This window comes from Variovorax rhizosphaerae (assembly GCF_037889975.1).
Classification (GTDB): domain Bacteria; phylum Pseudomonadota; class Gammaproteobacteria; order Burkholderiales; family Burkholderiaceae_C; genus Variovorax; species Variovorax rhizosphaerae.
Map to the genome: position 1 here is coordinate 1 of NZ_JBBKZT010000014.1, position 57671 is coordinate 57671.

The window sequence follows — 57671 nt, forward strand, 5'->3', positions numbered from 1 at the left end:
GGGGGAAGGACAGGCGCAGGAGCCGCGCGTGCTGGCGGTCGCGCAGCAACGCGCGCAGAGTCTGGGCTCTGGTGGCCATGTGAACTCACTCCCTGTGGATCTTTTTTGGAGCGGCGATCATAACCAGAAAGGTCTCTGAATTCGATTCGCCAAATGCGCGGGTTCAGCGATGGCCTCACGAGCGGAGACATGCGCCTGCTTGCTCTCTGCAGACGCCCTGCCGTTCATCGACCCGCCATCTGTCTTCCCTAGAATGAATCAAAAATGGGCGGAGGCGACGATCAACAACAAGCGCACGATGATTCGAGGCGGACTTTTTCTGTGCGTCAGCCTGTGGCTGGTCAGCCACGTCCAGGCCGGCGGCCACTTCGACGTGGACGATGCCGGCACGCTGGACCCTGGCCAATGCCTGGTGGAGGCCTGGGCCAGTCATACGGACACCAAGCCGGCGCTCAATGGCCAGCACCTGGGCCCCGCATGCCGGGTCGGTCCGGTCGAACTGGGGTTGAACCTGGATCGGTTCTCACTCTCGGGCGAGCGCACCCAGGTCTTCGTAGGGCCGCAAGTCAAGTGGACTTTCTACGGCCAGGCCGCCGATGCGCCGCTGAGCGCTGCGATCGAAGGCAACGTGAGCTTCGATGTGACGCACGGCAGGCGCAACGGCGGGCAGATCCTGCTGCCGGTGACATGGCATGTCACGGAGCCTTTGCAGCTTCATTTCAACCTGGGCGTCGACTGGGCGCCCTTCACGGGCAAGCGAAGTGGGCGCGGCGGTGCGCAAATCGAGTACGCGTTCAACCCCACGTGGTCCGTGATCGCCGAGCACAACCGGGCGTTCAACCTGTGGACCACGCGTGGCGGCGTGCGCTACAGCTTCACGCCATTGGTCAGCCTGGATGTAACTGCCGCGCGCATCGGCACCGGGTCGGAGGCTGTGCATTCATTCTTCGTCGGGCTCAACTACGAGTTCAAGCGGCCCTGATTGGTCAGGGGAACAAGGCGGGCAGGGCTTGGTAGGCCATGCGTTGCTGCTCAGGCGTCAGGGCCTGGGGGAGCGTCTCCGGTACGCGATGTACCGGTGGTGTCGCCGCCGTGGACGCGTCGGTCACCGCCCATGCCCCCGCCGTACTGCGCCAGCGCCGGGCCGCAAGGCACCGCTGGCACCGGCGCGGCGGCGATTGGTCCGTGGGATTTCTTCATCGTCCGGCGATTGAAGAACGCGGACTGATCGCGCCGGTTGCGCGGCTGCAAAGGCGCGGTAAAGCAATCGCGTCAACTGGGCCGGGCGCGGGCTCAATCCACCTCCGCGCCCTCGACCAGGAAGCGCACGCGGCGCACCCCCTGCCATTCATCCGCATCCAGACGAAACGCCAGCTTCACCCGCGAAGGCAGCGGCTCGGTATGGCTGAACCACATCCCATCGACAGGCTGGCCCTGGTGCCGCAGCTTCAGCGCCAGGTGCTTCTCGCCGACCAGGCGCTGCGAGATCACTTCCACCTCTTCGCTGAAAGTCGGCGGCGCGAAGCCTTGCCCCCACACCTCACGGTGCAGCGTGTCGACCAAGTCGACGCGCATGTACTCGCGTGCCAGCGGCCCATCGGTCTCGATCTGCCGCGTCAGCGCGGCGGCGGCGAGCCACTCGCGCGCGACCTGCGCCATGCCTTGCTCGAAGGTGTCGAAGTGCTCCTGCGCGATGGTGCAGCCGGCCGCCATCGCGTGGCCGCCGAAACGCAGCAGCACGCCCGGATGCCGCTTCGCCACGAGGTCGAGCGCGTCGCGCAGGTGAAAGCCCGGGATCGATCGGCCCGATCCCTTGAGTTCATGCGACTTGCCCTCGGCTGCACTGGCCGCGAAGACGAAGGTCGGCCGATGAAAGCGGTCCTTGAGGCGCGAGGCGACGATGCCGACCACGCCCTCGTGAAACTTGGCATCGAAGACGCTGATGGCCGGCGGCGGCAGCGCGCCCGCGTCGATCAGCGACTCGGCCAGACGCAGCGCCTGGTCGCGCATGTCGCCTTCGATGTCGCGCCGCTGGCGGTTGATGCCGTCGAGCGTGCGGGCCAGTGCGTCGGCACGGCCGGCGTCGTCGGTGAGCAGGCATTCGATGCCCAGCGTCATGTCGGCCAGCCGGCCGGCGGCGTTGATGCGCGGGCCCAATGCGAAGCCGAAATCGAAGGTCGTGGCCACGGCGGATGCGCGCCCGGCGGCTTTGAACAGCGCGGCCAGCCCGGCCGGCATCTGTCCGGCGCGGATGCGGCGCAGGCCTTGCGCGATCAGGCGACGGTTGTTGGCATCGAGTCGGACAACGTCGGCGACGGTGCCCAGCGCCACCAGTGGCAACAGCACATCGAGCTTGGGCTGGTTGGCCGCCTCGAAAGCGCCCCGCGAGCGCAGTTCGGCGCGCAGCGCCAGCAGCACATAGAACATCACACCCACGCCCGCGATGCTCTTGCTTTCGAAGCCGCAGCCGGGTTGGTTCGGATTCACCAGCACGTCAGCCGCGGGCAACTCGGACCCGGGCAGGTGATGGTCGGTGACGAGCACGGCCAGGCCGCGGGCCTTGGCGGCCGCCACGCCTTCGACACTGGCGATGCCGTTGTCGACCGTGATCAGCATGTCGGCGCCGGTGGCCGCGACGCGCTCGGCGATCGGTGGTGTCAGGCCGTAGCCGTCGATCACGCGATCGGGCACGAGGTAGCTCACGTGCTTGGCGCCCAGCAATCGGAGGCCACGCACGGCCACCGCGCAGGCGGTCGCGCCGTCGCAGTCGTAGTCAGCCACGATGCACAGGCGCTTGTTGTCGCGGATCGCGTCGGCGAGCAGCACGGCGGCTTCCTGCGTGCCGCGCAGCGTGGCGGGTGGCAGCAGCCGCGCGAGGCCGTCGTCGAGTTCGTCCTTGCCGATCACGCCGCGCGCCGCATAGAGCCGCGCCAGCAATGGATGCACGCCGGCCTGCTCCAGCGCCCAGACGCTGCGCGGCGGAATGTCTCTCGCAACGATCCTCATAGCGCCCCCAGCACCGTGGCCGCGCGCGGACGGTTGAAGGTTCGCTTGATCCAGCCGGAGAAGCCGCGCTGCTGCACCGAGAAGCGCTGCGCGGCCAGGTCGCCGCACAGCGTGAGCGCCACGTCGGCACCACGCTCGCAGGTGGCCAGCAATTCAGCGACCGGCCCGGCATCGACGGCCTGCCAGGCAGAAGCCCAGGCATCGCTGTCGTCACGCAAGGCCGCATCGCGCAAGGCCTCTACGACGACCGGCTCCGCGCCGTCCGGCTGCACCGATGCGGGCAACGCGCCGGTACCGCTCAGCCAGAAGGAATTGATCGGCGGCAGTCCTTTTGCGGTGCGCTGGTCGTTGACGCGCTCGGTGTACAGCAGCATCTGCACCTCGTTCTGCAGGCGCCTCAGCGGCCGGCCGGCCTCGGTGATGTGCGACCACTGGGAAATCGATTGGCCGATGGCGCGGTCGAGCGAGGCGGTCGGCAAGGCGCGGAACAGCTCGCCGCAGGCCAGCCATCGACCGGGTTTTTCCGGCGTCGCATGCAGGCGAATGCCGTCTTCCTCGAACAGCGGTCGGGCCGCGTCGAGCAGGGCCTGCGATTCGGCCGCTTCGAGTTGCGTGTAGGCCGGATCGCCCAGCACCACGTCACTGACATCGACCTGCCAGTTGCACAGGTCGATCCAGCCCCAGGCGGCATCGCCTTCGCTGCCCGGCAGTCCGAGCCGGCGCGCGTCGCGGGCCGCCCAGGGGATGCAGCCGTCGGCGGCCTGCAGGCCCAGCGCGGCGGCCAAGGCGCGCTCATGCGGTGGCGAGAAGGTGGAGTCGTCCTGCGCATCGGTGCCGGCGGGCGCCAATCGCGCGAGCAAGGTGTCAAGTCGAGGCAGCGGCAGGCCGGGCAATACGGCACGGCAGGCGGGGGAACCGCGGCCGGCAAAGGGGATCAACAAATGGGTCGGTTCGGCCATGCCCGCATTGTCCCGCTGAAATGGAGCCCATCCGGGGATGCGTGCGGGGCCATGGACAACTAAGGTCTTTCATCCGGAATGCCACAATTCCACGATCATCCATCCCCACGCCGGGCATTGCGTGTAACGCCCGGCGCAACACAAGTCCTATGAGTCTTCCCTACGAACTGCAACTCGGCTGGCGCTACACGCGCGCGGGCCGGGCGACGCGGCGCAACGGCTTTATCAACTTCATCTCCGGCGTGTCGATGCTCGGCATTGGGCTGGGCGTGGCCGCGCTGATCATCGTGCTGTCGGTGATGAACGGCTTCCAGAAGGAGGTGCGCGACCGCATGCTCGGCGTGGTGTCGCACATCGAGATCCTGTCGCGCGACGGCCAGGGCCTGCAAGGCATCGACCAGATCATGGATGCGGCCCGCAAGAACCCCGAGGTGATCGGCGTGGCCCCTTTCATTGCCACGCAGGCCCTGATCGCGCGCGGCGAGGACATGAAGGGCACGCTGGTGCGCGGCATCGAACCGAAGCTGGAGCCGCAGGTCACCGACTTTGCGACCACCGCGCAGCAGGGCGTGCTCGACAAGCTGGTGCCGGGCGAATTCGGCATCGTGCTCGGTGGCGAACTGGCGCGTTCGCTGTTCGTGCGCGAGGGCGACCAGGTCACGCTGGTGGCGCCGGGCGGGCAGGTCACGCCGGCGGGCGTGGTGCCGCGGCTCAAGCAGTTCACCGTGGTCGGCACCTTCGATTCCGGCCACTACGAATACGACTCGGCGCTGGCCATGATCCACGAGCAGGATGCGCAGCGCGTGTTCCGGCTCGACGGACCGAGCGGCATCCGCATCAAGCTCAAGGACCTGAACCAGGCGCGCGAGGTGGCCGACGAGTTCGCCGTCACGCTGCCCGGCCAATTCCTGGTGCGCGACTGGACGCGGCAGAACAAGACATGGTTCGCGGCGGTGCAGGTCGAGAAGCGGATGATGTTCATCATCCTCACGCTGATCGTCGCAGTGGCGGCCTTCAACCTGGTGTCGACGCTGGTCATGACCGTGACCGACAAGCGCGCCGACATCGCCATCCTGCGCACACTCGGCTCGAGCCCGAAGAGCATCATGGGCATCTTCGTGGTGCAGGGCGCGATGGTGGGCGTGATGGGCACGCTCGGCGGGCTGGCGCTGGGCCTGGGCATTGCCTACAACATCGACGTGATCGTGCCGTGGCTGGAGCAACTGTTCCATGCCAGCTTCCTGCCGAAGGACATCTACCTCATCAGCAAGATGCCGAGCGATCCGCAACGCAGCGACATCCTGCCGATCACCATCATCTCGCTGATCCTGGCGTTCGCGGCAACGCTGTATCCGAGCTGGCGCGCAAGCCGCGTCAATCCTGCCGAGGCGCTGCGCTATGAATAAGCAGGTGACCTCGATGCTCGGCGTCGGCGCCTTGGTGTCCGCGTCCGACACCGACCGCGTGGTGCTGCAGACCCGCAGCCTGACCAAGCGCTTCCATGAGGGCCGCATCGACCTGACCGTGCTGCATGGCGTGGACCTGGACGTGCGTGCCGGTGAAACGCTGGCGATCGTCGGCGCTTCGGGCTCGGGCAAGAGCACCTTGCTGCACCTGATGGGCGGGCTCGATGCACCGACCAGTGGCAGCGTGGAATTGCATGGCAAGGACATCGCGAAGGTTGATGCCGCGGAGCAGGGGCGCTTGCGCAACCAGCACCTGGGTTTCGTCTACCAGTTCCACCATCTGCTGCCCGAGTTCAGCGCGCTGGACAACGTGGCAATGCCGCTGCGGATCCGTCGCATGGAGCCGGCCGCTGCGCACGATGCGGCGTCGAAGATGCTGGCGGCGGTGGGTTTGTCCGAGCGTGTGCAGCATCGCCCGGCGGAGCTGTCAGGCGGTGAACGCCAGCGCGTCGCGATTGCCCGCGCGCTGGTCACGCAGCCCGATTGCGTGCTGGCCGACGAGCCGACCGGCAACCTGGACCGCGGCACCGCCGACGGCGTGTTCGCGTTGATGCTCGACCTGGCGCGCCGACACGGCACCGCCTTTGTGATGGTCACGCATGACGAATCGCTGGCGAAGCGGTGCGATCGGGTGCTGCGGTTGGTGCAGGGGCGGCTGACGTAGGTCGCCCTCACTGACGATCAGTCGAACTCCGCCGCCTTCAACTGGATGTCGGCGGGCGGGGGCTCGAACTCGATGCCTTCGCTGGTAGGCAAGCCGTCCATCACTTCAAGAAGCGACTTGTCCCGATTGCCCGAAAGTTCGGGCTTCCCGGTTCGGAGCGGCGCCACTGCGGTTTGGTCGTGCCCGGTCATGAAGGCAGGTCTTCAGCGATTCAAGCCTTTGGCTTGTACGCGATGCAGTCGATTTCGACCTTCGCGTCCACCATCAACCGCGCCTCGGTCGTCGAGCGTGCCGGCCGGCCTTCGCCCTTGAAGTAGCTCATATAGACGCGGTTGAACGCGCCGAAGTCGCGGGCGTCGTGCAGCCAGCAGTTGGTCTTGCAGACGTCGTCGAGCGTGGCGCCGCCGAGCGCGAGGGCGGCCTTCAGGTTCTCCATCACCTGGCGCGTCTGCGCCTCGATGCCGCCGACCACGATCTCGCCGTCGGCATTCACAGGCACCTGGCCCGACACATAGATGAAATCGCCCGCGCGCACGGCGGGGGAGAGGGGGCGGACTTGACGGTCGGATGCGGTGGGCGAACCGCCGAGGAATTCGAGGGGCATGGATGTCTCCGGTTGATGTGATTTGAAAGTATATTTCAATGATTGATGGAAATCATAGGGTAAATCCGCATGTTTTGACTCGAATGATGCTTCAAAGTCCGTTTCGTGAAAGTTTTTTTCATAACAACCACCCCCACCAAGGAGTTCCCGATGCTCGATGCCAGCTTTCTGCGTGCAGTGCACGCGCCCACCAAACGCGCCTTCCTCGGTGCGTCCCTGCTTGCCGCGCTCTGCGTGGCCGTGCCCGCGCAAGCCCAGGCGCCACGCAACCATGCCACGCTGGCGATGGTGGCCGAGCCGCAGACGCTCGACCCGATGGCATCGACCGCCGACCTGGTGGGCACGATCATGCAGCACGTCTACGAAACGCTCTACACCTTCGATGCGAAGTGGAACGTGGTGCCGATGCTGGCCGAGTCGCTGCCCAAGGTCTCGGCCGACGGCAAGAGCTATTCGATCACCCTGCGCAAGGGCGTGATGCTGCACAACGGCCGCGAACTCAACGCTGACGACGTGGTCGCCAGCCTGCAACGCTGGATGGAACAGTCGCCGCGCGGCAAGGCCGTGAGCAAGGAAATCGACAGCATCAAGGCCAAGGGCCCGCAAGGCGTCGACATCGTGCTGAAGGAAGCCTATGCACCGCTGGTCTCGCAACTCGCGCTGCCCAGCGGCATGGCAGCGATCATGGCCAAGGACTCGATCGCCACGCCGCTGAAGGACTTCGTCGGCACCGGCCCCTACAAGTTCAAGGAACGCAAGCCCGACCAGTTCGTGCTGCTGAGCCGCTTCGACAAGTACAGCCCGCGCAAGGAACCCGCCAGCGGCTACGGCGGCAAGCGCGAGGCGCTGATCGAGGAACTGCGCTTCGTGCCGGTGCCCAATGCAAGCACGCGCGTCGAAGGTTCGCTGGCCGGCCAGTACGACTTCGCCGACCTGCTGCCGGTGGAAGCCCTGCCGCGCCTGGAGAAGGCCGCAGGCAAGACCGTGCCGATCATGACGCCGGCCTTCGGCTTCCCGTACCTCGTGCTCAACACCAAGGAAGGCGTGGCCGCCAACCAGGCGACGCGCCAGGCGATCCAGATGGCGCTGGGTGAAGGCGAGATGCTGGCGGCGGGCTTCGGCGACACGCGTTTCTTCGTTGCCGAAGGCAACCACTTCCCGAAGGGCTCGCCCTTCTTCTCGACGGCCGGTGCCGACCAGTACAACCAGCGCAACGCACCCAAGGCCAAGGAAGCCGCGGCCAAGGCCGGCTACAAGGGCGAGCCGATCCGCATCCTCACCAGCCGCCAGTACGACTTCCACTACAACATGGCCCTGCTGATGCAGGAGCAACTGAAGCGCGCCGGCTTCAAGGTCGAGATGAACGTGGTCGACTGGGCCACGCTGGTGCAACGCCGCAACGACTCCAAGCTGTGGGACATCTACGTGACGCATTCGGGCCAGTTCCCGGAGCCGATGCTGTCGCCGCCGCAACTCGGTGATGGCGCACCCGGCTGGTGGGACACGCCGGCCAAGAAGGCGGCGCTCAACGCGTTCAACACGCAGAGCGATCCGGCCAAGCGCGGCGCGCTGTGGGGCAAGGTGCAGGAAGTGGTCTACACGGAAGTGCCGTACATCAACGTCGGCAAGTTCAACGGCCTCTCCGCCAAGAGCCCGGCGCTGGACAACTACCAGCCCGCGACCTGGCCGTTCTTCTGGAACGCGAAGATCAAATAAAGCGCGCACAGAAATGAACGCTCTTCGTTTCATCGCTTCGCGCGCCGCCGGCATGGCCGTCGTGCTCGCCATCGTGGCGGTGCTCGTCTTCGTGCTGACGCGCGCGGCATCGGGTGACCCGGTGTCCGTGCTGCTGGGCGACCAGGCGACTGCCGCCGACATTGCCCGTGTGCAGCAGGAGTACGGGCTCGACAAGCCCTTGCCCGTGCAGTTCGGCTACTGGATCCGCGAGGTGCTCCAGGGCAACCTCGGCCAGTCGATCTTCCTGCAACGGCCGGTGACGCAGGCGCTCGCCGAGCGCGCCGAGCCGACCACCTTGCTGTCGCTGATGGCGGTGGCCATCGCGGCGCTCATCGGGCTGCCGTGCGGGATCATTTCCGCTGTGTTCCGCGGCAAGGCGGTCGACCAGTTCTTTACCGGCATCGCGATGCTGGGCGCGAGCATCCCGAGCTTCTGGTTCGGCATCGTGCTGATCCAGGTCTTCGCGGTGTCGCTCGGGTGGTTCCCGGTGTCGGGCTATGGGGCGCCGGACGCGCCCTTCGCGGAGCGCATCCATGCGCTGATCCTGCCGGCCACGGTGCTGGGCATCCTGAACTCGGCGCTGATCATCCGCTTCACAAGGGCCTCGATGCTCGACGTGCTGGGTGAGGACTATGTGCGGACGGCGCGCTCCAAGGGCCTGTCGGAAAGCACCGTCGTGCTCAAGCATGCATTGCGCAATGCGCTGGTGCCGATCGTCACGGTGCTCGGCCTCACGGTCGCGCTGATGATCGGTGGCGCCGTCGTGACCGAGACGGTGTTCGGCCTGCCGGGCGTCGGCAGCCTCGTGGTGAATGCGGTGCTGCGTCGCGACTACCCGGTGATCCAGGGCGCGCTGCTGGTGATCGCGGGCATCTACGTGCTCATCAACTTCTCGATCGACCTGCTGTATGCGGTCGTCGATCCGCGCGTGAAAGTCTGACCATCATGACCATCAAGCTTCCCCGCATGGTGCGCCAGCTGATGCACCGACGCATCGTGATGGTGTCGGCCATCGTGCTGCTCATCATCGCGGTGCTCGCCATTGGCGCGCCGATCTTTGCATCGGCCGACCCGAACGACACGGCCGTCCTGGAACGTCTCAAGGGACCGAGCGCAGAGCATCTGCTCGGCACCGACGAACTGGGCCGCGACATGTACGCGCGCATCGTGCACGGCGCGCGCTACTCGCTGAGCATCGCCGCGCTCACCGCGCTCGGCGCCGTCGTGTTCGGCACGATCCTCGGCCTGGTCGCGGGCTTCTTCCGCAAGCTCGATGCACCGCTGATGCGCGTGGTCGACGCAATGATGTCCTTCCCCGACATCCTGCTGGCCATCGCGCTGGTGGCCATCCTCGGCGCTTCGCTCGGCAACGTGGTGCTGGCGCTGGTGCTGGTCTACACGCCGCGCGTGGCGCGGGTGGTGCGCGCATCGACGCTGGTGGTGCGCGAGCTGCTGTTCGTCGAGGCGGTGCGCGCCTTGGGCGTGCGCACCTCGCGCATCCTGTGGCGGCACATCCTGCCGAACCTGATGTCGCCGATCCTGGTGCAGGTGTCCTTCATCTTTGCCTACGCCATCCTGGCGGAAGCGGGGCTGTCCTTCCTCGGCGTCGGCGTGCCGCCCGAGATCCCGACCTGGGGCACGATGGTTGCGGGCAGCCAGCAGTATGCGGACAAGGCCTTCTGGGTCGTGTTGTTCCCGGGGCTCGCGATCATCCTCACCGCGTTGTCCTTGCAACTGTTGGGTGATGGCGTGCGCGACTTGCTCGACCCCAAACTGAAGAAGGCCGCGTGATGACGACCCACATTCAAGCACCACGACTCAGCGTCAGCAACCTCAGCACCGCCTTCCCCACCGAAGACGGCCTCGTCCGCTCGGTCGCCGACGTCAGCTTCTCGATCATGCCGGGCAAGACCACCGCGCTGGTGGGCGAATCCGGCTCCGGCAAGTCGGTCACCAGCCTCACGCTGATGGGCCTGTTGCCGAAGACGGCCAATGCGCAGGTCAGCGGCAAGACCGCATTCGTCACGCGCAACGGCAGCACCGTCGACCTGTTGTCGCTCGGCACGCAGGACATGCGGCGCCTGCGCGGCAACGAGTTGTCGATGATCTTCCAGGAGCCGATGACTAGCCTGAACCCGGTCTTCCGCATCGGCGAGCAGATCGCAGAAAGCGTGCGCCTGCACAAGGGCGTCGACCACAAAGCCGCGATGGCCCAGGCGCTGCGCATGCTGGAACTGGTCGAGATCCCTGCCGCCGCGCAGCGCATCCACGAGTACCCGCACCAGTTGTCGGGCGGCATGCGGCAGCGCGTGATGATCGCGCTGGCCATGGCCTGCGACCCGACGCTGCTGATCGCCGACGAGCCGACCACCGCGCTCGACGTCACGATCCAGGCGCAGATCCTGTTGCTGATGCGCCGCCTGCAGCGAGAGACCGGCATGAGCATCCTGTTCATCACCCACAACCTCGGCGTGGTCGCGCACCATGCGGACGACGTGGTCGTGATGTATGCGGGACGCGTGGTCGAAAGCGCGCCCGTACGGCCGATGTTCGCGCAGCCTGAGCATCCCTACACGCAGGGCCTGCTGGCCTGCCTGCCGGGCAAGGCGGCCCACACGCCGGGGCAGCCCAAGCCCAAGCGCCTGTTTGCCATTCGCGGCCAGGTGTCGAGCCCGCTGGCGCCGCCACCGGGCTGCGCTTTCGAGCCGCGCTGCGACCGTGCCATCGCTGATTGCCAGAAGGCCATGCCACCCCTGCTGACCAACCTCCCGGGCCGCCAGGCGCGCTGCATCCGCGTCGCTGAAAACCTCACCTTGAAGCAAGCCGCATGACCACCGCAACCCCCCTCATCGAGGTCCGCAACCTCAAGAAGTACTTCGGCTCCGGCGCGCGCCCCGTGCGCGCGGTGGACGATGTGTCCTTCTCCATCCGCAAGGGCGAGACCTTGGGTCTGGTCGGCGAATCGGGCTCGGGCAAGAGTACCATCGGCCGTACCGTGCTGCGCTTGCTCGAACGCACCGACGGTGCCGTGATGTACCGCGGCGAAGACCTCGGCAAGGCCTCCGGCGAGCAGATGCGCAAGCTGCGCAGCAAGGTCCAGATCATCTTCCAGGATCCGTATGCGAGCCTGAACCCGAAGATGCGCATCAGCGCCATCCTGCACGAGGCACTCTCCACGCACGGCCTGTGCAAGGGCCCGGGCGAACGCGAGAAGCGCATCGCCGAGTTGCTTGAAACAGTCGGCCTGCGCCCCGAGCATGCAAGTCGCTTCCCGCACGAGTTCTCCGGCGGCCAGCGCCAGCGGATCGGCGTGGCACGCGCCTTGGCAGTCGAGCCCGAATTCATCGTCGCCGACGAACCGCTGTCCGCACTCGACGTCTCGATCCAGGCCCAGGTCATCAACCTGCTGGCCGACCTGCGCGAGCGCCTGTCGCTGACGATGCTGTTCATCTCGCACGACCTCGACGTGGTCGAGTACCTCTGCGACCGCGTCGTGGTGCTGTACCTCGGCAAGGTGATGGAGGTGGCGACCACGGCAGAGTTGTTCGAACGCCCGCTGCATCCGTACACTCAGGCGCTGCTGGCAGCGAGCCCGAAACCGGACCCGCTGCAAGTCAACGAAGCCATCGCATTGAAGGGCGACATCCCCAGCCCGATCGCACCGCCCTCCGGTTGCGTGTTCCGCACCCGTTGCCCGCATGCGATCGACGCTTGTTCGAAGACCGTGCCGCCGCTCGAGGAACTGTCGACCGGCCATTTTTCCGCCTGCATCCGCAAGGACCTGCTGACTCCTGTTTGAAACGAAATGACCAACCTTCTGAACACGCTGACCGACCCCTTGCTGGACAACAGCTTCAAGGGCTTCCCCCGCACGCAGGCGCCGATGCGCCGCAGCGAGGTGGCCAAGGCGGGATGGAACGTGTTGGCCGGCGACCTGCCGCTGCCGCTCGCGGTGCTCAAGCGCGAAGCGATCGAGCACAACCTCGGATGGATGCAGAAGCAGGTGCGCGGCTGGGGCATCGACCTCGCGCCACATGGCAAGACGACGATGTCGCCGCAGCTCTTTGCCCGCCAGCTCGACGCGGGCGCCTGGGGCATGACCGTGGCGACCGTCACGCAACTGGCCGTTGCGGTGACCGCCGGTGCGCGCCGCGGCCTGATTGCCAACCAGGTCGTGAGCGACCAGGACTTGGCCGGCATCCAGCAGATGCTGCACGAGCATGCCGACCTGCGTGTGGTGTTCCTGGTTGATTCCTTGGCGCAACTGGACCTCATCGAAGCCTGGTCCGCGCGCCACCCCGACAGCCTGCCCTTCGAAGTCATGATCGAGATCGGCGTCGACAACGGACGCACCGGCGTTCGCACGCACGAACAGGCCATCGCATTGGCCGAGCGCGTGCGCGCCGGCAAGGCCGCGAAGCTGGTCGGTATCGAGACCTATGAAGGGCAGGGCGCGACCGGCGAGAGCGGCCCCGACACCGACTACACCAACATCCTCATGGACCGCGTCGATGCCGTCGCGCGCCATTGCGTCGCGCATGGCCTGTTCGAGACGGACGAGGTGCTGGTCTCGGCCGGCGGCTCCGCGATCTACGACCTCGTTGCGCTGCGCCTCAAGCCCACGCTCGGGGTGCCGGTGCGCGGGCTGCTGCGCTCGGGCTGCTACCTCACGCACGATCATGGGACGTACCAGCGCTTCCAGAAGCCGCTCGATGCACGCCTCGGTTGCGCGCCCGGCGAGAGCCTGCGCCCCGCGATGGAAATCTGGGCCACGGTGCAGTCCTGCAACGAGCCCAACCTGGCCATCGTCGCCATGGGCAAGCGCGACATCTCCTTCGACCTGTCGATGCCCACGCCCATCGCACGCGCTGCGCGCGGCGCGACCGTGCCCACCGGCGTTCCCGCAAGCTGGGAGATCACGGCGCTGAACGACCAGCACGGCTACCTGCGCTGGAGCGATGCCGACGCGGCGCTCGCGCCGGTCGTCGGCGAGCGCATCGCCTTCGGCATCTCCCACCCCTGCACCACCTTCGACAAGTGGCACTGGATGCCCGTGGTCGAGAACGATTACCGCGTCAGCGATGCGGTGCTGATGCACTTCTGAACAGCATGACCCTGACCCTCCTTCAGCGTGTCGCAGAGAACCGGGGCAGCGCCCCGGCCACGCGTCGCGCCATCCTCGACCTGGTGCTGGAAGACCCGGACCGCGTGCTCGAGGAAAGCTTCGAGTCCCTGGCCGAGCGCTCGCGCAGTTCGGTGCCCACCATCATGCGCACCGTGCGCGACCTGGGCTTCGCGGGCCTGCGCGAGTTCAAGCTGGCCTTGGCGCAGGAACTCGCCGTCGGCGGTTCGCCGCTGCACCGGCGCGTGAGCATCGAGGACGCGGCCAGCGAGGTCGTGGCAAAGATCTCGCGCAGCGCCGCGGCCACGGTGTCTGGCGTGCGCAACCAGCTCGACATGGAAGTGCTCGACCAGGCGGTGCGTGCCATCGCCGCCGCGCCGCACATCGACCTCTTCGGCGCCGGCGCCACCTCGTGGTTCATGACCAGCGACCTGCAGGCGCGGTTGTTCCGCCTGGGCCTGTCGGCCAATGCGTGGTCCGACTACCACCTGCAGCAAGTGGCCGGCGCGGCGCAGCGGCCGGGCGGCGTGGTCATTGCGATGTCGCACGTCGGCGGCATGCCCTCGCTGCTCGATGCGGTCGACATTGCGCGAGCACAAGGCGCCAAGGTCGTCGCGCTGACACGCCCCGGCACAGCGCTCGCGGCCAAGGCCGACTTCCTGCTCGGCCTGACCGTGCCCGACGATGCGGTCATGCATGTCGGCATCGACGCCTACCTCACGCACCTCACCGCGATCGAGATCCTCACGGTGCTCGTCGCGCAACGCCTCGGCGACCCGGCAATGCAACGCCTGCAGCGCGCACGCGAAGCCTTCCAGCGCCATGGCATCGATACCACCACGCACCCGCTGCAAAGCTGGGACGGCGGCGGCATCGGCATCGAGAAAAACGCCGCCAACGACACGGGAACCGCACCATGAACAAGCCGGTATTGCTGGAATCTGGGCTGGTCATCGACGGCTCGGGCGGCCCCTCCTGGCCAGGCGATGTGCTGCTGTCGGGCGACCGCATCGTCGCCATGGGCGAGGGCCTGCGCACTCGCCTGCCGCAAGGCATGACGATCGAAGACATCGAAGTGGTCGACTGCCGCGGCAAGGTCATCGCGCCCGGCTTCATCGACGTGCACACGCACGACGATGCGATCGTGCTGCACGGCCCCGAGTGCCTGCCCAAGGTCTCGCAGGGCATCACCACCGTCGTGACCGGTAACTGCGGCATTTCATTGGCGCCGTATGCCGTGCCGCAGTCGAAGCCGCCGCTCACGCTGCTGGGCGCGGATTCGTTCCGCCATGCGTCGATGGCTTCGTACCGTGATGCGGTGACGCAAGCCCAGCCCGCCTTGAACGTGGCCGCGTTGGTCGGTCACACCACGCTGCGCTTCGCGGCCATGCAATCACTCGATCGCCCGGCCAATGCCGACGAAGCCGCGCACATGGCGGCGCTGCTCGATGCCTCGATGGCCGAGGGTGCGCACGGCATGTCATCCGGCCTGTTCTACGAGGAAGCCTTCCCGGCGCCCGCCGAGGAAGTGACCGCACTGGCACGCGTCGTTGCGCGGCATGGCGGCGTCTACGCCACGCACCTTCGCAGCGAAATGGCCGCCATCCTGGAGGCCATGCACGAGGCCGGCGACACGGCGTTCAACGCCGGCGTGCCGCTCGTGATCTCGCACCACAAGTGCGCCGGCCCGGACAACTGGGACCGCACGCTGGAGACGCTGCCGCTGGTCGACGCCCTGGCGCGGCGCCAGGAAATCTCGATGGACGTGTACCCCTACGTGGCAGGATCGACCGTGCTGCGCGAGGACCTGGTCGACGGCGTGATCGACGTCATGCTGACCTGGTCCGATCCGCACCCCGAAGTGACCGGCCGCATGCTGTCCGACATCGCCGCTGAATGGGGCGTGACGCAGCAGGAGGCCTGCCTGCGCCTGAAGCCCGGAGGCGCCTGCTACTTCCAGATGAAGGAAGAGGACGTCGAACGCGTGATCGCGCATCCGCGCACGATGATCGGCAGCGACGGCCTGCCGCATGACCGCCATCCGCATCCGCGCCTGTGGGGTGCCTTCCCGCGCGTGTTCGCCCGCTACTGGCGTGAGCGGCGCCTGTTCTCGCTGGAACAGGCCGTGCACAAGATGACCGGCCTGACCGCCCGCAACATGCGCATCGCCGAACGCGGCCTGCTGCGCGTGGGGCAGATGGCCGATGTGGTGGTGTTCGATCCGCAGACCATTCGCGATACGGCGACCTACGACAAGCCGCATGGCGTGAGCGAAGGCATCACGCAAGTGTTCGTGAACGGCGTGTGCGCGTACCGCGGGGATGAGGCGCGGGTGCTGGCGCGGGCGGGGCGGATGTTGACGCGGGCTGGGGGCGTGGAAGCAGCGCTACGTTGAGGGAGCGACTGCAGGCCGCTCACCGCTTCGAATGCAACCGGTCGCTGCGCAGGCCGACGGGCTGCTCCAGTAGATGCCGTTCCAATCCAGCGGATTCCACGGACGGTCCCGGTTGAGGAAAACAGCTGCACCGCCGGGGAGCTTCCACCCGTGAAGGCGAACGCCGGCGTGGGGAAAGAATTGTGAAGCCGCCGGCTGCCCCAGTGTGGCCACCAGCCTGTCCTGCGCGGTTCCCCGAGACCACCAGGGCACGTTGACGATGGCCTGGTGGAGGCGCCCACCGGAAAAGAAGAACGAGACAAACAGCGCCGGCACACCGTTGTGGGAGGCGACATCCACGCCGCAAGCCCGCTGGACCGGAAGCGGCCCACTGTAGGGGCTGCATGTGATCGGAAAGCCGGCGAACTTCTCCTGGAGCGTCTTCTCCGTCCAGTCTTCCGAGAGTTCCGTGAAGGCAAATGTGGCGGGCTTGCGGTCCTGCGTGAAGTACAGCCGGTATTCCTCGATCTTGGCTTTCTGGGGCAGCAGGAGCACGACGACGACCAGGGCCACGAAGGTGGCAAGCGCAACTCGGAGAAAGCTGATCGGCTGTTTGCGCGGCTGTTCGCCTGGTGATAGCTTCATCGATGGGACCTGGGAGTGGATCGCCGGCATCGTACCGAGCGCTGCGGTCCAACCCAAGGTCGTTTCTCTCGAATTGCCGCATGCGCTCGGTTTAGCGTCCGCCCATCTTCCGGAGCAGCACCGCGTTGTCTCCACAAACCCGGCGAAACCCGGCGCTGATCCGCTTGTCGGTTGCGGCAAGTTCCCAGAATGCCAGCGCCGCACGCGCAGCGTCTTGCCACGCGGCCGCTTCCGCCGGCAGCGGCAGTTGTGGCGTGTAGTTGCGAGGCGGCAGTTCGACGCCGCGCACCGGTGCGTAGGCCATCGGCAGCATGTCGTAGATCGGCGCCAGCCTCAGGATGTCCACATCGCCCTGCCGCACCGGCAGGAATGAAAGGTTGCCGTCGTGCATGTCGGTGTTGGCGATGAGTTGCCCGAACAGCCAGACGCGCTGGATGCGGTCGAGATCCGCGTTTTCCACCCAGCCCTTCTGTGCGAGTGGCCGTACTGCCTCCGCCCAAGGGCGTCCGGCGCTGCCGATGAAGGCATGGTTCAACGCGGCCCACGACACCATGGGCGAGCGCCCCAGCGCGCCATGGCGGTCGAACCGGTCTACCTCCAGGAAGGTCCGTCCCGCGTATGCGTAGATGCGAGAGCGCGCCGTGTCGATGCCGGCATGCGCTTCGAGCGCCAGTCCGGCCAGGTGCTCGCACACAAGGAGGTCCGACCAGCGTTGCGTGCCCGGCGAATCGTCGGAGCCCGAGAACTTGACCAGCACATGCTGCCGCGTGCGGTCGCGCATCTCCCGCAAGGTCGTGAACTTCGGGAACTCCCCGCCGGCCGATGAACCTGGCAATCCCATGCCCAGCGCCTGCGCCGCCAGCGTCGGGTACTCGCTGGCCACCTGAGAATCCGCTAGTCCGGCCGACGCTTCACCCGACGCAACTCGCTGGACCTGTTCAAGCCACCGTCGGCAAGCCGCCGCGCCGACCAGCAGGTCACCAGGGACGTCGTCGCCGAGGATCGACAGGGCGTACAGCGCATCGTCGTCCGACCAGATCGACGGGTCCTCGGGTACCTGCAGCACCGCGGCGTGCTGGCGCGCGAAGTTGCGCCCCAGGAAGCCCTGCGGACGCATGTCCTGCATCGGATAGGGCAAGCCATCGAACCAGCCATCCAGCATCTGGTCTTCCAGTGGCCAGTCGAAGTCGCCCGCATAGGCGAGCGCGGTGCCGTCGGGGTAGACCAGCTCCATTTCGGCAACCTGGCGCGGTGTGCCCTCCCGGTCGATGCGAAACAGGGGCAGGGGAGTCAGCGAACCGCGCAGCGCCCGTCGGGCTGCATACCGGGTGCGGCGCGCCCGTCCGCGAACAATGAGTGCACCTTCGGCCGCCCGCGCGGCCCGGCTCAATGTGGGCCGGCTCGCGCCCATGCGCTCCGCAACCGTGCTGGCGGCAAGCGGTCCGCTGGCACGCAGAAGAGCAACAAGGTCAGTGGGCACGGTGAAACGATCTATGGATGTTAATTCGGGCCGAGTCAAGAGGGAACTTCTTGAATATCCATCCCTGGATGAAACGATTCTTGAAACGATTTTATGGTTTCCGCGTCGTCGCGGCAAACGGGGAAAAACGTCGGCACCCTCGTGCCCCGTGGCCCCAGCATGCGACATGCATCCCGCGTTGACACTCCGCCATGCGGCGCTGTCCCGCATGGACTTCAGCCGCCGTTCTCCATTCCCGATGAGCCTCTTCGCCATTCACGGCGTCGTGCCCTGACGGCGACGCGGATAATCGGCCGCTTTCAAGGCCGGCCCCGAGCCTTGCCCTTCGCGACGGCTGCCGTCATCCGCCGCGACCCGGCCTCACCCAAGAAGAGACACCCATGATCCGCAAGCTTTTCGGCGCCCTCGCCCTCGCGCTCGCCTTCACCGCCGCGCAGGCCCAGCCCTTTCCCGCCAAGCCCATCCACCTGATCGTCCCGTTCCCGCCCGGTGGCGGCACCGACATCCTGTCGCGCCTGGTCGCCACCAAGCTCACCGAGGTGGCCAAGTGGACCGTGGTGCCCGACAACCGCGCCGGCGCGGGCGGCACCATCGGCATCGCGGAAGCCGCACGCGCACCGCACACCGGCTACGAGATGGTGATGGGGCAGAAGGACAACATGGTTGTCGCGCCCTGGCTCTACAAGAGCCTCAGCTACGACCCGACCAAGGACCTCGTCGCCGTGGCCCACGTGGCCTACACGCCCGTGGTCATCGTGACCCGCAACGAATCGAAGTTCAAGACGCTCAAGGACGTGGTGACTGCCGCCCGCGCCGCGCCGGACAGCGTCACCTACGGCTCGCCCGGCAATGGCACCACCATTCACCTCGCGGGCGAGATCTTCGGCCGCGCCGCCGACGTCAAGCTGCGCCACGTGCCGTACAAGGGCTCGAACCCGGCCATGATGGACGTGCTGGCCGGCAACGTGGACCTGATGGTGTCGTCGCTGCCGTCGGCCATGGCCCAGATCAAATCCGGCAAGCTGCGTGCGCTGGCCGTCACCTCTGCCAAGCGCAGCAGTTCGCTGCCCGACATTCCGACCGTCGCCGAGCTGGGCTACAAGGGCTTCGACGTCAGCACCTGGTACGGCCTCTTCGTGCCCGCCGGCACGCCGAAGGACATCGTGGCCATCGTCAACGCGGAGGTCAACAAGCTTCTGGACACGCCCGAGATGAAGGCCGCCATCATCGCGCAGGGCGCGGAGCCGCAAGGCATGACCACGGAGCAGTTCAGCACGCTGCTGAAGACCGACTACCTGGCATGGCGCGACATCGTGAAGGCCTCCGGCGCGACGATCGAATGATCGAACGGCGTTCGCTCGCGCTTCAGCCCGCGATCGAATACCCGCCATCCACCGGTATCGCCGTGCCGGTGATGAAGTCCGAGGCTGCACTCGCCAGGAACACCGCGATCCCCGCGAGATGTTCCGGCTGCCCCCATTTGCCGACGGGCGTGCGCGCCACCACGCGTTCGTAGAGCCCGGCCACCTGGGCTCGCGCACCCTCGGTCAACTCGGTCTCGATCCACCCCGGCAGCACCGCATTCACCTGGATGCCATCGACCGCCCACGAGGCGGCCATCGACTTGGTCAGTTGCACGATGCCGCCCTTGCTCGCGGCATAGGCCGGCGCGAAGGACGCGCCGAAGATGGACATCATCGAGCCGATGTTGATGATCTTGCCGCCGCCCGCGGCCTTGAGATGCGGGTACGCCGCGCGGCTGCAGAGGAAGGCGCTGGTGAGGTTGGTGTCCATCACCTGGTGCCATTCGGCCAGCGCGAGTTGTTCGACCGGTTTGCGGATGTTGGTGCCCGCGTTGTTGACCAGGATGTCGAGCCGGCCGCAGCGCTCGACGACCTGCGCGAACAGCGCCGTCACCGAAGCCTCGTCCTTCACGTCCGCCGCAAGCGCGAACGCATCGCTGCCCTGCGCTTTCAAGGCATCGACCGCTGCCGCCGACTTCTCCGCATTGCGCGCCGCAATCACCACGCGCGCCCCGGCCTGCGCCAGTCCCTTCGCCATGCCGAGGCCGATGCCCCCATTGCCGCCCGTGACGAGCGCGACTCTGCCTGCCAGATCGAACATCCGATGGTCTCCATGTTGTTGTTGAATGGGACGACCTTACCCTGATACCGGGCAGATCAGGAGCACGGGATCGGGCAGCCGTATGCAGAGGACGCGAAGGTCCCGCGAAGGACGCGAAAGAAGAGAAGAAATGGGGACGCTCGCCCCCACTGCGACCTACAGGATGCGGTTGAACCAGAACAGCGACAACCCCGCCGACAGCAGCGCCAGCGCCGCCGCCGCCATGGCGAACAAGGCAGAGACTTCCGTCTCTTTCTTCTCCACCGTCAGCCGCGTGCTCAGCGTGTCGTACACCTTCTTCAGGTCCGCTGCAGTCCCTGCGTAGAAGTAGTCCGCCGAGGTCTTGTTCGCCACCGCCTTCAGCGTCTCTTCATCGAGCCGCACGCGCATCGACCAGCCTTCGAAGCCGATCGTCTCGCCATCCACCGTGCCCACGCCCACCGTGTACACGCGCACGCCGCGTTCGGCCGCCGCCTTGGCCGCATCGAGCGGGTCGACGCCGGTGGTGCGCTGGCCGTCGGTCAGCATGATGATGGCCGCCGAGGTGTAGGAGCCCGGCGTCACCGGCGTGAAGGGCTTGGGGCCGCCTTCCTTGCCGGCCTGGTCGAGGGAATTGCCGCGCTGCTTGCTCTGCGGGCCGAACTGCGACACGTCGATGCCCGCATCCGGGAACAACGTGGCCAGCGACACCACGATCGCATTGCCCGTGGCCGTGGCGCGCTGCAACTGGAAGGCGTCGATGGCGGTCACCAGGTCCTCGCGATTGACCGTGGGCAACTGCGCCACCTGCGCGCTGCCGGCGAAGGCCACGATGCCGACCTTCACGTTGCGCGGCAGGTCCTTGATGAAGCCCTTGGCCGCATCCTGCGCCGCTACCAGCCGATTGGGCAGCACGTCGGTCGCGCGCATGCTGCCCGACACGTCCATCGCCAGGATGATGGTCTGCTGGTTGGTCGGCAGCATCACCACCGCCAGCGGACGCGCCGCGGCAATCAGCAGCGCCACCATCGACAGCAGGAACAGGAAGGGCGGAATGTGGCGCTTGATGCTCTGCCCCGCGCCCATCGCCTCGCGCACGATCGACAGGCTGGCATAGCGGATCGCAAGCTTTTTCTTGCGCCGCATCAGCCACACATAGAGCAGTACCAACACTGGCACCGCGGCCAGCAACCAGAGGAACTGTGGCCAAAGGAAAGTCATGCCGCCACCACCTTCACGTTACCTGCGCCACCATTGCGCACACGACGTTTGCGCATATCGGCAAAGCGCACGATCGATTCGACCAAGTCATCCGACGTCGACAACTCCAGCGCATCGACGCCGGCCTTGGCCAGCGCAGCGCGCAAGGTGGCTTCGCGCTCGGACGCGATGCGCGCGAAGCGCTTGCGGAAGCCCGCATCATGCGTGTCCACCCACAACTGCTCGCCGGTCTCCGCGTCGGTCAAGGGCACCAGGCCGAGGTCGGGGAGGTTGAGTTCCAGCGGGTCGTAGAGCCGTACCGCCAGCACCTCGTGCCGCTGCGCGAGATGGCCCAGCGGCGTCTCCCAACCGGGCTCGCTGAGGAAGTCCGACACCACGAACACGGTGGAGCGTCGCGGCATCAGCGTAGCCGCCGACTTCAGCATCTCGGCCAGCCGCGTCATGCCCTTGTCCTTGCGCAGTTCAGCCGCGCGCCGCTCCATCGAATGCAGCAGGTGCAACACATGGCGACGCCCGCTGCGCGGCGGAATGACGGCTTCCAGGTCGTTGCCATAGACCAGCGCGCCGACCCGGTTGCCGTGCCGCGTCAAAAGCCGCGCCAGCACGCCGACGAAGCCGGCGGAGATCTCCCGCTTGGCCTTCTCGCCCGAGCCGAAGTCGACCGATCGGCTCAGATCGAGGATGAACCAGGCCGCCATCTCGCGGTCTTCGGTGAACACGCGCACATGCGGCACCTGCAGCCGCGCCGTCACGTTCCAATCGATGTGCCGCACGTCGTCGTGGTGCTGGTATTCGCGCAGGTCGGCCAGGTCGAGGCCGGTGCCGCGCATCAGCGTGCGGTAGTCGCCTTGCAGAAGGCCGTCGAGGCGGCGGATCACGGTCCATTCGAGCCGGCGCAGCGCGCGCTCCGCCCCCATCGCGGGCGGCGCGTCATTGGCCGCCTGGTCGGTCGGGGGGTGTTTGCGCCACCAGCTTTTCATGTCGCTCCCCGGATCAAGCGGCTTGCTGCTCGTGTTCGAGCGGCTTCGGTGGCGCGGGCACGGCCCGCATGATCTTGTCGACCAGGCTGTCCGGCGTCATGCCTTCGGACAGGCCTTCGTAGGACAGCGTCACGCGGTGGCGCAGCACGTCGGGCACCAGCGCCGTCATGTCTTCTGGCAGCGCATAGCTGCGTCCGCGCAGCAGCGCCAGGGCACGTGCGCCTTCCGTGAGGTTGATGCTGGCGCGCGGGCTGGCGCCGAAGGTGATGAAGCGGCGGAGGTCCTTCAGCCCGTGCTTCTCCGGCGTGCGCGTGGCCGAAACCAGCTTCACCGCATAGGTGATCAGGGAAGGATCCACGTACACGCGGCGCGCCTCGGCCTGCAACATCGCGAGCTGCTCGGTGGTCGCCACCGGCTGCGCCGTCACCGGCGGGCCGATCACACGTTCCACGATCACGAACTCTTCCTCGTCGCTCGGATAGTCGACCAGCACCTTCATCATGAAGCGGTCGACCTGCGCCTCGGGCAGCGGATAGGTGCCTTCGGTCTCGATCGGGTTCTGCGTCGCCATCACGAGGAAAGGACTCGGCACCTTGTGCGTCTCGCCGGCGATGGTCACCTGGCGCTCCTGCATCACTTCCAGCAGCGCGCTCTGCACCTTGGCCGGCGCGCGGTTGATTTCATCGGCCAGCAGCAGGTTGGTGAACACCGGGCCCAGCGAGGTGCTGAAGTCGCCGGTCTTCTGGTTGTAGATGCGCGTGCCCACCAGGTCGGCCGGTACCAGGTCGGGCGTGAACTGGATGCGCTTGAACTGGCCCTGCACGGTATCGGCCAGGGTCTTCACGGTGAGCGTCTTGGCCAGCCCCGGCACGCCCTCCACCAGCAAGTGCCCGCCCGCGAGCATCCCGACCATCACGCGTTCCAGGAAGCGGTCCTGCCCCACGACCACGCGCTTGACCTGGTAGAGGATCTGTTCCATCAACTCGGCGGTATTGCTCTCGGTGCTCATGCTGTTGCTCGCCTTTCAAAAGGGTGAAGTGCCGACGGCCGAGGCCGCGTTCTCGATGGGCACCGCAAAGCCGATGCCGATGAATGTGCGCGCCTGCGTCGGGTTCAGGATGGCGGTGACGATGCCGAGCACCTCGCCGTCCATGTTGACCAGCGGCCCGCCGGAATTGCCGGGGTTGGCCGCGGCGTCGAACTGGATCAGGTTGCTCAATTCCTGCTTGCCTTCCGGCGAGCGGAAGGCGCGCTTCAGGCCGGACACCACGCCCGCGGAAACCGAGGGCCCGATGCCAAAGGGAAAGCCGACCGCGACCACCTGGTCGCCCGATTGCAAGTCATCGGTCGAGCGCATCGTGGCGGGAATCAGGTCGTCCGGGATCTTCTTGGCCTGCAGCACGGCCAGGTCGTTCTCCGGTTGCACGCTGACCACGGCGGCCTCGGCTTCGAGCCCGTCATGGAACGTGATCTTGATCTTTTCCGAGCCGGCGACCACGTGGAGGTTGGTCAGTATCAGGCCTTTGTCGACGATGACCACGCCGGTTCCCACGCCGCGTTCGACTTCGCCTGGGGGGTCCGGCGCTTCAGGTGGCTTGCCCTTGGCCAGGTTGCGTCCGCGTTTCTCGGTCTTGGCCTCCGGCGTCGCCTTTTCAGGTCCGTAGCCGACCACGCGCACCACCGAGGGCCGGATGATTTCCGCAGCCTTGGCCGCGGCGGAGGGCAGGGTGTTGGTCTGCAGCGTGCGCAGCACCGCCGAGTCGATGTCCTTCTGCGTCAGCTTCTGCGGGGTGTGTCGGGGGCCGTACAGCCAGGAACCGCTAACCAGGCCGGCGCTCAGCAGCATCAGCACCGCGAAACTGCGTGCGCCGGGTTGCCAGCGTGCCTTGGGGGGCGGTGCAGCGACCGTCGGCTGTGCATCGGCGCCGGGCGCATCGGCAGACGGCGGCCCGCCCGCCGATTGCGGCGCACGGGGCGAGCTGCTGTAAAGGGCGGGCCTGCGCATCGGTACACCTCCGGCAAAGATGGCGGGTGGAATGTTTCACGGTAGCACGCTTTGTGCCGCCTTGCATCCCTTCGGGCATCATGGCGCGATGGCCGCCTACATCGACACCCACTGCCACCTCGACGCGCCCGAGTTCGGCACGGAGATGCCGGCCGTGCGTGCCCGGGCCGCGCGCGCAGGCGTGGGCCTGTGTGTCATTCCAGCGGTGGCGCCCTTCAATTTCGACACAGTGCGCGAACTGGCGCACCGCCAGGGCGATGCCTACGCGCTGGGCATCCATCCGCTGTGCACCGGCCAGGCGAGCGAAGCCGACTTGAAGACGCTGGCCGACGAATTGCAGGCGCGCCATGACGATCCCCGGCTGGTGGCCGTCGGCGAGATCGGCCTCGATTTCTTCGTCGAAGGGCTTGACGCCGAAAGGCAAACGCACTTCCTTCACACCCAGTTGCAGTTGGCGCACCGGCATGGGCTGCCGGTGCTCATTCATGTGCGCCGCTCCGTCGACCAGGTGCTGAAGCATCTGCGGCAGGTCGGTGGCCCGGGCGGGCGCTGGTACGGCATCGCGCATGCCTTCAACGGAAGCGAACAGCAGGCGCTGGCCTGCATTGCGTTGGGACTGAAGCTCGGCTTTGGCGGCGCGGTGACCTTCGAGCGGGCGCTGCAGTTGCGCCGGCTGGCGGCGACCTTGCCGCTGGAATCCATCGTGCTGGAGACGGACGCCCCCGACATTCCGCCGCATTGGCTGTACCGGACCCAGGCGCAGCGCGCAGAAGGGCAGGCGCAGGGCCGCAACGAGCCGGCAGAACTGCCACGGATCGCCGCCGAAATGGCCGCATTGCGCGGCATCGACGTCGAGGCGCTGGCTCGAGCGACCACGCGAAACGCATTGGACGCAGTGCCTCGTCTGCAAACCCTGACGCGGTCGTCAGGCTTCGCGCCTGCGGCCGGGTAGGCCGAGAGCCCGAATTGCATTGGGCGGGTTGCACGGCGCTGATTTGGTGTCATCCTCGGGTTCTCGGAGATCGTTGCTTCCGAGTGGCAACCGTCACGTATCCATCATCAAAGGAGCTTTCGAAATGAACACGTTCAACATCCGCCTGCTGCCCGCAGCGCTGGTCATTGCCGTGGCATCGGTGTGCGTACCGGCCGGCGCGCAGACGGCTGCCACGCCAAGCACCACCGAAAAGGTCGAAGACGCCAGCAAGAAGGCTTGGGACGCTACGAAGAGCGGTACCGAAAAGGCCGTGGACGCCACCAAGGAAGGCAGCGTCAAGGCTTACGACGCGACCAAGAAGGGCACCGTGAAAGCCTACGACGCGACCAAGGAAGGAACCGTCAAGGCCTACGACGCCACCAAGGAAGGCACGGTCAAGGCGTACGACGCCACCAAGAAGGGCACGGTCAAGGCCTACGACGCCACCAAGAGCGGGACCAAGAAGGCCTACAACTCGACCAAGTCCGGTACCACGAAGGCTTGGGACAAGACCAAGACGACCTCGGCCAAGGGCTGGGACGCCACCAAGAAGACGACCGCCAAGGGCTGGGATGCGACCAAGTCGGGCACCAGCAAGGCCGTGGATGCGACCAAGTCGGGCACCAGCAAGGCCGTGGATGCGACCGGCAACGCCCTGGACGCGACCGGCAAGGCCGTGAGCAATGCCGGCACGGCAGCGGCTGACGCGACCCGCAAGGTCGGCGACAAGATCGGGTCGGAACTGCCGGCTCAAAAGCCCTGATTCCGCGCCCCGCGCAGCGAATGAGAAAGGCCCGCCACGCGGGCCTTTCCTCATTGGGCCTGTGGTACTGCAGGCGGCACGATGCTGCGCCGCACGATGGGCGTTTCCGGCGTCGGGTACCCCGCCGCGCCAAAGGTCTGCACGATGGCGCGGTGCGTGTCGAAATAGACCTGCCAGTAGTGGTCGGTGTGGGTGTAGGGCCGCACGGCCAGCAATGGCCCTTCGGGCGTGAACTGCAGGATCTCGACATCCGGCGGCTGGTCCGTGGAGATGTTGGGAACCTTGGCGACCGCGGCCTTCAGCAACTCGATGGCCTGGTGCACATCCACGCCGTTGGCCACCTTGGCCGTCACGTCGACGCGCCGGAACTTGAGCCGGCTGAAGTTCTGGATGGTGTCGCCCAGCACCTTGTTGTTGCCGACCACGCAGACCGTGTTGTCAGGCGTGACCACTGTGGTGCCGAACAGCCCCAGTTCGCTGACCGTTCCATTCACCCCGCCGATGGTCACGTAGTCGCCCACGCCATAGGGCCGCAGCACCTGCAGGAACACCCCCGCCGCAAAGTGCGTGAGCAAGCCACCCCACGCGGTGCCGATCGCCAGGCCTGCACCGGCCAGAAGCACGGCGAAGGACGTGGTCTTGATGCCGAACATGTCCAGGATCGACAGGATCAGCAGGATGTTCAGCAGCACGCCGACGATCGAGACGATGTAGTTGCTCAGCGTGGCATCCATGCGCTTGCCGCGCTCCAGCGCCTTGGCCAGCAGCCGTTGGGCCATCTGGATCAGCCAGCGCCCGACACCCCAGGCAATGATGGCCCCGATGACTTTCAGGCCAAAATCCACGCCTTGCGTCGTCAGGAACAACCAGATCGCTTCCGTATTCATCATGTCCTACTCCTCGAGGGCGCCGAAGTCGGCAGGCCGGCAGACGTTATGAACAAGCTGGCAGGACGACCCGACGACAAGGCCGGTGCCATGCTCACGGGGCTGGCGCCGCTGGTTTCCAGCAACACCGCCATCCTCATCTTAGGGAGCTTTCCCGGGGCGCGGTCAATAGCGCGTCAGCAGTACTATGCGCACCCGCAAAACCACTTCTGGAAAATCCTCCAGGGCATCTGGCCCGCCTGTCCGCTGCCCGCCGACGCCGATGATGGCTATGCGAAGCGCGGCGCCTGGTTGCTCGATCGCGGCCTGGGACTGTGGGACGTCTATGCAGCCTGCCGCCGCGAAGGCAGCCTCGACACCGCGATCCGCGACGCCATCGTCAACGACATCGCCAGCCTCGAGCTTCCCCGGCTGGCCGCCATCGCGCACAACGGCGGCGAGAGTTTTCGCCATTCCCGCCACACATCGCAACTTGGCGTCCCGGTTTACAAGCTGCCTTCGACCAGCCCGGCCAATGCGAGCTGGAGCTTCCAGCGCAAACTCGATGCCTGGCGCGAGGTGTTCGTGCGCCATGGCATTGCCTGACCTCTCCCATGAAACCCAAACCGATCGACCTGCCCGAAGTCAATTTCTCCGACTGGGGCGACATCCGCTACCTGCACCTGGGCACCGAATGGGTCCAGGGCTCGATGAAGCTCGATGCGCCCTTCGAGATCGAGCTGGAGTACGTGCAGCGCATGATGGCCTGGCTCTTGTTCGTCGAGCCGTCCAGCGTGATGAACCGCCATGCCATGCAGCTCGGCCTCGGCGCTGCCACGTTGACCAAGTTCAGCCGCAAGACCCTGCGCATGCGCACCACGGCGATCGAGCTCAACCCGCAGGTGGTCGCGGCCTGCCGCGGCTGGTTCAAGCTGCCGGCCGACGATGCGAAGCTGAGCGTCGTCATCGCCGATGCTGGCGCCGAGATCCGCCAGCCGCAGTGGATCGGCACCGTCGACGCACTGCAGGTCGACCTGTACGACCACGAAGCTGCTGCCCCGGTGCTCGACAGCGAAGCCTTCTACGCCGATTGCCGCGCCTTGCTCACCGAAGACGGCGCCATGACGGTCAACCTGTTCGGCCGCTCGTCGAGCTACGCGCGCAGCCTGGAGCAGATCGTCAACGTCTTCGGCGCCGACGCGGTCTGGGCCTTCAAGCCGACGCGTGAAGGCAATACCGTCGTGCTCGCGCATCGCACGCCGCAGCGTCCGAAGCGCCCGGTGCTTGCCGAGCGGGCACAAACCATCCAGACTCGCTGGCGCCTGCCCGCCACCAAATGGCTGCGGGTGTTCAAGGCATTGAATCCATGAGCCGCCGGACCGCTCCCAAGGCGAATACCCGCAGCGCACGGCGTGGAGGTCGGGTCATGGCGCCGCCCGGACGCCCGAAGACGCTCGCACCGCAGCGCGTAGCACGAAGGTTTGAAAGATGAGCGCTGCCATGCCGTTGCATCCCTCCAATCCCGCACACCCCGCATCCGCCCCGTACGAAGGCCCGCTCGAACTGCGCCAGCTCATCGAATGGCTGGCGGTGGACGGCGTCATCTCGCGCGAGGAAGCCAGGCGCACCATCGCGCGCTGCGCCCAGGCCGAGAGCAAGCAGGCGCCCATGGTGCGGCTGGCCAATGTCGCGATGACGCGCGAGCAGGACGGCAAACCGCTGGACCTGGAAATGCTCACGCAGTGGCTGGCCGGGCGCGCCGGCCTGGCCTACCTGCGCATCGACCCGCTCAAGGTCGACGTGGGCAAGGTGGCCGACACCATGAGCGCGGCCTATGCCGAGCGCCACAAGGTGCTCCCGGTGCAGGTCTCGCCGACCGAACTGGTCGTCGCCACGGCTGAACCCTTCATCACCGACTGGGTGCCCGAGGTCGAGCGCCAGGCCCGCCGCACGGTGCGCCGCGTGGTCGCCAACCCGGCCGACATCCTGCGCTATCGGGCCGAGTTCTTCGCGCTGGCCAAGTCGGTGCGGGCAGCGCAGAAGGCCGGCAGCGGCGGCGCGGCGCGCGCCAGCTTCGAGCAACTGGTGGAGCTCGGCAAGAGCAACAAGCAGCTCGACGCCAACGACCAGAGCGTGGTGCAGGTGGTCGACTGGCTCTGGCAATACGCCTTCGACCAGCGTGCCAGCGACATCCACCTGGAGCCGCGCCGCGAGCAGGGAGTGATCCGCTTCCGCATCGACGGCGTGCTGCATCCGGCCTACCAGATGCCGATGGGCGTGATGAACGCGATGGTCGCACGCATCAAGCTGCTTGGCCGCATGGACGTGGTCGAGAAGCGGCGCCCGCTCGACGGCCGCATCAAGACCCGCAACATGCGCGGCGACGAAGTCGAGATGCGCCTGTCCACCTTGCCGACCGCCTTCGGCGAGAAGATGGTGATGCGGATCTTCGACCCCGACACTGCGGTGAAGGACCTGGACGCGCTCGGCTTCGCGCAGCACGATGCGCAACGCTGGCAGCAGCTCGTCACGCGGCCGCACGGCATCATCCTCGTGACTGGCCCGACCGGCTCAGGCAAGACCACCACGCTCTATTCGACGCTCAAGCGCGTCGCGACCGAGGAGGTCAACGTCAGCACCATCGAGGACCCGATCGAGATGATCGAGCCCTCGTTCAACCAGACGCAGGCACAGCCGCAACTCGACTTCGGCTTCACCGAGGGGCTGCGCGCCCTGATGCGGCAGGACCCGGACATCATCATGGTCGGCGAGATCCGCGACCTGGCCACGGCCGACATGGCGGTACAAGCTGCGCTCACCGGCCACCTGGTGTTCAGCACGCTGCATACCAACGACGCGCCCAGCGCCATCACGCGTCTCATGGAACTGGGCGTCCCGTCCTACCTCATCAACGCCGTGATGCTCGGCGTGCTGGCGCAGCGCCTGGTGCGCACGCTGTGCCCGCATTGCAAGAAGCCCGACGAGGCCATGACGCGCGAGAAGCTCGCCGAGTTCGTCACGCCGTGGCAGATCAGCGGCTCGGTGCGCGCCTGCAAGGCGGTCGGCTGCGTCGATTGCCGCATGACCGGCTACATGGGCCGCATGGGCCTGTACGAACTGCTCACCGTCAGCGAGACCTTCAAGGGCCTGGTCAACAAGGAGCCCAACCTGCAGGGCCTGCGCCGCCAAGCCGTGGCCGACGGCATGCGGCCGTTGCGGCTGGCCGGTGCGTTGCGCGTGGCCGAAGGCGTGACCACCATCGAGGAAGTGCTGGCCGCGACACCCCCGCTAGAGTGAGCGCACGCTCGGGTAATCCCTAGCCCCTCGGTTAGTGAAATCCACATCAGTCTGACTTGTAGCTGACTCGACAATGGCTCTTCGATTCATTCGAGGAGACTGTTCGTGAAAATCAAGAGTCAGAAGGACTTCTTTTCTGGGCTGATGTTTGCCGTCATGGGTGTGGCATTCGCATGGGGGGCCAGCACCTACAACGTGGGGAACGGCGCGCGCATGGGGCCGGGCTACTTCCCGCTGATGCTGGGCATCGTCATGGCCTTGATGGGCCTTGGCATCATGTTCACCAGCTTGACCGCGGAGACCGAGGATGGCCATCCCATCGGCCCCTGGGCGTGGAAGCAGATCATCTACATCATCGGCGCCAACCTGGCGTTCGGCGTGTTGTTGGGCGGGCTGCCGAGCATCGGTATCCCGGCCATGGGGCTGATCATCGCGATCTATGCGCTGGTGCTCATCGCCAGCCTGGCCGGCCATGAGTTCAACCTGAAGAAGGTGCTGATACTCGCCACCGTGCTGGCCATCGGCAGCTACATCGCGTTCATCTGGGCCCTCAAGCTCCAGATCCAGGTCTGGCCGACCTTCATCACGGGTTGAGAGAAGAAAGCAGACCATGGATTTGATCAATAACCTGTCGCTGGGCTTCGGCGTCGCATTCACCTTCACCAACCTGCTGTATTGCCTGGTCGGTTGTATTCTCGGCACGCTGATCGGCGTGCTCCCCGGCATCGGCCCGGTCGCGACCATCGCGATGCTGCTGCCCGCCACCTACGCGCTGCCACCTGTGTCGGCGCTGATCATGCTGGCCGGCATCTACTACGGGGCGCAGTACGGCGGCTCCACCACCGCCATCCTGGTGAATCTGCCGGGGGAATCGTCCTCGGTGGTGACCGTGATCGACGGCTACCAGATGGCGCGGAAAGGTCGGGCGGGGCCTGCGCTCGCTGCCGCCGGCCTGGGCTCGTTCTTCGCGGGTTGCGTCGGCACCTTGATCCTGGCTGCCTTCGCGCCGCCGCTGACCGAGTTGGCCTTCAAGTTCGGCCCGGCGGAATACTTCTCGCTGATGATCCTGGGCCTGATCGGCGCCGTGGTGCTGGCTTCGGGCTCGCTGCTCAAGGCCATCGCGATGATCGTGCTGGGCTTGTGCATGGGCCTGGTTGGCACTGACGTGAACTCGGGCGTGGCCCGCTTCAGCTTCGACATCCCTGAACTGACCGACGGCATCGGCTTCGTTGCCATCGCCATGGGCGTGTTCGGCTACGGTGAAATCATTGCCAACCTCTCGCGTCCGGAGCACGAGCGTGAGGTGTTCACCGCCAAGGTATCGGGCCTGATGCCGACCGGCGAAGACTTCAGGCGCATGCTGCCCGCGGTCCTGCGTGGCACCTCGCTGGGCGCGGCACTGGGCATCCTGCCCGGCGGCGGCGCGCTGCTGGCGGCTTTCGCGGCCTACACGATCGAGAAGAAGACCAAGCTGCAACCGGGCGAAGTGCCCTTCGGCAAGGGCAACATCCGTGGTGTGGCGGCGCCGGAAGCGGCCAACAACGCCGGTGCGCAGACCTCCTTCATCCCGCTGTTGACGCTGGGTATCCCGCCGAACGCCGTGATGGCGCTGATGGTCGGCGCGATGACCATCCACAACATCCAGCCGGGCCCGCAGGTGATGACCAGCAACCCGGAACTGTTCTGGGGCCTGATCGCCTCGATGTGGATCGGCAACACGATGCTGGTCATCCTGAACCTGCCGCTGATCGGCATGTGGATCAAGCTGCTGTCGGTGCCCTACAAGTACCTGTTCCCGGCGATCGTGTTGTTCTGCGCCATCGGCGTGTACTCGACCAACAACAACACCTTCGACATCTGGATGGTGGGCGGCTTCGGCTTCATCGGCTACATGTTCTACAAGCTGGGTTGCGAACCGGCGCCGCTGCTGCTGGGCTTCATCCTGGGACCGATGATGGAAGAGAACCTGCGCCGTGCGCTGCTGCTGTCGCGTGGCGACTGGAGCGTGTTCGTGCTGCGCCCGATCTCGGCCGTGCTGCTGGCCTGCGCAGCGCTGCTGCTGATCATCGTGCTGATGCCTTCGATCAAGGCGAAGCGCGAAGAAGCGTTCCACGAAGAAGAGGAGTGACCCACCCCCCCGAATGCGCCTCCGGCGCTTCTGTAAAGATCGGCGCCTTCGGGCGCCGTTTTTCATGGCCCAGCGGGCAGCGCGGTGGCTGTTTCGCGGATGAGTTGCCAGACGCGCTGGGCCAGCGGAGCAGGGGCCCGGTTGCGTCGGTGCACCAGCATCACGGCGCGCTCGACCTGCGGCACCAGTTGCACCACCCGCAGGTTGCGCAGGCCCGCCGGCGGCACGGCCAGCGATGGCATCACGCTGATGCCGAGGCCGGCCTCGATCATGCGGAAGACCGTGGTGGGATGGCCCACCTGCTGGCGCACGATGCAGTGCGCGCCGTGGTGGATCAGCGCCTGGTCGATAAGTCGGCGGCTGCCCGAGGCATGGTCGAGCAGCACCAGGGCCTCGCCATCGAGTTGCGACCACTTCATTTGCTTGCGATCTGCGCAGGCATGGCCGGGCGGCACCACCAGGCAGAATGGGTCGGACAGGATCGTCTCGCACTGCAAGTCCTCTTGAGAGGCGGGCTCGATGACGACGCCGAAGTCGACCTCGCCGGCCCGTACGCTGTCGAGCACGTCCTGCTGGATGCGGTCGAGCAACACGAGCTCGATGTCGGGCTCCACGCGCGCACAGGCGGCGATGCAGGCGGGCATGAGGTTGGCCGACAAGGTCGGGCTGCTGGCGACGCGCACGCGGCCGCGGCGTGCGTTCGACATCCCCTGCACGTCGAGCAGGGTCTGCTCCAGTTCGTCGAGCACCCGGTGCAGTCGCGCCGCCAGCGTTTGCCCGGCCTCGGTGAGCGCGACCTCTCGCGTGGTGCGGTCCAGAAGCTTGAGGCCGAATTGCGCTTCGAATTCCAGGATCGACCGGCTGACCGCGGGTTGCGTCAGCCCGATCTGGTCGCCTGCACGGCTGAAGTTGCGGGTCTCGGCCACCGCCAGGAAGACGCGAAGTTGGCGGAGCGTCACATTCATGCGACGGGATCATATATCTATCAAATAAATCCATTTCCCGTTTGAATGCACTGCGTGTTCAATCGATAGCCGCGGCTCGCGGGGAGGCGAGCCCGCATGCCCTTCCGATGTCCATGAAAGAATCGATCCAAATGAAACGCAGAAGCTTCGCGCTGGCGGCAACCGTGCTGTTGTCGACCCTGCCCGCATGGGCGCAGAACTATCCGTCCAGGCCGATTCGCCTGATCGTGCCCTTTCCGGCGGCCGGCGCCACCGACTTGTTCGCGCGCACGCTGACCCACACGATGGGCGAGAAGCTGGGCGCGACCTTCGTCATCGACAACAGGCCCGGCGCGGGCGGCTCCATCGGCTCCGACGCCGCGGCCAAGTCGCCGGCCGACGGCTACACGCTGCTGCTGGCCACCACCAGCACGCATTCGATCGGCCCGGCGCTGGCCAACAAGCTGCCCTATGACACGGTCGCCGACTTCACCCCCGTCGCCCACGTTGGCAATGCGCCGAGCATCATGCTGGTACCGACCACCTCGCCCGCGAAGACGGTGCAGGAATTCATCGACTACGCGAAGAAGCACCCCGGCAAGCTCAACTACGCATCGAGCGGCCCCGGCACCATCGTCCAACTCTCCGCGGAATTGTTCAAGGCGCAGGCTGGCATCCATGTCACGCACATCCCGTACAAGGGCACTGCACTCGCCATCCCCGACCTGATGAGCGGCAAGGTCGACCTGCTGTTCGATTCATTGCCCACCGGCTTGCCTTATGTGCGTGATGGCCGTCTTCGCGCATTGGGCGTCACTTCGCTCAAGCGCAGCCCGCTGGCGCCGGACCTGCCGACGGTGGCCGACACCTTGCCCGGCTACGAGTCCAACACCGTGTTCGGCCTGTACGGTCCCAAGGGCCTGCCGCCCGAGATGGTGGCGCGCATCAACGCGGCCGCCAACGCCGCGCTGGCGGATCCCGAGATGAAGGAGAAGCTGTCGCGCCTGGGCATCGAGCCTGTCATCAGCACGCCGGCGCAGCTGGCCAAGACCATCGCCGACGACACCGCCAAGTGGAAGAAGATCATCGTCGAGCGCAAGATCACGAGCGATTGATGGCTCGCACTCAGGTTCCAGCACTGCGCGTCGCTTCGCCAACGCCCTTCCGGGAGCAACACCAGTGGCCTGAAGGCTGTTGCTCGCCACCAGGCTCCGCGACCTTGCGTGCCGCTCCCCCAGCCCCCTGCCAGGGCAACTTCAGCGGGCCGGTCGAAGCCGGTCCCGCTGTGTCTTCCGAGTTTGTTTGCGCACTTTGCTGAAGGTTGATCCATGAAATTCGACTACGCGAATCCCTATCCCTCCACGCGCATCCCGGTGTTCGCGCGCAACGTGGTGTCGACATCGCATCCGCTCGCCGCGCAGGCCGGCTTGCGCATCCTCTACCAGGGCGGCAATGCGGTCGATGCGGCCATTGCCGCGGCCGCCGTGATGACGCTGGTCGAGCCGGTGAGCAACGGCCTCGGCAGTGACGCGTTCTGCATCCTGTGGGACGGGCAACAGTTGCATGGCCTCAACGCCTCCGGCCCCGCGCCCAAGGCCTGGACGCCCGACTACTTCCTCAACAAGTACGGCGCTGACAAAACCACGCCGCCGCAGCGCGGCATCGACTCGGTGACGGTGCCGGGCGCGGTGCGCGGCTGGGTCGCGATGAGCGACCGCTTCGGCAAGCTGCCCTTCGCCGACCTGATGGCGCCGGCCATCGACATCGCCGAGCGCGGCTACCTGATGCCGCCGGTGGTGCAGCAGAAGTGGGCCGCCGCCACGCCGTTGCTGCAATCGCAGCCCGGCTTCGCGCAGGCCTTCCTGCCTTGGGGCCGCGCGCCCGAGGTGGGCGAGCTGTTCCGCTTTGCTGCCGCCGCACGCGCACTCAAGGCCATCGCACGGACCAAGGGCGAGGCGTACTACACCGGCGAGATCGCCGAAGCCATCGCGGCGTTTTCCAAGGAACACGGCGGCGCGCTCACCGTGGCCGACCTCGCCGCCTACCAGCCCGAATGGGTCATGCCGATCTCGCGCGACTACCGCGGCTACACGCTGCACGAGATCCCGCCGAACGGCCAGGGCATCGCGGCGCTGATCGCGCTCGGCATCCTCGAGAAGTTCGACATCGCCTCGCTGCCGGTCGACTCGGTCGCCTCGCAGCATTTGCAGATCGAGGCGATGAAGCTGGCTTTCGCCGACGTCTACCGCTACGTGTCGGAACCCTCGACGATGACGGTGACCCCCGCGCAGATGCTCGATGACGCCTACCTGGCGTCGCGCGCCCGGCTCATCGATGTCAACAAGGCGCAGGACTTCAAGGCCGGCAACCCGGTCAAGGGCGGCACCATCTACCTCACGGCGGCGGACGAGAGCGGCATGATGGTCAGTTTCATCCAGAGCAACTACATGGGCTTCGGCTCGGGTTGCGTGGAACCGGAGTTCGGCATCAGCCTGCAGAACCGCGGCCATGGCTTCAGCCTGAAGGCCGACAGCCCTAACGTGGTCGCGCCCGGCAAGCGGCCCTTCCACACCATCATCCCGGCCTTCCTCACCAAGGACGGCCAGCCGGTGATGAGCTTCGGCGTGATGGGCGGCAACATGCAGCCGCAGGGCCACATGCAGACGCTGGTGCGCATGATCGACTACCGGCAGAACCTGCAAGCGGCCTGCGACGCGCCGCGCTGGCGCTTCAATGCGGGGCTCAACATCAACGTCGAGGCTGCGATGAACGCCAACACCATCCAGGGCCTGAGTGACCTGGGCCATGAGATGGACGTCATCAACGATTCGTACCAGGACTTCGGCGCCGGCCAGTTCATCTGGCGCAAGGGCGATCCGGGCGTCGAAGGCTACGTGGCGGCCAGCGATCCTCGGCGTGACGGGCTGGCCGCGGGGTATTAGGCCCCCAGCCTCCGCACTTCGTGTCACTCCCGCCACCCCCTTCGAGGGGGCCAAGCCCGCAGCCGGCAGGAGCCGGCCCCGCGGTGCTTTCCGAGAAAGCCATGCGTTCGAGGCGCGCGGCGGGTCTGGCGCTGGCCACCGTCGGTGCGATCGCCTTCAGCGGCAAGGCCATCATCGTCAAGCTCGCGTACCGCCACGGCGTGGACGCGGTCACGCTCATCATGCTGCGCATGTTGTTCGCGTTGCCGCTGTTCGCGCTGATGGCCTGGTGGGCCGGCCGCGGCAAGCCGGCGCTCACCATGCGCGACTGGCTCGGCGTGCTGGGCCTGGGCTTCTCCGGCTACTACCTCGCGAGCTTCCTCGACTTTGCCGGTCTCGCCTACATCAGCGCCGGCTTCGAGCGGCTCATCCTGTACCTCAACCCGACGCTGGTCCTCCTGTTCGGCTGGCTGCTGTACCGGCGCCGCGCATCGCGCAGGCAACTGGTCGGCATGGCGATCAGCTACACCGGCGTCGCGCTGGTCTTCGGCCACGAGATCTGGGGCGGCAGCGGCGCCGGCGGCGGGTTGGCGGCGTGGGGCGCGTTCCTCTGCTTCCTGAGCGCGGTGAGCTACGCGGGCTACCTTGTGTACAGCGGCGAGTTCGTCAAGCGGCTCGGTTCGCTGCGCCTGGTCGGGCTGGCGACGAGCGTGGCGTGCCTGTTCTGCATCGCGCAATTCGCCGTGTTGCGGCCAATGACCGCGGCTTTCGCGGTGGCGCCGGAGGTGGTCTGGCTGTCGGTGCTGAACGCGACGCTGTGCACGGCGGTGCCGGTGCTGATGGTGATGATGGCCATCGAGCGCATCGGCGCGGCAGTAGCGGCACAGACCGGCATGATTGGCCCGATGTCGACCATCCTGATGGGCATCGTCATCCTCGGTGAGCCCTTCACCGTGTGGATCGCGGTGGGCACGCTGCTGGTGATCGCAGGGATCTTCGTTTTCACGCGCACCGGTCGCTGAGGGGAAGTCCGCCTCGGTCATGTCGAGCGGCCGTGGCGATTCAACGTCGTCGCCTCGTCCGAAGGTGACACCATGGGGAGCGGATTCTCCCCGAGGCGGCTCATACGACTTTGCCTTCAACCGCATAACTGCGTTGGCTCACCTTGCCGTGCTACAGCACTGTCTGCGGCGCTCCGCCTTGTTCTGCGATTGAATGCAAAGCCGTATCAGTCTTCGTCGGCCTCTGTGACCTTCTGTGGCAGATCGCTTTCGGCCATGGGACGCGGCCCATTCATCATGAAATCGAGCGCATGTGGCGGCCCGAAATCTTCGCTCCGGCATGAACTCAGGCCGTCGATGATCTTGACGACCTGGCGGTGGATTCGCAACTCGTCGCCGTTCTCGAGTACGACCACGGCAAGCGCATTCCTGATGAGATGGAAATTGCAAACGGCGTGATTGTCGACATGGACATGGTTAGCTGTCGCGAGCGCTGTGAAGAAATCGGTGATGTAGAGGGCCATGCCGGTACTTTAGGAAATGCATGGGATTTGTGCACGCAATTACTGCACGTTCATGGCATTGTTGCCAATTTCATGGGCATATTCGTGAGTTAATTCACGAACTAACACCTTCGAACTAGGCTTTTCCCGCTATTCACCGCACCGAAAAATTGGTTGGAACGACAGAGGCCGAGTTCGGGCGCGCGTCGTCATCTACTTCAAAGGCATGGTGGCCAACTGGGCCAGGAGCCGCGCGACTTCGGCGGGCTGGGGGAAGTCGACGGTGCGCAGCACCAGCCGGCCCTGGCGATCGAAGAAGTAGACCTGGCTGGTGTGCTTGTCGGGGCCGACGGCGCGGCCCGCCAGGAAGTCCAGCCAAGGGTCGAGTGACGCGGGCGCGGGGGCAAAGGCGCTCCAGCGCGGCCCCGCCTGGAAGCGACCAAGCCAGGCGTTCAGCGCCTTGGGGTCGTCCCCCAGCGGGTCGATGCTGGCCGAGAGCAGTTGCAGCGACGCATCACCCCGCGGCAAGGCGGCTTGGACCTGGGCGAACAAGGCGCCCTGGATCGGGCAGATCGAACTGCAACCGGTGAACATCAACTGCAGCGCGGTGGCCTTGCCCCGCAGCAAGTCCCTGAGCGGCAAGGCGCTGCCTGTGTTCGGTGTCACCTTGATGTCGGGTGCCAGCAGCGGCGGGCGGACTTCGCCGGCGGAATTGTGTGCATGCGCCGTCGTTCCGATGCACAGGGCGGGGAGGGCGGCCATGCCGGCGCACAGGAGGTTGCGGCGCTTCATTGCGAGTTCACGTAGGCCCACAGGTCGTCACAACCCCGGGTCGAGAGGCTGTAGCGCGGCATGGCGGTGTCGACCATCACGCCGGCCGGATCGATGCCCTCGCGCAACACGCGGCAGAACGAGGCCGGGTCATAGCGGCTGCCCGGGCCGCCGCGGCGGGCACGCAGTTCATTCAGGTACCGGGAGGTGAGGAGTGGCGCGAACGGGGTCTGTCCGGCGGTGCCGGCGGAGGGAGCGTGGCAGTTGATGCATCGCACGGCTGCGGCCGGCAGGTCGAGGCGGTGGCCCGGCAGGCGCGCCACCAGCGGCGTATCACCGACGAATGCACTGCGCCCGGCTGCGGCGACGCCGGTCGGGGGCGCCGCGCCGGCGCCGGAAGTCAGCCCGCTGGCCGCGGCGATCAGCGCCAGCACCATGCAGGAGAAGCGCAGGTTGCGCTTCGTCATGAACCAATGCCGGGGCGAGGATCCGCAAAGCCGCCGCACACCGCACGCCGCGCCGATGCGCGATAAACGGGGCAAGCTGTCCGGCGGGGCCTCAGTTCGCATGGAGCTGTGCGACAGGTATCGCCACGTAGGCGGCTGTACCGGGCGTCTTCCAGTTCAGGCGCATGGTGGCGCCGCCCCCCGCTTCGTAGAACTCGGCCCGGATGCTGTAGAGCTGGCCGGCGACGAGATTCATGGCCGTGGACTCGTTGTAGGTCGGGCCGTGCAGGGTCCAGTTGTCGATCACGAGCTTGCCGTCGACCCAGACACGTACGCCGTCATCACTGAGCGTGCGGAACTGGAAGTTGCCGGAGGCAGGTGCCTCGACCATGCCGGTCCAGCGCGCGGAGAAGTTGTCGGCATTGACCGTTGTCGCGGGAGAGCCGAGGACCCAGTCGAAGTCCACGGTTTCCAACCGGGTCAGCGCGGGAATGCCTGTCATTGCGATGTTGTTGAAGTAGGTCCCCAGCAGGCCGGTGCCAGTGCCGGGATTGCTGGGCGCGCGCACCTCCTCGCTGCCGATCTGCCTGACGAAGGCGCTGACGGCAAGAACGTCCGCCTCGGTGAAGGCGGAGGTGGCAGGCGTGACGGGCGCGGTGGTCCATGGGTAGAGCTTCGTGGCCGGAATGGCCGCATAGTCGGCCATGCCGGGCAATTTCCAGTTCAGGCGCATGGTGGCGCCGCCCCCCGCTTCGTAGAACTCGGCTCGGATGCTGTAGATCTGGCCGGCGACCAGATTGATGGCCACGGACTCGTTGTAGGTCGGGCCGTGCAGGGTCCAGTTATCGATGACCAGCTTGCCGTCGACCCAGACCCGCACGCCGTCGTCGCTGAGCGTGCGGAACTGGTAGTTGCCGGAGGCTGGCGCCTCGACCATGCCGGTCCAGCGCACCGAGAAGTTGTCGGCATTGACCGATGCCGCGGGAGCGCCGAGGACCCAGTCGAAGTCCACGGTTTCCTCCCGGGTCAACACGGGCGTACCTGCCATGTTGATGTTGTTGAAGTAGCTGCCCAGCAGACCGGTGCCGGAGAGGGTGGTGTGTGCGCGCACGGCGTCTTCCACCGTCGCGGCCGAGCCGTCGTGCAGGTAGGGCGCAGTGGCCCACACGTCGCGCAGGGTCGGCGTGTCCAGCCCGGTGAGCGGTGCGCCCAGCCGCTGGCCGCTGCTCGCCTTGAGGGTGCCGACGTTGTTGAGCTTTCCGGTCACGCTGTCGGTGAAGTCGGCGCCGCTGTGGCAGGAAGCGCACTGTGCGGCGAACACCGTCCTGCCGCTGACGGCTTGCGCGGTCAGGGTGCCATCGGCGTTGCGCAGCGGGCTGGCACTGAAGGCATTCAGCGACTTCATGTAGGCCGCGAGCGCATCGAGGTCGGCGCTGAGACCGGCCTTGGGGTCGCCCAGCGGCTGGCTGCGTGTGCCGGTGTTGAAGGCGGCGTCTGTCATCAGGCCGGTGCCGCGCGCGAAGTTGCGGATCTGGCCTTCGAAGTCCTGCACCTCGTCGAAATTGCCGCTCCAGTGCAGCTTGCCCTGCCCGCCGGCGCGACCGCGCAGGCTGATGGTGTTGCGCAGGCCTTCGCCCAGGCCCGTGAAGTCCCAGGTACGGCCGTCCTGTGCGCCATCGTTGTGGCAGCTGGCGCAACTCATGTAGGCGTCGCGCGCCAGGCGCGGGTCCCGCGCGTCGTAGAAGAACTGCTTGCCGCGCAGGACCTCGGGGGTCAGGCGTTCGGTGCCTGCGGTCGTCCAGCTGGCGGTGAGGGCTGCGGTGGATTCACCGTACTGCAGCAGGCGTGTCAGGTCGTACACGCCGATGCTGCGGTCCATGAAGTTGTGGACATACAGGCGCGTGCCGTCCGAAGACAGGGTCAGCCCCTGCGGCGCGCGGCCCGCGGCCAGCCGGAACAGCTCGCGCTTGCCGGCCGCGTCGAGCACAGCCACTTCGCGCGAGGTTTCCAGCGCGACGAAGAGGTAGACGCCATTGGGGTGGTAGACCGCCGCGCTGGCCACACCGCTGTTGTCATGGTCGACACGGCCCGCGTAGTCCTCGGCATTGGCCATGAGGTCCAGTCGCGAGGAGATGGCGCGCACGGTGCTCTCGAAATCCAGCGGCTTGCCGTCGCGCAGGCTGCCGCGCTGGATGTTGTCCTGCTTGGACGGCACCCATGCGCTGCGGCCGTCGGGTGCGATGGCGGGCGCGCCGAGGTAGTTGGGCACGCCGCGCGCCTGTACCGTCGCGTCGGGCTTGGCACTGTGCTGCAGCACGAAACGACGCGCCACGGCCAGCGATCCGGGGTTCAGTTCGGCGACCTCACCGCCGGTCTTGACGCCGCCGATGTCGCTGCGCACGGTGGCGGTTCCCTCGCCCGGCTGTGGTGCGGTGACGAAGCGCGTGGCCAGCAGGCGCAGGCCGTCCGCGCTGAGCGCCAGGTGGCGCACGCCCGGGAGCACGGCTTCGGCCACCTGTGTCCATGCGTTGTCGAACTTCAGCACGCGGCCCGTGGCTTCCAGCGCAACCCAGGTGCTGCCATCGGGTCCGGCCAGCACGCCATACGGCTGGGAGGCGCGCGGCAGTGGCACCGTTCGGACCACAGCCAGGCTGGCGGTGCTCAGCACGCTGAGGGTGGCGGCTTCCTTGTTGGCCACGACCGCCACGCCGCCGCTGACGCTCACGCTGCGCGGCTGTGCGCCGACCGCGATTTCGGCGACACGCGCCCCGCTCGCGGTATCGAACACCGACACGGTGTCCGCGTCCTGATTGACCACCCACAGCCGGTCGCTGGTGCCGGCCCTTCGTTCCAGCGCGACATTGGCGCTGGCGGTGGCGGTGTTGCCCGTCTGAGCGCCCGCGCCAGTCACGGCCTGCACGAAGTTGCGCGTGACGATGGTGCCGTCGGCATTGCGTGCCGACACCGTGACGGTATAGACACCGGCGGATGCATAGGCATGGCTCGCGCTGGCGCTGTTGCCACCGATCCAGCCAGTGGCCGGACTTCCATCGCCGAACACCCAGCTGTATTGCAGGCCGTCGGGTGCGCCGCCGTTCGGCGTGTAGCTTGCATTGCTGCCAGCTGCCAAGACGGGCGCGGCGATCGGGGCGATCACGGGCAGGGGGTCGAGGACTCGCCAGGCGAAGCTTTTCGAAGCCGAGCCGCCGCGACCGTCGCTCACCGTGGCGGTCACGGTGAAATTGCCGCTTTGCGAAGGGAACCCGGCAATCTGGCCACTCGCCGGATTGAGGTTGACACCCGGTGGCAAGCCCGTGACTGCAAAGCTCAGCGGATCGCCGTCGGGGTCACTCGCCGCCAGCGACAGGGCCACCTGCTCACCCTGGTTGGCAACGGGCGGCGTCACGTCCGCCAGCAATGGTGCGCGATTGACCGCGGGGACGCCGAACACTTCGACCTCCGCCAGGCTGAGGGCATCGGTGCCCGCCAGCTGGACGCGGACATAGCGTCCCGTCGCGCCCGGGGCCACCGTGGCCAGCCGCACTGCGACGCCCCGCACCTGGAGCTTGGCCACGCTGGCGTCGGCTTGCAGTTGCTCGACGGTCTTGCCCGTCATCGGCGTGCGCGAGACCAGCACGTTGTAGTTGCCCAGCCGCTCGGTGTAGGCGTCGGTGCGGTTCCAGATGCGAACCGTGTGGATCCGGTAGTCGTCACCGAGGTCCACTTCCCACCACGGTGCGGCCTCGATGTTGGTGTGGGTGGTCGAGCCGGTGGACCAGGCGCCATCGACCACGCCGTCGGCCGCGCGTGCTGACATGCCGCCGTAGTCGGTCGATGACTGGCTGGTGGGCTTGCCATTCGCCAGGTCGTTGAAGTAGATGGTCCGCGGGTCGGCGTAGGCGCCATAGTTGCGCATGTCGCCTTCGGAGACCGGGTTGCCCCAGTTCACGCCGTCGGTGCTGACGTAGAAGGCGTAGCCGGCAATCGTGCCACCGCTGCCGGAGGGGCGTGGCAGGTAGCGAAAACCGCCCAGTCGCTGTGGCGCGCCCATATCGACGGTGAATGAATGGGGCATCGGGAGGGCGTTGCCGCCGGTGTAGGGGGTGTGCCACAACGTGGCAGGGTTGCCGTCGATCGCCTGCGTGGCGAGGCCGTTTTCCGAAATGTTCTCGGCGCTGTCCGCTTTCACGGTCCAGCCCGTGCGCGGCAGGACGCGGCCGTCTTCACCGAGCAAGTTCAGCTCTGCCATGGAAGCGAATGCGTTGCCGTCGACTTCGCTGGTGGCCACGAGCTTCACGAAGCGCGCGCCGGCGATGGGGTCGGTGATCTGCCAGGTGAATTGCGAACTCACCTTCGCCGTGGGACTGGAGGCATGGACCGTCACGATGGCATTGCCAACCTGGGTCGGTGTACCGCTGATCACACCGGTCGCGGGATCGATGCGCAGCCCCGCGGGCAAGCCATCCGCGCTGAAGCTGTTGACGGTGCCAGCGGCCGGCGTTGCCTGTACCGCAAGCCGGAGCGGACTGCCCACCACTGCCGACTGGTTGTCGGGCGCGACGAGCCGTGGCGCACCGGTGTCGCCGATGGTCACCATCTTCGCTTCCGATGGGGTGCCGTCGGCGTTCATGCCGAACAGCATGTAGACGCCGGGCACGGCCCAGCCCGGGTTGCTCGGCACCTCGACCTTGTAGTTGTTGCCGCCCACGGCGCTGAACTTCAGCGAGAGCCGCCGCTGGTCGTTGTTGACGGTGTGCGTGGTGGATGCCATGCGGACCAGCGAGAAGGCGGTGATCATCGAGTCCGCGCCGACGTCCATCGTGGTGCCGTAGGAGGCTTTTGTCGGCGCGCTCAGCAGCGTGGGGCGCGTCGCAGGTGTGCCGTCGGCGTTGAACAGGTAGTGGGGCGACAGGATCTGCACATCACCGTGGTTGGCCGCGCATCCGACGCCGCAGAGGCCACCCCCTGAGCTCAGCACGCGAGCATCGGGCAGCAGCAGGGCCACGCTGTGATAGTTGCGTGGCACCGACATGGCGGGCAACGGCGTGAAGGCCTCGGTCACCGGATCGAAGAGCTCGGGCACCAGCACGGAATTGCTGTCGCTGAATGCGTTGGCCACGGTCTGGCCACCGAGCACGACCACCTGACCATTGGGCAGGACGACCGAGTTCTGGAAGGCGCGCGCATAGGCCATCGGATTGATCTTGCGCACCGAGACGCCGGCGTTCAGGTCGATCACATAGGACAGGTTGTTCGCCGGGGCACCGGCGTTGTGAATGGCGCCGCCCACCTTCAGGACCTTGCCGGTGTCGTACATCACCGTGTTGCCCAGGATGCTGAACTGGTCGTCGGCGCGCGGGCCGATGGCTTCGACACTGCCGTCGCCGCGCGTGTCGATCCAGTGCATGCGCTGACCCGGCCCGGCGTGGAATACCTTGCCATTGCCGGCCGGGATCAACCACAGGTGACTGTCACCCACCCAGGGAATGCCGCTGTCGGGCGACAGCATCGAGTCGATCTTCAGGCCCGGAAGCGTGCGCCAGCCGCCGGCAGCGGTCCAGACCTCGCCGTGCTTGTTGCCGATGCCGCCGTCCCAGGAGCCGCCCAGGGTCAGCACCGAACCGTCCGACAGCAAGGTGTTGGCGTTGTAGGCGCGCGGGATGTTGAGCTTGGCCCCGGCGGACCAGACGCCGGTGCCGGGGTTGTAGATGCTGGTGTTCGATTCGCCGCTGCCGCCCGTGATCATCAGGTTGCCGTCGGCCAGGTTGGTGGTGCCGGAGCAGAACATGTTGTGCCCGGTTTCGGTGATCACCCGATCCGCGGATGTCGATGCGGCAGGGTCGAACATCACCGAATAGGTGCGATTGCCACCCCCGGTGAAGCTGAACCGGTCGTCCGCAGCCCAGAGGAGCACCTTGCCGTCGGGCATGCTCGACGCCGAGGCCGGGACGATGGGCAGGTTGGTCACGCCAGACCATTGCGCCTGGGCCGGGGCGGCGATCTTGCGCCTGAGTTCGCGCTGGTGATCGAGTTTGGATGCGAAGTCGGCCTTGTCGTACGACCCGCTCGCCGCGTTGACCGCGCGATTGCCGCTGGTTGCGGCCATGCCGACCTCGCCGCCGTCGTTACCGCCGCAGGATGCCAGCAGCAGCGATGCGGCCAAGCCCGCACTCATGCCAATACAACGTAGCTTCACTTTGTTCTCCCTGAACTCTTGCGTGTTCATTCACCGTCCCGCATCGATCGCGCGGCACATCCACGGAAAATGACTTATTAAGTATTCATGGTAACAACATATGCTGTTTGGTTACATCTTGCAAGTGCTGCGTGTGTGAAGGATTCCCGTCCGGGGCCCGGGCTCTTGAGGCGGCATGGCAGCGAGCGCGCCCAGCCTTGCTTCCTCGCGCAATTCGCTGCGATCCCGGCCGACGAGTTCCGCCCTCGTGATGGCGCCCGAAGCGCTCTGGCTGTCAATGCCTGGCGCCACCCTGTGCATGCCGGTGCCGGTGCCGGCCGCTGGTGATGGTGATGGTGGTCATCGAGCGCATCGGCGTGGCGATGGCGGCTTGACCCGCAGCATGGGTGCGATGCAGCCCATCCGGAGGGCGTCGCCATCCTGGGCGAACCCTTCAGCGTCCGGATCGCGGCAGGCACGCTGCCGGTGATCGCGGGCACTCTCTTTCGCGGCGCTTACTTCAGCGTGGCCAGTTGGGCGAGCAGGCGGGCGACTTCGGCAGGCTGGGGGAAGTCGACGGTGCGCAGCACCAGCCGGCCCTGGCGATCGAAGAAGTAGACCTGGCTGGTGTGCTTGTCGGGGCCGACGGCGCGGCCCGCCAGGAAGTCCAGCCAAGGGTCGAGTGACGCGGGCGCGGGGGCAAAGGCGCTCCAGCGCGGCCCCGCCTGGAAGCGACCAAGCCAGGCGTTCAACGCCTTGGGGTCGTCCCCCAGCGGGTCGATGCTGGCCGAGAGCAGTTGCAGCGACGCATCACCCCGCGGCAAGGCGGCTTGGACCTGGGCGAACAAGGCGCCCTGGATCGGGCAGATCGAACTGCAACCGGTGAACATCAACTGCAGCGCGGTGGCCTTGCCCCGGAGCAAGTCCCTGAGCGGCAAGGCGCGGCCGGTGTTCGATGTCACCTTGATGTCCGGCGCCTGCAATGGCGGGCGGACTTCGCCGGCGGAATTGTGTGCGTGCGCCGTCGTTCCGATGCACAGGGCGGGGAGGGCGGCCATGCCGGCGCACAGGAGGTTGCGGCGCTTCATTGCGAGTTCACGTAGGCCCACAGGTCGTCACAACCCCGGGTCGAGAGGCTGTAGCGCGGCATGGCGGTGTCGACCATCACGCCGGCCGGATCGATGCCCTCGCGCAACACGCGGCAGAACGAGGCCGGGTCGTAGCGGCTGCCCGGGCCGCCGCGGCGGGCACGCAGTTCATTCAGGTACCGGGAGGTGAGGAGTGGCGCGAACGGGGTCTGTCCGGCGGTGCCGGCGGAGGGTGCGTGGCAGTTGATGCATCGCACGGCTGCGGCCGGCAGGTCGAGGCGGTGGCCCGGCAGGCGCGCCACCAGCGGCGTATCACCGACGAATGCACTGCGCCCGGCTGCGGCGACGCCGGTCGGGGGCGCCGCGCCGGCGCCGGAAGTCAGCCCGCTGGCCGCGGCGATCAGCGCCAGCACCATGCAGGCGAAGCGCAGGTTGCGCTTCGTCATGAACCGATGCCGGGGCGAGGATCCGCAACGCCGCCGCACACCGCACGCCGCGCCGATGCGCGACACACGGGGCAAGCTGTCCGGCGTCGCCTCAGTTCGCATAGAGCCGTGCAGCAGGTATCGCCACGTAGGTGGCCGCACCAGGCGTCTTCCAGTTCAGGCGCATGGTGGCGCCGCCAACCCATTCGTAGAACTCGACCCGGATGCTGTAGAGCTGGCCGGCGACGAGACTGATGGCCGCCGACTCGTTGAAGGTGGGGCCATGCGCCGTCCAGTTGTCGATGACCAGCGTGCCGTTGACCCAGACCCGCACGCCGTCGTCGCTGAGCGTGCGGAACTGGTAGTTGCCGGAAGTCAGCGCCTCGACCCGGCCGGTCCAGCGCACCGAGAAGCTGTCGGCGGGGATCGGCGCCCCTGGACCGCCATCGACCCAGTCGAAGTCCACGGTCTCCACCCGGGTCAGCGCAGGCGTGCCGTCCAGGGTCATGTTGTTGAAGTAGCTGCCGAGCAGGCCGGCGCCGATGCCGGGGCCGGTACCGGGGGCGTCGGGCGCGCGCACCTCGTCGCTGCCGATCTGCTTGACGAAGGCGCTGACCGCAACGATGTCCGCTTCTGAGAGTGGGCTGGTGCCGGGCGTGGTGGGCGGGGTCGGCGTGGTGGTCCCCGAGTAGAGCCGTGCGGCAGGTATCGCCACGTAGGTGGCCGAACCGGGCGTCTTCCAGTTCAGGCGCATGGTGGCGCCGCCGACCCATTCGTAGAACTCGACCTTGATGCTGTAGAGCTGGCCGGCGACGAGACTGATGGCGGTGGACTCGTTGTAGGTCGGGCCATGCGGCGTCCAGTTGTCGATGACCAGATTTCCGTTGACCCAGACCCGTATGCCGTCGTCGCTGAGCGTGCGGAACTGGTAATTGCCGGAGGTGAGGGCCTCGACCATGCCGGTCCAGCGCACCGAGAACTCGTCGGCGCTGATCGACGCCGCCGGACTGCCATCGAGCCAGTCGAAGTCCATGGCCTCCACCCGGGTCAGCGCAGGCGTGCCGTCCAGGGTCATGTTGTTGAAGTAGCTGCCGAGCAGGCCGGTGCCGGTGGTGCCGGTCGGGGGGGGCGTGACCGGGGTACCGCCGGTGGTGTGAGCGCGCACCGCGTCTTCCACCGTTGCGGCCGAGCCGTCATGCAGGTAGGGCGCAGTGGCCCATGCGTCGCGCAGCGTCGGCGTGTCCAGTCCGGTGAGCGTGGCGCCCAGGCGCTTGCCGCTGCTGGCCTTGAGGGTGCCGACATTGTTGAGCACCCCGGTCGCACTGTCGGTGAAGTCGACGCCACCATGGCAGGTGACGCACTGCGCGGCGAACACCGTCTTGCCGCTGACGGCCGCCGTGGTCAAGGTGCCATCGGCATTGCGCAGCGGGCTGGCGCTGAAGGCAGTGAGCGAGGTCATGTAGGCCGCAAGTGCATCGAGGTCGGCGCTGACGCCGGCCTTGCGATCGCCCAGGGGCTGGCTGCGCGTGCCGGTGTTGTAGGCGGCGTCCGTCATCAGGCCGGTGCCCTGCGAGAGGGCGCGGATCTGGCCTTCGAAGTCGTGCGGCTCATCGAAGTTGCCGCTCCAGTGCAGCTTGCCCTGGCCGCCGGCACGACCGCGCAGGGCGATGGTGTTGCGCAAGCCTTCTCCCAGGCTGGTCAAGTCCCAGGTGCGGCCGTCCTGCCCGCCATCGTTGTGGCAGCTGGCGCAACTCATGTAGGCGTCGCGGGCCAGGCGCGGGTCCCTGGCGTCGTAGAAGAACTGCTTGCCGCGCAGGACCGTCGCGCTCAGGCGTTCGGTGCCTGCCGTCGTCCAGCTTGCGGTGAGGGCAGCCGCGGATTCGCCGTACTGCAGCAGGCGGCTCAGGTCGTACACGCCGATGGTGCGGTCCATGAAATTGTGGGCATACAGGCGCGTGCCATCCGAGGACAGGGTCAGCCCCTGCGGCGCACGGCCGGTGGCCAGCCGGAACAACTCGCGCTTGCCGGTGGCATCGAGCACGGCCACTTCGCGCGAGGTTTCCAGCGCCACGAACAGGTAGACGCTGTTGGGGTGGTAGACCGCCGCGCTGGCCACGCTGCTGTTGTCATGGTCGACGCGGCCTGCATAGTCCTCGGCGTTGGTCGCAAGGTCCAGCCGCGAGGAGATGGCGCGCACGGTGCTCTCGAAGTCCAGCGGCCTGCCGTCGCGCAGGCTGCCGCGCTGGATGTTGTCCTGCTTGGACGGCACCCATGCGCTCAGGCCATTGGGTGCGACGGCGGGCGCGCCGAGGTAGTTGGGCACGCCGCGCGCCTGCAGCGTCGAGTCGGCCTTGGCGCTGTGTTGCAGCACGAAACGACGCACCACGGCCAGGGTCGAAGGGTTGAGCTCGGTGACTTCGCCGCCGGTCTTCACGCCGCCGATGTCGGTGGCCACGGTGGCGGTTCCCTCGCCGGGTTGCGGTGCCGTGATGAAGCGCGTGGCCAGCAGGCGCAAGCCGTCCGCGCTCAGCGCCAGGTGGCGCACGCCCGGGAGGACGGCTTCGCCGGCCTGCGTCCAGGCATTGTTGAACCTGAGCACGCGGCCCGTGGCCTCGAGCGCGACGTAGGTGCTGCCATCGGATCTCATGACCACGCCAAAGGGCTGCGAGGCGCGCGGCAGTGGCACCGTGCGAACCACAGCCAGGGTGGTGGTGCTCAGGACGCTGAGGGTGGCTGCTTCCTTGTTGCTCACGACGACCACGCCGCCGCTGACGCTCACGCTGCGTGGCTGTGCGCCGACCGCGATTTCGGCGACACGCGCGCCGTTGGCCGTATCGAACACCGACACGGTGTCCGCGTCCTGATTGACCACCCAGAGTCGGTCGCTGGCGCCGGTCCGGCGTTCCAGCGCCACGTTGGCGCTGGCGGTGGCGGTGGTGCCTGTCTGCGCGCCCGCGCCAGCCACGGCCTGCATGAAGTTGCGTGTGACGATGGTGCCGCTGGCATTGCGTGCCGACACCGTGACGGTATAGACACCGGCGGTCGCATAGGCATGGCTGGTGTTGGCGGCCGTGGTAAAGCCGGTCGCCGGGCTGCCGTCGCCGAACTCCCAGTTGTATTGCAGGCCAGTGGCGCCGCCTGTGGCTGTGTAGCTGGCCGTGCCGCCTGCCGCCACCGCTGGGGCGGCGATCGGTGCGATCCCGACAACGGGGTCGAGGATCCGCCAGGCGAAGCTCTTCGAGGCCGAGCCGCCACGCCCGTCGCTCACCGTGGCGTTCACGGTGAAGTTGCCGCTTTGCGAGGGGAAGCCCGCAATCACGCCACTGGTCGGATTGAAGTTGACGCCGGGCGGCAACCCGGTGATGGCGAAGGTGAGCGGATCGCCGTCCGGGTCACTCGCCGCCAGCGACAGGCTCACTTGCTCGCCCTGGTACGCGACGGGTGGCGTCACGTCGGCCAGCAATGGCGCGCGATTGGCAGCGGGGACGCCGAACACTTCGACCTCCGCCAGGCTGAGGACATTGGTGCCCGACAGCTGGATGCGGACATAGCGCCCGGTCGCGCCCGGCGCCAGCGTGGTCAGCCGCACCGAGGCGCCCGGAACCTGGAGCTTGGACACGGTGGCGTCGGCCTGCAGTTGAGCCAGGGTCTTGCCCGTCATTGGCGTGGGCGAGACCAGCAGGGTGAAGTTGGCCAGCCGGTCCATGCAGCAGTCGGTCCGGTTCCAGAGGCGAACGGTGTTGATCCGGTAGGCGGAACCCAGGTCCACCTCCCACCAGGGCTGGGCTTCGCTGTTGGTCTGGGTTACCGAGCCCGCGGCCATGTTGCCCTCGGCCAGCGCGTCGACGGCGCGCGCCGGCAAGGCGCCGGCTGCGGTCGACGATTGGGTGGCGGGCTTGCCGGCCGCGAGGTTGTTGAAGTAGACGGTCTTCTGCGCGTAGAGGTTGCCGTAGTTGCGCAGGTCGCCTTGCGAGATCGGGTTGCCCCAGTTCACGCCGTCGTTGCTGACGTAGAAGGCGTAGCCGGCAATGTTGCCGGTGCCGCTGGGGCGTGGCAGGTAGCGGAAGCCGCCCAGCTGCTGTGCCGTGCCGAGATTGACCACGAACGAATGGGGCAAGGCAGACCCGTTCTGGGTAATCCAGTACGTGGCGGGGTTGCCGTCGATCGCCTGCGTGGCGGCGCCGTTGACCGTCGTGGTGTCGGCGCTGTCCGCGCTCACGGTCCATCCTGCGCGCGACAGCACGTTGCCGTCGGCATTGAGCAAGTCGAATTCAGCCATGGAGGCCCAGGTGTTGCTGCCATTGCCCTCGCTGGTGGCCACCAGCCGCACGAAGCGCACGCCGGCGCCAGCGTCGTCGATTCGCCAGAGGAACTGCGAACTGACCTTGGCAGCGGCATTGGAGGCGTAGACCGTCACCGCGTAGTTGCCGGCCTGGGTCGGCGTGCCGGTGATCACGCCGGTCGAAGGATTGATGCTCAAGCCCGGGGGCAAGCCGTCCGCGCTGTAGCCGGTGGCGGCAGCGCCGGCCGGCAGGGTCTGCAGCGCGAGCGTGAGCGCACTGCCCACGGCGCCGGCCTGGTTGTCGGGCGAGACGAGCCGTGGTGCGCCGGCGTCGCCGATGGTCACCATCCGGGCGACCGATGGCACGCCATCGGCGTTCATGCCGAACAGCATGTACATGCCGGGCAGGGCCCAGCCGGGGTTGCTCGGGACGTCGACCCGGTAGCTGTTGCCGCCCAGCGCGGTGAAGGTCAGCGGGAGCCGCCGCTGGTCGTTGTTGACCGTGTGCGTGGTCGAGGACACGCGAACCAGCGAGAACGCGGCGATCGCCGAGTCGGCGCCGACGGTCATCGTGGTGCCGTACGTGACTTGTGCCGGCGAGCTCAGCAGCCGGGGGCGCGTGGCGGGCGTGCCGTTGTCGTTGAACAGGTAGTGGGGCGTCAGGATCTGCACGTCACCATGGTTGGCCGCGCAGCCGTTGCCGCAGAGGCCGCCGCCGGAACTCAGCACGCGGGCATCCGGCAGCAGCAGGGCCACGCTGTGGTAGTTGCGCGGCACCGACATCGCGGGCATGGGGGTGAAAGTCTCCGTCACCGGATCGAACAGCTCCGGCACCAGCACCGAGTTGCTGTCGCTGAAGGCGGTGGCCACGGTCTGGCCGCCGAGCACCACCACCTGGCCATTCGGCAGGACGACCGAGTTGTGGAAGGCGCGCGCATACGCCATCGGATTGATCTTGCGCACCGAGGCGCCGGCGTTCAGGTCGATCACATAGGACAGCTTGTTCGCCGGGGCGCCGGAGTTGTGAATGGTGCCACCCACCTTCAGGACCTTGCCGGTGTCGTACATCACCGTGTTGCCGAGGATGCTGAACTGGTCGTCGGCGCGCGGGCCGATGACTTCGACATTGCCATTGCCGCGCGTGTCGAGCCAGTGAATGCGCTGGCCGGGGCCGGCGTGGAATACCTTGCCGTTGCCGGCCGGGATCAGCCACAGGTGGCTGTCACTCACCCATGCGGCGATGCCGCTGTCGGGTGACAGCATCGAGTCGATCCTCAGCCCCGGAAGCGTGCGCCAGCCGCCGGCAGCGGTCCAGACCTCGCCGTGCTTGTTGCCGATGCCGCCGTCCCAGGAGCCGCCCAGGGTCAGCACGGAACCATCGGACAGCAAGGTGTTGGCGTTGTAGGCGCGCGGGATGTTGAGCCTGGCGGCGGTGCTCCAGGCGCCGGTGGTGGGGTTGTAGATGCTGGTGTTGGCGTCGCCGCTGCCACCCGCGATCAGCAGGCGGCCGTCGGCCAGGTTGGTGGTGCCGGAGCAGAACATGTTGTGCCCGGTTTCGGACACCAGCCGTTCGGTCGATGCCAACGTGACCGGGTCGAACATCGCCGAATAGGTGCGGTCGCCGCCCGTGGTGAAACTGAAGCGGTCTTCCGCAGCCCAGAACAGCACCTTGCCGTCGGGCATGTTCGATGCGGCCGCCGGGACGATGGGCAGGTTGGTCACGCCTGACCATTGCGCCTGGGCCGGGGTCGCGATCTTGCGCTTGAGTTCGCGCTGGCTGTCGAGCTTGGATGCGAATTCTGTCTGCGCGTCCTTGGCGACTGGCGTTTCGACGTTGCCGCCCGACGCGCCTCCCAGGGAAGTGGTGGGAATGCCGCTGGTGAGGCCAACGCTGCTGCCACTGTCCCCGCCCCCGCACGATGTCATCAGCACCGACACGGCAACGCCAGCCACCGCGCCAATGGAACGCAACTTCATAGCCCTTCTCCTTGTTCAATTCCGCCGTTGGTGGTCAAGGGCGAACTAAAAACGGCAAAAAACTACCGATTTAGTATTAATCGTAACGAGAATACAGGCAGGGTTACTGTTTGCAAGTAGTCATTTTTGAGTATGACTTTCGTGCAATACCGGCGAAGTCGCGGCAGTCAATAGGGGTAGTACTGCTCCGTAGGTGGCCTTGAAAAGCCGGCTGCGCCGGGCGGTTTCCATTCCAGCCGCATGGACGCGCCGTGTGTCCATTCGAAGTAATCAACGCGGAGGCGGTAGAGGCGCCCGGCGACCAGGTTCAGTGGGATGGTGGTGTCGTAGTCCGGGTGGTACGTCCAGTGGTCGATCAACAGCTTGTCATCGATCCACAGCCGCACGCCGTCGTCGAGCAGGGTGCGGAACTGGTAGCTGCCGGTGGCGGGTGCCTCGATCGCGCCGGTCCAGCGCGCCGAGAAGAAGTCCACGCCGATCGGCGCGCCGGGTGATCCCAGGCCCCAGTCGAAGTCGACCGGTTCGACGCGCACCAGTGCCGGCTGCCCGCTCAAGGTGATGTTGTTGAAGTAGCTGCCGAGCAGCCCGGTGCCGGTTCCCGGGAGGTGCGGCGCGCGCGGCTCCTCGTTGCCGGTCTGCTTGACGAAGGCGCTGACGGCGAGCACGTCGGCGTCGGGCAGGCGGAGGCCGGTGTGTGCGCGCACGGCATCTTCGACGGTGGCGGCCGAGCCATCGTGCAGGTAGGGCGCGGTGGCCCAGGCTTCCCGCAGCGTGGGGACGTCCAGCCCGGTCAGCGGCGCGCCGAGGCGCTTGCCGCTGCCGGCCTTGAGGGTGCCGACGTTGTCGAGCCGGTGGGTCGCGCTGTTGGTGAAGTCGGGGCCGCCGTGGCATGTGGCGCATTGCGCGGCGAACAGCGTCTTGCCGGCGACGGCTTGCGTGGTCAGGCTGCCGTCGGCATTGCGCAGCGGGCTTGCAGCGAATGCGTCGAGCGAACGCAGGTAGGCGGCCAGCGCATCCAGGTCCGCGCTTTGGCCCGCCTTGGGGTCGCCCAATGGCTGGCTGCGGGTGCCGGCGTTGAAGGCGGCGTCGGTCATCAGGCCGGTGCCGCGGGCGAGGTTGCGGATCTGGCCGTCGAAGTCCTGCGGCTCGTCGAAATTGCCGCTCCAGTGCAAGCGGCCCTGGCCGCCGGCACGGCCGCGCAGCGAGATCGTGTTGCGCAGGCCTTCGCCGAGGCTGCTGAAGTCCCAGGTGCGGCCGTCGTGTGCGCCATCGTTGTGGCAGCTTGCGCAACTCAGGTAGCCGTCGCGGGCCAGGCGCGGGTCCTTGGCGTCGTAGAAGAACTGCTTGCCGCGCAGCACATCGGGCGCCAGTCGTTCGGTTTCGGTGCCGGAGACGGCACCGATCAGGCCGATGCTGGGCTCGCCGAATTGCAGCAGCCGACCCAGGTCGTAGGCGGCTCCCGTGCGGTCCATGAAGTTGCTGACGTAGAGGCGCATGCCGTCCAGCGACACGGCCACGCCCTGCGGCGCCCGGCCGACGGCGACGCGCATCAGTTCGCGCTTGCCGGCGGCATCGAGCACCGCCACTTCACGCGAGCTTTCCAGCGCCACGAACAGGTAGGCGCCGTTGGGGTGGTAGACGGCGGCACTGGCCACGCCGCTGTTGTCGAGGTCGACGCGGCCGGGGTAATCCTCGGTGTTGGCCACCAGGTCGAGGCGCGAGGAAATGGCGCGCACGGTGCTCTCGAAACTCAGCGGCTGGCCATCGCGCAGGCTGCCGCGCTGGATGTTGTCCTGCTTGGAAGGGACCCATGCGCTCTGGCCGTCGGGTGAGATGGCCGGCGCGCCGAGGTAGTTGGGCACGCCGCGGCCCTGCACCGAGCCATCGGCCTTGTCGCTGTGCTGCAGCACGAAGCGGCGCAGCACGGCCAGCGTCGCGGGATCGAACTCGGTCACTTCGCCGCCGGTCTTCACACCGCCGGTCTCGCCGCGCACACGGGCTGTGCCTTCACCGGGCTGGGGTGCGGTGACGAAGCGCGTGGCCAGCAGGCGCTTGCTGTCGGCAGTCATGGCGAGGTGGCGCACCCCGGGCGCGGCCACGTCGGCGGTCTGTGTCCAGGCGTTGTCGAACTTGAGCAGGCGGCCTGTCGCCTCCAGCGCCACGTAGGTGCTGCCATCGGACGCGACGAGCACGCCATGCGGCTGCGACCCGCGCGGCAGGGGCACCGTGCGCAGCGGACGCAAGGTGGCGGTGCTCAGCACGCTGAGGCTGGCGCTTTCCTTGTTCGTGACGACGGCGATGCCATTGCCGACGCTGATGCTGCGTGGTTGCGCCCCCACCACGATCTCGGCCAGGCGATGGCCGTCCTCGGAGTTGAACACCGCCACCGTGTCCGCGTCTTGGTTGAGCACCCACACCCGCTCGCTGGCGCCGGCACGCGCTTCCACTGCAAGGATGGCGCTGGCGAGGGGGCGCCCGCCCGCGGAGCCGCCCACGGCCGCGCCGGTGACGGCCTGCATGAAGCTGCGCGTCACGACCGTGCCGTCCGGGCTGCGGGCCGAGACGGTGACGTTGTAGACGCCCGGCGCCGCAAAGGCATGGGTGGTGTTGGCGCCGCCGTCGGTGATCCAGCCGGTCGACGGGCTGCCATCGCCGAACAGCCAGCTGTACTGCAGGTTCGAGGCGGCGCCCGCATTGGCCGCATAGGTGGCACGGGCGCCTGCGCGAACCGGTGGCGCGGCGATGGCCGCGATCACCGGCAGCGGATTCAGGATGCGCCAGTCGAAGCGGGTGGCGGCCGTCCCTCCGCGGCCGTCGCCGACGGTGGCGGTCACGGAGAAGCTTCCGCTCCTCGAGGGATAGCCGGCGATCATGCCGCTGGCGGGGTCGTAGCTGACGCCTGCGGGCAGGCCGCTCACCTCGAAGGCGAGCGGATCGCCGTCGGCGTCGCTTGCGGCCAGTGCGAAAGCGACCTGCTCGCCCTGATGTGTGGCCGGGGGCGCCACGGCGCCCAGCGATGGCGGTCGATTGGCAGCAGGCACGCCAAACACTTCGACCTCCGCAAGACTGAGGGCGTTGGCGCCGGCAAGCTGCACGCGCACATGGCGTCCCGTGGCGCCGGGCGACAAGGTGGTCAGGCGTCCGGCGGTGCCCGGCACCTGCGTCTTGTGCACACCGTTGTCCGCCATCAGCGCGTCGTAGCTCCTGCCAGTCATGGGCGCGGCCGAAACCAGCACCTGGAAGTTGCCGAGTCTGTCGCCGCAGCAATCGGTGCGGTTCCACAACCGCAGCGCGTGGATGCGGAAGTCGGCGCCGAGGTCGACCTCCCACCATGGGTTGGCGGTGCTCTCGGTCAGGGTGGTCGAGTTGGCCGCCCAGTTGCCGTCGTTCACGCCATCGACAGCGCGTGCTGCGGCCCCGCCGGCCTGTTCCGACGACGCGCTCGCCGGCCGGCCGCGCGCGAGGTTGTTGAAGAACACCGTCTTGCGTCCGAGATTGGGGCCGTGGTCGCGGAAGTCCCCCTGCGCGACCGGCGGGCCCCAGTTCACGCCGTCGGCGCTGACATGGAAGTCGTAGCGGGCGATCGTGGAGTTGCCGCTGTTCTGGCGCGGCCGGTAGGCGAAGCCGCCGACGTGCTGCATCGTGCCCATGTCGATCACGAAGGAATGCGGCTGCACCGCCAGCGGGTCGGACCACTGGGTGAGCCAGTAGGAGTCGGAGTTCGCGTCGATTGCCAGTGCCGCCGGCGCGTACTCGCCGCGGGTCTCGGCGCTGCTTGCGCTGGCGGTCCAGCCGGCGCGAGGCAGGACGGTGCCGACTTCATTCAACAGGTCGAGGTCGGCGATCGAGGCCAGCGGGCTGTCGTCGAACGAACTTGTTGATACCAGCTTGACGTAGCGCGATGCCCGATTCGAATCGTTGACGACCCACTGGAACTGCGAACTCACCTTGCTGCCGGATGCCGCCGCCGCCACCTTGACCACATGGGTGCCCGTGCGGGTCGGGCTGCCGCTGATGACGCCCGTGGCTGCATCGATGCGCAGGCCGTCGGGCAGGCCGTCGGCGCTGTAGTTGACGGGAATGCCGCCGGCGTTCGTGGCGCGAACGGGCAGGTTCAGCGTCGAGCCGACCGCGCTGAGTTGGTCGTCGGGCGCGGTGAGTTGCGGTGCGCCGGTGCCATCGATGGTGATCATCCGTGCGACCGAAGGCGTTCCATTCGCGTTCATCGCAAACAGCATGTACACGCCCGGAATCGCCCAGCCGGGGTTGCTCGGGACGTCGATCTTGTAGTTGTTGTCGCCGAGGCCGGTGAAGTCCAGTGGCAGCCGCCGCTGGTCGTTGTTGACCGAGTGGGTGGTCGAGGACATTCGCACCAGCGAGAACGCGGTGACCGGGCTGTCGGTGCTCACTGTCACCGTGCTGCCGTAGACAGCGCGCGACGGTGCGCTCAGCAGCACCGGACGCGTGGCCGGGGTGCCGTCCGCGTTGAACAGGTAGTGCGGGGAGAGGATCTGCAGGTCGGCATGGTTGGCCGCGCAGCCCTCGCCGCAGACGCCGCCGCCGGCCGACAGCACGCGCCCGTCTTGCAGTAGCAACGCGACGCTGTGGTAGTTGCGCGGGATCGTCATCGCGGGCAGCGGCGTGAAGGATTCGGTGATGGGGTCGAACAGTTCCGGCACCATCACCCCGTTGCTGTCGCTGAAGCCCAGTGCGATGGTTTGACCACCGATCACGACCACCTGGCC

The 57671-nt window shown here is 67.1% G+C and carries 44 protein-coding genes (1 of these 44 running past the window's edge); 22 read left to right on the plus strand and 22 right to left on the minus strand.

Annotation, left to right across the window (positions count from 1 at the left end; translation table 11 throughout):
- Nucleotides 1-253 precede the first annotated feature (253 nt).
- Entirely contained in the window at nucleotides 254-982 is a 729-nt protein-coding gene (locus WKW82_RS26605) for a hypothetical protein (protein ID WP_340345507.1), read from the plus strand.
- A 50-nt stretch (nucleotides 983-1032) separates the two neighbouring features.
- Here WKW82_RS26605 and WKW82_RS26610 read toward each other — a convergent pair whose 3' ends face one another.
- The 3 genes from WKW82_RS26610 to WKW82_RS26620 all read right to left on the minus strand — a co-directional run bounded on the left by WKW82_RS26610 (nucleotide 1033) and on the right by WKW82_RS26620 (nucleotide 3965).
- On the minus strand, nucleotides 1033-1200 hold the full coding sequence (locus tag WKW82_RS26610) for a hypothetical protein (protein WP_340345509.1): 168 nt from the start codon (nucleotides 1198-1200) through the stop codon (nucleotides 1033-1035).
- Between the two features lie 93 nt (nucleotides 1201-1293).
- Nucleotides 1294-3006 carry a single-stranded-DNA-specific exonuclease RecJ gene (recJ, locus tag WKW82_RS26615; protein WP_340345510.1) on the minus strand — a complete coding sequence of 571 codons (1713 nt, stop codon included), beginning with the start codon at nucleotides 3004-3006 and terminating at the stop codon, nucleotides 1294-1296.
- Nucleotides 3003-3965, minus strand: coding sequence for a hypothetical protein (locus WKW82_RS26620; protein ID WP_340345511.1), 963 nt, complete (start codon nucleotides 3963-3965; stop codon nucleotides 3003-3005). The genes recJ and WKW82_RS26620 overlap by 4 nt, the downstream gene beginning before the upstream one ends.
- Nucleotides 3966-4114: 149 nt before the next feature.
- Here WKW82_RS26620 and WKW82_RS26625 point away from each other — a divergent pair, with 149 nt between their 5' ends.
- Both WKW82_RS26625 and lolD read left to right on the plus strand, forming a co-directional pair.
- Nucleotides 4115-5371, plus strand: coding sequence for a lipoprotein-releasing ABC transporter permease subunit (locus WKW82_RS26625; protein WP_340345513.1), 1257 nt, complete (start codon nucleotides 4115-4117; stop codon nucleotides 5369-5371).
- Nucleotides 5372-5384: 13 nt separating this feature from the next.
- Nucleotides 5385-6095, plus strand: a complete 711-nt coding sequence (gene lolD / locus WKW82_RS26630) for a lipoprotein-releasing ABC transporter ATP-binding protein LolD (protein WP_340345703.1) — start codon at nucleotides 5385-5387, stop codon at nucleotides 6093-6095.
- Nucleotides 6096-6112: 17 nt separating this feature from the next.
- Here the strand turns inward: lolD and WKW82_RS26635 are convergent, their stop codons facing one another.
- Together WKW82_RS26635 and WKW82_RS26640 are read right to left on the minus strand one after the other, a co-directional pair.
- Complete coding sequence (locus tag WKW82_RS26635; RefSeq protein WP_340345514.1) at nucleotides 6113-6286, minus strand: hypothetical protein; 174 nt, start codon at nucleotides 6284-6286, stop codon at nucleotides 6113-6115.
- Between the two features lie 20 nt (nucleotides 6287-6306).
- The gene (locus tag WKW82_RS26640; RefSeq protein WP_340345515.1) at nucleotides 6307-6699 is read right to left on the minus strand and encodes a RidA family protein; all 393 of its coding nucleotides are present in this window, start codon (nucleotides 6697-6699) and stop codon (nucleotides 6307-6309) included.
- Nucleotides 6700-6849: 150 nt separating this feature from the next.
- Between WKW82_RS26640 and WKW82_RS26645 the strand changes: the two genes are divergently transcribed.
- From WKW82_RS26645 to WKW82_RS26680, 8 genes are read left to right on the plus strand one after another with little or no spacing between them, the layout of a single operon-like run.
- Nucleotides 6850-8415, plus strand: coding sequence for an ABC transporter substrate-binding protein (locus tag WKW82_RS26645; RefSeq protein WP_340345517.1), 1566 nt, complete (start codon nucleotides 6850-6852; stop codon nucleotides 8413-8415).
- A gap of 13 nt (nucleotides 8416-8428) precedes the next feature.
- The gene (locus tag WKW82_RS26650) at nucleotides 8429-9376 is read left to right on the plus strand and encodes an ABC transporter permease (protein WP_340345518.1); all 948 of its coding nucleotides are present in this window, start codon (nucleotides 8429-8431) and stop codon (nucleotides 9374-9376) included.
- A gap of 11 nt (nucleotides 9377-9387) precedes the next feature.
- Entirely contained in the window at nucleotides 9388-10227 is an 840-nt protein-coding gene (locus tag WKW82_RS26655) for an ABC transporter permease (protein WP_340345704.1), read from the plus strand.
- Nucleotides 10227-11267 carry an ABC transporter ATP-binding protein gene (locus WKW82_RS26660; protein WP_340345519.1) on the plus strand — a complete coding sequence of 347 codons (1041 nt, stop codon included), beginning with the start codon at nucleotides 10227-10229 and terminating at the stop codon, nucleotides 11265-11267. Before WKW82_RS26655 ends, WKW82_RS26660 begins: the two co-directional genes overlap by 1 nt.
- Nucleotides 11264-12235: an ABC transporter ATP-binding protein gene (locus tag WKW82_RS26665; RefSeq protein WP_340345520.1), complete on the plus strand. Its 972-nt coding sequence runs from the start codon at nucleotides 11264-11266 to the stop codon at nucleotides 12233-12235. Before WKW82_RS26660 ends, WKW82_RS26665 begins: the two co-directional genes overlap by 4 nt.
- Nucleotides 12236-12241: 6 nt before the next feature.
- The gene (locus WKW82_RS26670) at nucleotides 12242-13540 is read left to right on the plus strand and encodes an amino acid deaminase (protein WP_340345521.1); all 1299 of its coding nucleotides are present in this window, start codon (nucleotides 12242-12244) and stop codon (nucleotides 13538-13540) included.
- Between the two features lie 5 nt (nucleotides 13541-13545).
- Complete coding sequence (locus tag WKW82_RS26675) at nucleotides 13546-14478, plus strand: MurR/RpiR family transcriptional regulator (protein ID WP_340345523.1); 933 nt, start codon at nucleotides 13546-13548, stop codon at nucleotides 14476-14478.
- A complete protein-coding gene (locus WKW82_RS26680) occupies nucleotides 14475-15953 on the plus strand; it encodes an N-acyl-D-amino-acid deacylase family protein (RefSeq protein ID WP_340345524.1) in 1479 nt (492 codons plus the stop codon). The genes WKW82_RS26675 and WKW82_RS26680 overlap by 4 nt, the downstream gene beginning before the upstream one ends.
- On the opposite strand, the gene WKW82_RS26685 is transcribed toward WKW82_RS26680, so the two are convergent.
- Nucleotides 15945-16577: a hypothetical protein gene (locus tag WKW82_RS26685; RefSeq protein WP_340345525.1), complete on the minus strand. Its 633-nt coding sequence runs from the start codon at nucleotides 16575-16577 to the stop codon at nucleotides 15945-15947. The two genes, WKW82_RS26680 and WKW82_RS26685, sit on opposite strands and share 9 nt — an antisense overlap.
- Before the next feature lie 91 nt (nucleotides 16578-16668).
- Nucleotides 16669-18057 carry a type II toxin-antitoxin system HipA family toxin YjjJ gene (gene yjjJ, locus WKW82_RS26690; RefSeq protein WP_340345527.1) on the minus strand — a complete coding sequence of 463 codons (1389 nt, stop codon included), beginning with the start codon at nucleotides 18055-18057 and terminating at the stop codon, nucleotides 16669-16671.
- Between the two features lie 380 nt (nucleotides 18058-18437).
- Between yjjJ and WKW82_RS26695 the strand changes: the two genes are divergently transcribed.
- Entirely contained in the window at nucleotides 18438-19400 is a 963-nt protein-coding gene (locus WKW82_RS26695; protein ID WP_340345528.1) for a Bug family tripartite tricarboxylate transporter substrate binding protein, read from the plus strand.
- A gap of 22 nt (nucleotides 19401-19422) precedes the next feature.
- Here WKW82_RS26695 and WKW82_RS26700 read toward each other — a convergent pair whose 3' ends face one another.
- From WKW82_RS26700 to WKW82_RS26720, 5 genes are all read right to left on the minus strand, one after another.
- Complete coding sequence (locus tag WKW82_RS26700; protein WP_340345529.1) at nucleotides 19423-20181, minus strand: SDR family NAD(P)-dependent oxidoreductase; 759 nt, start codon at nucleotides 20179-20181, stop codon at nucleotides 19423-19425.
- Nucleotides 20182-20337: 156 nt separating this feature from the next.
- The gene (locus WKW82_RS26705) at nucleotides 20338-21381 is read right to left on the minus strand and encodes a VWA domain-containing protein (protein ID WP_340345530.1); all 1044 of its coding nucleotides are present in this window, start codon (nucleotides 21379-21381) and stop codon (nucleotides 20338-20340) included.
- On the minus strand, nucleotides 21378-22361 hold the full coding sequence (locus WKW82_RS26710; protein WP_340345531.1) for a DUF58 domain-containing protein: 984 nt from the start codon (nucleotides 22359-22361) through the stop codon (nucleotides 21378-21380). The genes WKW82_RS26705 and WKW82_RS26710 overlap by 4 nt, the downstream gene beginning before the upstream one ends.
- A 13-nt stretch (nucleotides 22362-22374) precedes the next feature.
- Nucleotides 22375-23370 (minus strand): AAA family ATPase, encoded by a 996-nt coding sequence (locus WKW82_RS26715; protein WP_340345533.1) that lies wholly within the window; start codon nucleotides 23368-23370, stop codon nucleotides 22375-22377.
- Between the two features lie 15 nt (nucleotides 23371-23385).
- A complete protein-coding gene (locus WKW82_RS26720; protein ID WP_340345535.1) occupies nucleotides 23386-24366 on the minus strand; it encodes a S1C family serine protease in 981 nt (326 codons plus the stop codon).
- 88 nt (nucleotides 24367-24454) lie between these two features.
- On the opposite strand from WKW82_RS26720, the gene WKW82_RS26725 reads away from it, so the two are divergent.
- Together WKW82_RS26725 and WKW82_RS26730 are read left to right on the plus strand one after the other, a co-directional pair.
- Nucleotides 24455-25318, plus strand: coding sequence for a TatD family hydrolase (locus WKW82_RS26725; RefSeq protein ID WP_340345705.1), 864 nt, complete (start codon nucleotides 24455-24457; stop codon nucleotides 25316-25318).
- A gap of 124 nt (nucleotides 25319-25442) precedes the next feature.
- A complete protein-coding gene (locus WKW82_RS26730; RefSeq protein WP_340345536.1) occupies nucleotides 25443-26102 on the plus strand; it encodes a hypothetical protein in 660 nt (219 codons plus the stop codon).
- Nucleotides 26103-26152: 50 nt separating this feature from the next.
- Here the strand turns inward: WKW82_RS26730 and WKW82_RS26735 are convergent, their stop codons facing one another.
- Nucleotides 26153-26989, minus strand: coding sequence for a mechanosensitive ion channel family protein (locus WKW82_RS26735; RefSeq protein ID WP_340345706.1), 837 nt, complete (start codon nucleotides 26987-26989; stop codon nucleotides 26153-26155).
- Nucleotides 26990-27037: 48 nt separating this feature from the next.
- Between WKW82_RS26735 and WKW82_RS26740 the strand changes: the two genes are divergently transcribed.
- From WKW82_RS26740 to WKW82_RS26760, 5 genes are all read left to right on the plus strand, one after another.
- On the plus strand, nucleotides 27038-27574 hold the full coding sequence (locus WKW82_RS26740; RefSeq protein WP_340345538.1) for a DNA-deoxyinosine glycosylase: 537 nt from the start codon (nucleotides 27038-27040) through the stop codon (nucleotides 27572-27574).
- An 8-nt stretch (nucleotides 27575-27582) separates the two neighbouring features.
- Complete coding sequence (locus WKW82_RS26745) at nucleotides 27583-28338, plus strand: class I SAM-dependent methyltransferase (RefSeq protein ID WP_340345539.1); 756 nt, start codon at nucleotides 27583-27585, stop codon at nucleotides 28336-28338.
- Nucleotides 28339-28456: 118 nt separating this feature from the next.
- Complete coding sequence (gene tfpB / locus WKW82_RS26750) at nucleotides 28457-30265, plus strand: type IV pilus assembly ATPase TfpB (protein ID WP_340345540.1); 1809 nt, start codon at nucleotides 28457-28459, stop codon at nucleotides 30263-30265.
- A 105-nt stretch (nucleotides 30266-30370) separates the two neighbouring features.
- Entirely contained in the window at nucleotides 30371-30859 is a 489-nt protein-coding gene (locus tag WKW82_RS26755) for a tripartite tricarboxylate transporter TctB family protein (protein ID WP_340345541.1), read from the plus strand.
- Nucleotides 30860-30875: 16 nt separating this feature from the next.
- Nucleotides 30876-32393, plus strand: coding sequence for a tripartite tricarboxylate transporter permease (locus WKW82_RS26760; protein ID WP_340345542.1), 1518 nt, complete (start codon nucleotides 30876-30878; stop codon nucleotides 32391-32393).
- 62 nt (nucleotides 32394-32455) lie between these two features.
- On the opposite strand, the gene WKW82_RS26765 is transcribed toward WKW82_RS26760, so the two are convergent.
- Nucleotides 32456-33358: a LysR family transcriptional regulator gene (locus WKW82_RS26765; protein WP_340345544.1), complete on the minus strand. Its 903-nt coding sequence runs from the start codon at nucleotides 33356-33358 to the stop codon at nucleotides 32456-32458.
- Nucleotides 33359-33489: 131 nt separating this feature from the next.
- On the opposite strand from WKW82_RS26765, the gene WKW82_RS26770 reads away from it, so the two are divergent.
- From WKW82_RS26770 to WKW82_RS26780, 3 genes are all read left to right on the plus strand, one after another.
- Entirely contained in the window at nucleotides 33490-34452 is a 963-nt protein-coding gene (locus tag WKW82_RS26770) for a Bug family tripartite tricarboxylate transporter substrate binding protein (protein WP_340345545.1), read from the plus strand.
- A 213-nt stretch (nucleotides 34453-34665) separates the two neighbouring features.
- Entirely contained in the window at nucleotides 34666-36279 is a 1614-nt protein-coding gene (locus WKW82_RS26775) for a gamma-glutamyltransferase family protein (protein ID WP_340345547.1), read from the plus strand.
- A gap of 101 nt (nucleotides 36280-36380) precedes the next feature.
- The gene (locus WKW82_RS26780; protein WP_340345548.1) at nucleotides 36381-37280 is read left to right on the plus strand and encodes a DMT family transporter; all 900 of its coding nucleotides are present in this window, start codon (nucleotides 36381-36383) and stop codon (nucleotides 37278-37280) included.
- 206 nt (nucleotides 37281-37486) lie between these two features.
- Here the strand turns inward: WKW82_RS26780 and WKW82_RS26785 are convergent, their stop codons facing one another.
- From WKW82_RS26785 to WKW82_RS26820, 8 genes are all read right to left on the minus strand, one after another.
- Nucleotides 37487-37783, minus strand: a complete 297-nt coding sequence (locus tag WKW82_RS26785; RefSeq protein WP_340345549.1) for a hypothetical protein — start codon at nucleotides 37781-37783, stop codon at nucleotides 37487-37489.
- 192 nt (nucleotides 37784-37975) lie between these two features.
- The gene (locus tag WKW82_RS26790; protein ID WP_340345551.1) at nucleotides 37976-38554 is read right to left on the minus strand and encodes an SCO family protein; all 579 of its coding nucleotides are present in this window, start codon (nucleotides 38552-38554) and stop codon (nucleotides 37976-37978) included.
- Complete coding sequence (locus WKW82_RS26795; RefSeq protein ID WP_340345553.1) at nucleotides 38551-39000, minus strand: hypothetical protein; 450 nt, start codon at nucleotides 38998-39000, stop codon at nucleotides 38551-38553. Before WKW82_RS26795 ends, WKW82_RS26790 begins: the two co-directional genes overlap by 4 nt.
- Nucleotides 39001-39091: 91 nt before the next feature.
- On the minus strand, nucleotides 39092-45175 hold the full coding sequence (locus tag WKW82_RS26800) for a PA14 domain-containing protein (protein ID WP_340345554.1): 6084 nt from the start codon (nucleotides 45173-45175) through the stop codon (nucleotides 39092-39094).
- A gap of 494 nt (nucleotides 45176-45669) precedes the next feature.
- The gene (locus WKW82_RS26805; protein WP_340345555.1) at nucleotides 45670-46242 is read right to left on the minus strand and encodes an SCO family protein; all 573 of its coding nucleotides are present in this window, start codon (nucleotides 46240-46242) and stop codon (nucleotides 45670-45672) included.
- The gene (locus WKW82_RS26810; RefSeq protein WP_340345557.1) at nucleotides 46239-46688 is read right to left on the minus strand and encodes a hypothetical protein; all 450 of its coding nucleotides are present in this window, start codon (nucleotides 46686-46688) and stop codon (nucleotides 46239-46241) included. Before WKW82_RS26810 ends, WKW82_RS26805 begins: the two co-directional genes overlap by 4 nt.
- A 91-nt stretch (nucleotides 46689-46779) precedes the next feature.
- Complete coding sequence (locus WKW82_RS26815) at nucleotides 46780-52926, minus strand: PA14 domain-containing protein (protein ID WP_340345558.1); 6147 nt, start codon at nucleotides 52924-52926, stop codon at nucleotides 46780-46782.
- 167 nt (nucleotides 52927-53093) lie between these two features.
- On the minus strand, nucleotides 53094-57671 hold the 3' portion of the coding sequence (locus tag WKW82_RS26820) for a PA14 domain-containing protein (protein WP_340345559.1). 1038 nt of this gene lie beyond the right edge of the window; only the last 4578 of its 5616 coding nucleotides appear in the window; its start codon lies beyond the right edge, outside the window; the stop codon is at nucleotides 53094-53096.

Bases quoted from the DNA above. Each gene is read 5' to 3' on its own strand.
- lolD (WP_340345703.1), top strand. From the start codon at position 5,385: ATGCTCGGCGTCGGCGCCTTGGTGTCCGCGTCCGACACCGACCGCGTG.
- WKW82_RS26790 (WP_340345551.1), bottom strand. From the start codon at position 38,554: ATGAAGCGCCGCAACCTCCTGTGCGCCGGCATGGCCGCCCTCCCCGCC.
- WKW82_RS26745 (WP_340345539.1), top strand. From the start codon at position 27,583: ATGAAACCCAAACCGATCGACCTGCCCGAAGTCAATTTCTCCGACTGG.
- WKW82_RS26680 (WP_340345524.1), top strand. From the start codon at position 14,475: ATGAACAAGCCGGTATTGCTGGAATCTGGGCTGGTCATCGACGGCTCG.
- WKW82_RS26710 (WP_340345531.1), bottom strand. From the start codon at position 22,361: ATGAAAAGCTGGTGGCGCAAACACCCCCCGACCGACCAGGCGGCCAAT.
- WKW82_RS26605 (WP_340345507.1), top strand. From the start codon at position 254: ATGAATCAAAAATGGGCGGAGGCGACGATCAACAACAAGCGCACGATG.
- WKW82_RS26620 (WP_340345511.1), bottom strand. From the start codon at position 3,965: ATGGCCGAACCGACCCATTTGTTGATCCCCTTTGCCGGCCGCGGTTCC.
- WKW82_RS26695 (WP_340345528.1), top strand. From the start codon at position 18,438: ATGATCCGCAAGCTTTTCGGCGCCCTCGCCCTCGCGCTCGCCTTCACC.
- WKW82_RS26810 (WP_340345557.1), bottom strand. From the start codon at position 46,688: ATGACGAAGCGCAACCTGCGCTTCGCCTGCATGGTGCTGGCGCTGATC.
- WKW82_RS26740 (WP_340345538.1), top strand. From the start codon at position 27,038: ATGAACAAGCTGGCAGGACGACCCGACGACAAGGCCGGTGCCATGCTC.
- tfpB (WP_340345540.1), top strand. From the start codon at position 28,457: ATGAGCGCTGCCATGCCGTTGCATCCCTCCAATCCCGCACACCCCGCA.
- WKW82_RS26785 (WP_340345549.1), bottom strand. From the start codon at position 37,783: ATGGCCCTCTACATCACCGATTTCTTCACAGCGCTCGCGACAGCTAAC.
- WKW82_RS26645 (WP_340345517.1), top strand. From the start codon at position 6,850: ATGCTCGATGCCAGCTTTCTGCGTGCAGTGCACGCGCCCACCAAACGC.
- WKW82_RS26670 (WP_340345521.1), top strand. From the start codon at position 12,242: ATGACCAACCTTCTGAACACGCTGACCGACCCCTTGCTGGACAACAGC.
- WKW82_RS26700 (WP_340345529.1), bottom strand. From the start codon at position 20,181: ATGTTCGATCTGGCAGGCAGAGTCGCGCTCGTCACGGGCGGCAATGGG.
- WKW82_RS26675 (WP_340345523.1), top strand. From the start codon at position 13,546: ATGACCCTGACCCTCCTTCAGCGTGTCGCAGAGAACCGGGGCAGCGCC.
- WKW82_RS26815 (WP_340345558.1), bottom strand. From the start codon at position 52,926: ATGAAGTTGCGTTCCATTGGCGCGGTGGCTGGCGTTGCCGTGTCGGTG.
- WKW82_RS26775 (WP_340345547.1), top strand. From the start codon at position 34,666: ATGAAATTCGACTACGCGAATCCCTATCCCTCCACGCGCATCCCGGTG.
- WKW82_RS26665 (WP_340345520.1), top strand. From the start codon at position 11,264: ATGACCACCGCAACCCCCCTCATCGAGGTCCGCAACCTCAAGAAGTAC.
- WKW82_RS26635 (WP_340345514.1), bottom strand. From the start codon at position 6,286: ATGACCGGGCACGACCAAACCGCAGTGGCGCCGCTCCGAACCGGGAAG.
- WKW82_RS26650 (WP_340345518.1), top strand. From the start codon at position 8,429: ATGAACGCTCTTCGTTTCATCGCTTCGCGCGCCGCCGGCATGGCCGTC.
- WKW82_RS26735 (WP_340345706.1), bottom strand. From the start codon at position 26,989: ATGAATACGGAAGCGATCTGGTTGTTCCTGACGACGCAAGGCGTGGAT.
- WKW82_RS26685 (WP_340345525.1), bottom strand. From the start codon at position 16,577: ATGAAGCTATCACCAGGCGAACAGCCGCGCAAACAGCCGATCAGCTTT.
- WKW82_RS26625 (WP_340345513.1), top strand. From the start codon at position 4,115: ATGAGTCTTCCCTACGAACTGCAACTCGGCTGGCGCTACACGCGCGCG.
- WKW82_RS26705 (WP_340345530.1), bottom strand. From the start codon at position 21,381: ATGACTTTCCTTTGGCCACAGTTCCTCTGGTTGCTGGCCGCGGTGCCA.
- WKW82_RS26720 (WP_340345535.1), bottom strand. From the start codon at position 24,366: ATGCGCAGGCCCGCCCTTTACAGCAGCTCGCCCCGTGCGCCGCAATCG.
- WKW82_RS26760 (WP_340345542.1), top strand. From the start codon at position 30,876: ATGGATTTGATCAATAACCTGTCGCTGGGCTTCGGCGTCGCATTCACC.
- WKW82_RS26730 (WP_340345536.1), top strand. From the start codon at position 25,443: ATGAACACGTTCAACATCCGCCTGCTGCCCGCAGCGCTGGTCATTGCC.
- WKW82_RS26795 (WP_340345553.1), bottom strand. From the start codon at position 39,000: ATGACGAAGCGCAACCTGCGCTTCTCCTGCATGGTGCTGGCGCTGATC.
- WKW82_RS26805 (WP_340345555.1), bottom strand. From the start codon at position 46,242: ATGAAGCGCCGCAACCTCCTGTGCGCCGGCATGGCCGCCCTCCCCGCC.
- WKW82_RS26640 (WP_340345515.1), bottom strand. From the start codon at position 6,699: ATGCCCCTCGAATTCCTCGGCGGTTCGCCCACCGCATCCGACCGTCAA.
- WKW82_RS26660 (WP_340345519.1), top strand. From the start codon at position 10,227: ATGACGACCCACATTCAAGCACCACGACTCAGCGTCAGCAACCTCAGC.
- WKW82_RS26765 (WP_340345544.1), bottom strand. From the start codon at position 33,358: ATGAATGTGACGCTCCGCCAACTTCGCGTCTTCCTGGCGGTGGCCGAG.
- WKW82_RS26725 (WP_340345705.1), top strand. From the start codon at position 24,455: ATGGCCGCCTACATCGACACCCACTGCCACCTCGACGCGCCCGAGTTC.
- WKW82_RS26715 (WP_340345533.1), bottom strand. From the start codon at position 23,370: ATGAGCACCGAGAGCAATACCGCCGAGTTGATGGAACAGATCCTCTAC.
- recJ (WP_340345510.1), bottom strand. From the start codon at position 3,006: ATGAGGATCGTTGCGAGAGACATTCCGCCGCGCAGCGTCTGGGCGCTG.
- WKW82_RS26610 (WP_340345509.1), bottom strand. From the start codon at position 1,200: ATGAAGAAATCCCACGGACCAATCGCCGCCGCGCCGGTGCCAGCGGTG.
- WKW82_RS26770 (WP_340345545.1), top strand. From the start codon at position 33,490: ATGAAACGCAGAAGCTTCGCGCTGGCGGCAACCGTGCTGTTGTCGACC.
- WKW82_RS26780 (WP_340345548.1), top strand. From the start codon at position 36,381: ATGCGTTCGAGGCGCGCGGCGGGTCTGGCGCTGGCCACCGTCGGTGCG.